Origin of the sequence: Streptomyces sp. NPDC050423 (assembly GCF_040655445.1) — a bacterium.
Lineage (GTDB): Bacteria > Actinomycetota > Actinomycetes > Streptomycetales > Streptomycetaceae > Streptomyces.
On the sequence record NZ_JBFAJY010000051.1, the window covers coordinates 1 to 47319 of the forward strand.

Here is a 47319-nt window from a genome sequence, read left to right on the forward strand (position 1 = left end):
CCCGGGAGAGAAGCAGATGTCCGTATCGGACGAGACCACCACCGTGAGCGACGGCATCCTCCTGTCCGACGCCGCCGTACCGCTGTCGCATACGCGCTCTAGCTGAAGGAGTCACCGCAGGCGCAGGAACCCGACGCGTTCGGGTTGTCGATCGTGAAGCCCTGCTTCTCGATGGTGTCGACGAAGTCGACGGAGGCGCCGCCCAGGTACGGGGCGCTCATCCGGTCGGTGACGACCTTGACGCCGCCGAAGTCCTTCACGACATCGCCGTCGAGCGAGCGCTCGTCGAAGAAGAGCTGGTAGCGCAGGCCCGAGCAGCCGCCGGGCTGGACGGCGACGCGCAGCGCCAGATCGTCACGGCCTTCCTGCTCCAGCAGGCCCTTGACCTTGGCTGCGGCGGCGTCGGACAGGAGGATGCCGTCGCTCACGGTGGTGGTCTCGTCCGATACGGACATCTGCTTCTCTCCCGGGTTGTTCGGAGTCTGCTTGCCGACGTTGCAACCGCCGGAACCGCGGATTCATTCCGGGCCGCGCGCTTGCCTGTTCCATTCATGCTCGCACACCGGCCCCCGGGCGGGTGCGTCACATTGACGTTATCGGCATCGTCAAAGTGACGTGAAGCGGTTATGATAGATAACGTCAATTCGACGAAAAGGCTCCTCGTAGAGAAGCTCCTCGCAGAGAAGAAAGGGTGCGTGACGTGACCACGGCCCACCCCGTCCAGGAACTCGACGTCCAGCCGTCGCCCCTCGCCCTGCTCCTGCTCGGCCGCGACGCCGACCCCAGGAGCGAGCGCGGCGTCGAATGCCCCGGCGACCTGCCCTCCCCGTCCGACCCGGACCTGGTGGAGCGCGCCCGCGCGGCCAAGGAGAAGCTGGGCGAGAAGGTCTTCGTCCTCGGGCACCACTACCAGCGCGACGAGGTCATCCAGTTCGCGGACGTCACCGGTGACTCGTTCAAGCTGGCGCGCGACGCCGCGGCGCGTCCGGAGGCCGAGTACATCGTCTTCTGCGGTGTGCACTTCATGGCCGAGTCCGCGGACATCCTGACCACCGACGCCCAGAAGGTCGTGCTGCCGGACCTGGCGGCGGGCTGCTCGATGGCCGACATGGCCACCGCCGAACAGGTCGCCGAGTGCTGGGACGTACTGACCGACGCCGGGGTGGCCGAGCAGGTCGTGCCCGTCTCGTACATGAACTCCTCCGCCGACATCAAGGCCTTCACGGGCCACCACGGCGGCACGATCTGCACCTCGTCCAATGCGAAGCGGGCGCTGGAGTGGGCCTTCGAGCAGGGTGAGAAGGTGCTCTTCCTCCCCGACCAGCACCTGGGCCGGAACACCGCCGTACGGGACATGGGGATGACCCTGGAGGACTGCGTCCTCTACAACCCGCACAAGCCCAACGGCGGCCTGACCGCCGAGGAGTTGCGCGACGCGAAGATGATCCTGTGGCGCGGGCACTGCTCGGTGCACGGGCGCTTCTCGGTGGAGTCCGTCAACGACGTCCGCGCGCGGATACCCGGCGTCAACGTGCTGGTGCACCCGGAGTGCAAGCACGAGGTCGTGGAGGCGGCGGACTACGTCGGCTCGACGGAGTACATCATCAAGGCCCTGGAGGCGGCCCCGGCCGGCTCCAAGTGGGCGATCGGCACCGAACTGAACCTGGTCCGCCGGCTGGCGAACCGTTTCGCCGCCGAGGACAAGGAGGTCGTCTTCCTCGACAAGACGGTGTGCTTCTGCTCGACGATGAACCGGATCGACCTGCCGCACCTGGTGTGGACGCTGGAGTCACTGGCCGAGGGCAACCTCGTGAACCGGATCGAGGTCGACCCGGAGACGGAGAAGTACGCCAGGCTCGCGCTGGAACGGATGCTGGCGCTCCCGTAGCCCCGGCGCGAAAGCTTCCGTAGCCCCGGCGCGAGAGTCGCCGTAGCCCCGGCCGCGAAAGGCCCCGGGGGCGCCTTCGGGCGCTTCTCCGGGGCCTTTCGCACGGGCAGCGGCGGCCGGCCGATTTCCCCCATATGGCCCCCAGGATGTCCGTACCGTAATTACGCTGCTACTCACCGCAGCGCACATTTCACGGGGGTACGGCGCCACATGACTTCTCGCAGCCGGGTGGACGACCTGGTCGTCGTCGTCCCGGGCATTCTCGGCAGCCGGCTGGCGGACGCGGACGGGCACGAGGTCTGGGGCCTCTCGGGCCGGGCCCTCCTGCGCGGGATCCGTACGTTCGGCCGGTCCGTCAAGGGCCTGGCGCTCCCCCCGGACCTGGGCGACGGGCACCCGGGCGACGGTGTGCGCCCGCTCGGCCCGGTGCGCGACCTGCACGGGCTGCTGGGCATCGGGACGCTCGTGGACGGCTACGACAGCCTCCTGGACTGGCTGGAGCGCCACTTCACGCTGCGCCGCCGGAGAGTGACGGACGAGGCCGACGCCCCCGCCAACCTGATCGCCTTCGCCTACGACTGGCGGCTCTCCTGCCGGTACAACGCGGGCCGGCTGGCCGAGCGGGTGGCGCAGGAGCTCGGCCGCTGGCGGGCCTCGGCACCGGAGCGGGCCGGGGCCCGGGTCGTCTTCGTCTGTCACTCGATGGGCGGGCTGGTCGCCCGCCACTACGTGGAACGGGGCGGCGGCGCGGAGACGACGCGCCGCGTGATCACACTCGGAACGCCGTACCGGGGTTCCCTGGACGCCCTGCTGCATCTGGTCAACGGAGCGGGCCCGGCCTGCTTCGGCCTCACCGCGTTCGCCCGGAGCCTGCCGTCCCTCCACCAGCTCGTCCCCGACTACGCCGCCCTGATCACCGCGCCGGGTGAGCCGCTGCGGTACGCCCGCGAGGTGACCGGCCTGCCCGGGGCCGACGCGGCACTGCTCAAGGACGCCGCCCGCTTCCACGAGGCGCTGCGCGAGTCCGGGGCGGGAACGGCGTACGGAGTGGATTACCTGCCGATCAGCGGGGTGCGCCAGCCGACCCCGACCACCGCCGAGGTCCGGGGCGAGAGGCTGACCGGGCTGCTCACGATCAACGGGACCGACGAGGGCGGCGACGGCCGGGTTCCCCTGCTCTCCAGCGCCCATGCGGGGGCGGCGGGGAGACCCGCGTACACGCCCTGGGAGAGGCACGGCTCGCTCCAGAACAACACAGCGCTGCGCCAGGCCCTCCACAACTGGCTCACCCCGGACCCGCCGTTCCACCGGGGCCCGGAGGCCCCGGACATCCCGCTGGTGGTGGACGCCCCGGACGCGATCACCAGGGGTGAGGTGTACGAACTACGGGCCACGGTCCCGCCGCACATACCGGGCCACGACCGGGTGGCCGTCTTCGCGGCGGCCGAGGGCAGACCGGTGCGGACGCTGGACAACCTGGGCGGGGGCCGGTACGTGGCACGCCTGACCGGGCTGTCGGCGGGGCCGCACCGGGTGCGGGTGAGTACGGGAAACGCGGGTCACGTCGTGATGACCGCGTTGGTTCTGGTGGCGGAGAGCGGGGCGGGCAATGGTGCGTGAGCCGGGTGCGACGGGTGAGTCTGGTGTGGCGAATGAGTCTGGTGGGTCGAGCGTGACGGGCATGGCGGGCATGGCGAGTGAGTTGAGCGTGACGGGCGTGGCGGGAAACGAGCCGGTGGGGACGGCCTTGTGCGTGGTGTGCGAGGAGTACGCCGACCAGCGGAGCTTCCCCCGGCTGACCGGGGCGGTGGCCCAGATGGAGGGGGTCGCCGCACTGCTGGAGGGGCTGGGGATCGCGGCCCACGTGGTGGGCGGCGGGAACCCGTCCTGGGCGGTCTTCGACGAGTCCTTCACCGCCTGGAGCGAGGGGTGGCAGAAGACGGGGGCGGCAAAGCCCGCGATCATCGTCTGGTCGGGGCACGGCGTACTGATCGACGACGAACTGCGCCTCGCGCTCTGCGACCTGGATCTCGACGTCGAGCAGGTGACGCGTGACGCACGCGCCTTCAGGCGGGGCATCTCGGCCGAGACGCTGGTCAATGACGCGGTGGCGTCGGGCGCCGACCAGATCCTGGTGATCATCGACACCTGCCACGCGGGCGACGCGGTGGGCCGGGGCCTGGAGAAGACCCTGCGGCGCTGGGCGACCACCTCCGCACCGCCCGGCCGGGCCAAGTGGTTCGGCATCATGGCGGCCTGCCGGCGCGACGAGACGTCGGACGGCAGCGGCCCGCTCCTCACCGCGTTGGCCGAGGTGCTCAGGGCCGGCCCCGCCACCCCCGAGTACCGCTCGGCCTGGAGCGCCCACAACGAGCTGGTCAGCGGCCCGGACCTGCTGGCCGCGCTCGGTGAGCGGTGGCGCGGCGAGGGCCAGACACCGGTGCCCGCCGCCCTCGGCACCGGGCGGCCGGTCTTCCCGAACCCGCGCCATGTACCCAGGGCCCCCGCCCGGCTGGTGGAGCACCTGGTGCTCGCGGCGCGCGGGGCCGGCTACCGCGAGGAGGGCTGGTTCTTCACGGGCCGCAGGGAGGTGCTGGGCCGGATCACCACCTGGCTGGAGGCGGACACGGCCGGGCTCTTCCTGGTGACCGGCCCGGCGGGCTGCGGCAAGTCGGCCGTGCTGGGCCGGATCGCGACGCTCTCCGATCCCGTGCGGCGCGCGGAGACCGAGGCGCACGGGGGCCTGTGCGAGGACGACCCGGACCCGGGCCCGCGCCCCGGCCGCTCCTCCCTCGCCTCCGTACATCTGCGGGGCCTGAGCCCGCTCCAGGCTGCCTCGGAGCTGGCCCGGCAGCTCGGACTGCCGGAACCCCGCAACGCCGACGACTTCCGGGGCGAGCTCCGCGAGTTGTCCCCGCAGCCGGTGCTGGTGCTCGACGGGCTGGACGAGGTACCGGCCGAGCACCTCCGCGCCATGATCGAGGACCTGGTCTTCCCGCTGAGCCGCACGAGCCCGGTCCTGCTCGGCTCCCGCGACCGCGCGTTCCGCAGCCATGTCGAGGAGGACGGGCGGGGTGACGAGACCCTGCCGGACGCCCTGGCCCGGCTGATCGGTGCGGGTGTCACCACGGCGGATCTGGAGCGGGAACCGCACACGCAGGAGGACATCGCCGAGTACGTGTTCCGCCGGTGCGTGGCGGCCGGTGTGCCGGAGGGCCGGGCGCGGGAGGCGGGCGGGGCGGTAGCGGCCCGCGCCACGAAGGTGGGTGGTGCGTTCCTCTTCGCGCGGCTGGTGACGGGCTCGCTGCTGGCGGGGGCGTCCGGTGGTGCCGACGAGGACCAGTGGCTGTCCGGTCTGCCCGGCTCCATCGAGGCCGCGTTCGAGGGGGACCTGCTGGCTGGGCCGGTACGGGTACGGGCGGACGGCACCGAACTGCCGTCCGCCGCCCGGGACCTGCTGACCGCGCTGGCGTGGACAGTGGGGCGTGGGATGCCCGCCGGGGGCGTGTGGGAGGAGGTCGCCGGGGCGCTGGGCGGCGATGACGCGTCGTACGACGAGGAGGACGTGGACTGGCTGCTGTCCGCGTACGGCCGCTACATCGTGGAGGACGTGGAGGACGGGCAGGCGGTGTACCGGCTGTACCACCGCGAGTTCGTGACACATCTCGCGGGCCGGGAGGGGCCGGGGGGCGCCGAGGCCGGAGAGGTGGCGTTGGCCGCGCTGATCGCGCACGTGGAGCGGCGGGCGTTGGGCGGCGACCTGGGTACGGTCGATCCGTACGTGGTGCGGGCACTGGCGCGGCACGCGGCGCGGGCGGGCGCACCGGGGGTCGGGATGCTGCGGGGGCTGGTGGTGCGGGGCGGACCGAGCGCGACGCCGTTCCTCGCCCAGGCGTTGCACGGCTTCTCCCGGCGGCTCGCGGCGGAGGGGGACCCCGACGGTGCGCTGGGCGCGGCGCGGGAGGCGCTCACCCTGTACAGGGAGTTGGACCAGGCCTCTCCCGGGGCCTTCAGGACGGCGCTGGTACGCACGCTCGTCAACGTCGCCAACCGGTACGCCGACACCGGCGACCGTGAGGGGGCGCTGCCGCCGGCGCGCGAAGCGGTCGAGCTCCAACGGGATCTCGCCGACGCGGGAGGAAGCGCGTCCCTCCCCGACCTGGCTCTCGCCCTCGGCTCCCTCGGCCGGCGCGTCCACGACATCGGTGACCGCGAGGGGGCACTCGCACTCACGCGGGAATCCGTCGCCATCTACCGGCAGCTCGCCGCACGGACTCCCACGGCGTTCCGCCCCGGCCTCGCCGTCGCGCTGAACAACCTGGCTGTGCATCTCGCAACCGTCGGGGAACGCCGGGCCGCCGTACCGGCCGCGCAGGAGGCGGTGGACATCCACCTGGAGCTCGCCGCGTCGCACCCCGGTGAGTTCCTGCCCCCTCTGGCCAACGCGCTGACCAATCTGGCCAGCAGCCTCAAGGTCATCAAGAGCCACGCGGAGGCGCTTCCTCACGCGGAGGCAGCGGTCCGGGCCAACCGGAGGGTGGCCGAACGCCACCCCACCGTCCTGCGGTCCGCCCTGGCCGGCTCCCTGACCAATCTGTCCGTGCACCGCGAGGACGTCGGTGACCTCGCGGGCTGCCTCGCGCCCGCGCGGGAGGCGGTGGAGATCTGCCGGGAACTCGTCGCACGTCATCCGGCCGCCTTCCAGCCGGAGCTGGCACGCGCCCTCGACAACCTGGCGGACAGGTTCTCCGCCACCGGGGACCACGAGGGCGCGCTCACTCCGGCGCAGGATGCCGCGCGCATGTACGCCGAGCTCGCTTCGCGGCACCCGGACGCCTTCCAGCCGGAGCTCGCCCGGTCCCTGACCTCCTTGGCCAACAAGACGGCCGCGGCGGGAGACCGGGCGACAGCGGTGCTGTTCGCCCGCGAGGCCGTACGCATCCAGCGCGAACTGACTCAGAGCCGGCCGACAGCGTCCCTCCCGGGCCTTGCCGCGATGCTCGGCAACCTCGCGATGCACCTCGTCTCCGCCGGTGACTCCGGGACAGCCCTGCTCCACGCCGAGGAGGCGACCGGCATCTACCGGCGCCTCGCCGCCGAGGATCCGAGCGCCTTCCTCCCGGAGTTCGCCACGGCCCTCAACAACCTCGGCAACCACCGCCTGACCCTGGGCGACGTTTCCGGGGCGCTCGCATCGGGCCGGGAAGCCGTCGCCATCCGCCGCGCACTCGCCGCACAACAGCCCGCCGTCTACCGGCAGGATCTGGCGACGTCACTCACCAATCTGGCCGCTTCCCTGAACAGGGCCGGAGACCCGGCTGCGGGACTGCGAGCCTCGGAGGAAAGTGTCGCTCTCCACCGTGAACTCGCCGAACGGCAGCCAGCCTTCCGCTTCGCCCTCGCGTGCGCACTCGGCAATCTGGCACAGAGCCTCGCCGGCACCGGCACCCCGGAGGAAGCCCTCGTGCCGGCCGAGGAGGGCGTCCGTCTCCTGCGTGGACTCGTCGACGAACTCAGCAGCGCCCACCTTCCCGATCTGGCCCTCGCCCTCCAGAATTACAGCAAGCACCTGGGGCGGAACCAGGACGCCGAAGGAGCCGTGAGCGCGGCGGAGGAGGCGGTCGTCGCCTACCGAACGCTGGCGCTGGAGAACCCCGGTGCCTTCGAAGGGGACCTGGTCTCCGCTCTCGCCAACCTGGCCCAGGCACTCGTCCGCACCGACGAACACGCGTCCGCGATCCGGCAATTCGACGAGGCCGTGGCGGAGTTCGCCTCCGCCCACCCCGCGACCGCCCGGCGCCTGCGTGTCGAGCGGAGCATCTTCCTGCTGGACTGTCCCGATCCCCAGGCCTCGACCGGCGTACGCGAACTCGTGGCCCTTCTCGACGGGGAATCCGCGCCGGACGACGGCGCGGACATCGTGACCGTACGGGCCCGGCGGGCACTTCGCGCCTTCAGTGACGCCGAGACCGTACGCACGGTGTGGGAAGAGGCGACCCTCGCCCCCGCACCGGCCTGGCTCGACCTGTCGCCGGAGACTCTGGCCCTCGTCAGTTCCTGGATGTTCGCGGCCACCTGGCCCGAGTCACGCGATGTCTGGTCCCGGAACGCGGAAGTGCTCGGCGGCGAGGAGACAGCGAAAGCTCTCGAAGAACTGGCGCTCCTGGATGCCCCCACCGCTCAGCAACATGCCGCGCTCCGCGAGGCCGTCCTCGTCCACGGCGTGACCGCCGCGTACGATCCGCTGATCCTCGCGGAGCAGCTGGCGGAGTGGGTGGACTGCGCCGACTGGGCGGAGTCACGGGCGTTCCTCCAGGACCACCCCCGCATCCTCCGCGCCCAGCCGTCCGAGGCCACCCCGCTCGCGCACGTCGCCGTCCTCGATGTCGCCCGCACCGAGGGACTGGACGCCGCGTACCGCCTCGTCGAGGACCGCGGCGCCCTCCAGGCCTACGTGGAACGCGCGTTGGCGGCCGGGGACGGCAACGCGCTGATGCACGCGGCGGCCGTGGAGGGGCAGGTCTTCGACGACAAGCTGTCCTCCCTCACCCACGCCCAGGCGGGCATGGTGCTCTCCGGGGCGGTCGAGGGCGTCGAGCCGGAGGATCTGGCCACGCTCCTGCCCCGGGCACGGGAGGAGATCCGGGTGCGGCTGCTGAGGGAGATCTGCGCCCTCAGCGTCCGCCACGCCCACCCGCACGGCGAGACATGGCTCCGGATCGTCCAGGCCCTCAGCGGAATCGGGGCCGCCTGACGCGTACCACCCGGCCCGGCTCGCCCCGTCAGCCGGCGCCCTCACCGTTCGCCAACCGCCCGCCCCGGCTCGCCGCGATCCGCAGGGTGTCCCCCAGCGACTCGGCGAGCCGGACGCCCGCGAACCGTAGCTCCCGCTCTCCCACCACGGTCTCCGCGAGCACCTCACGGGCCTCATCTAGTACGTATTCGGCCGAGGCGATCAGGTCGGCCTCGATCTCGTCGGCCAGCCGGGAGACGGGGCCGCCGGGGCTCGCCGTGCTGAGCCAGCACGGCCCGCCCTGGTCGTTGGTCCACGGGAGCAGTCGCAGGGCCTGGCCCTTCGCATCGAACATCATGTCGATCGCCACCTTCGGAGAAGGCCCTCTGGTGCGCCGCACGAGAGGACGGTTACGGTGTGTGCCGCAATCGTCGCCCTGGGGAACCTCACGCCAACAGGGCGCCGCTGTCCCGTCCTTGGGAACGGAACGCACGAAAGGCACGCACCGTGACGTTCAAACCCCAGCCCCTGACCCCCTATCTGTCCGCCCGCCACTACTTCGGTTCCGAGCAGCGCCGCCACCGCGAGCGGGCGGGTCTGTCGCTCGTGCAGCTCGCGGACATCGTGAACTCCAGCAAGAGCGCGCTGGCCAGGATCGAGACGGCCGACCTGATGCCACCACCGGACATCCCCAACCGGCTGGACATGGCCTTCGGGACGGACGACCACTTCCACGGGCTCTACGAGCTCGCCCGGCGCGAGATCCATCCCGACCAGTACAAGCGGTACATGGACTTCGAGTTCCGTGCCGAAGTGATAGAGCAGTACGGGGCGCAGGCGCTGCCGGGGCTGTTGCAGACCGAGGAGTACGCGCGGGAGTTACTCCGCTGCCGGGATGACCTCAGCTCCGAACAGGTCGAGGAACGCGTCACAGCGCGAATGTCCCGCCAGGTACGGCTGCGGTCGGACGATCCGCCGTTCCGCTGGGCGATCATCGACGAGAGTGTGCTGCTACGGCCGTTGGGGAGCCCGGCCTGCATGCGTGAGCAACTGGCCTCACTACTGGGGCAGGTGGACACGCCGAACAGTAAGGTTCAAGTGATGCCGTTCAGCGCTGGGCTCCACCGGCTGCTGGGCGGCGCGCTGACTCTGCTGACCCTGCCGGACGGCACCTGGGTGGCGTACGAGGAGGGCTTCGAGGCCGGTCATCTCTACGAGGACCCGGCCGCAGTGAAGAAGTGGCGGCGGCAGTACGAGGTGCTGCGGGCCAACTCCCTCACGCTGGACGAGTCGGCGGAACGAATCAGGACCGCGATGGAAGGTTACCGACCATGACCCACTCCCCCGAGCTGAGCACCGCCCACTGGCGCAGCAGCAGCTACAGCAACGCGAACGGCGGCGAATGCGTGGAGGTCAGCGACGACTTCCCCGGCGTCGTCCCTGTACGCGACAGCAAGAACCCCACCGGCCCGGCACTCGTCGTCCAGGCCGCGTCCTGGGGCGCGTTCGTCTCCTCACTCAAGTAACGACGGCTCGGGCAGCACGCCGAAGCCGGCCAGGAAGAAAACGAGAGGGCCCTGTCCCACGCACCCGCGTGGGACAGGGCCCTCTCGTTCGGTCAGGCCTTCGCGGGCTCTGCCTCGCGGACCTCGTCGGTCTCGGACTGAGCCGGCACGCCCGCCTTCGCGGCGCGCTTGTCGGCCTTCTTCTTCGCGCGGCGCTCCTTGCGGAGCTCCACCATCGCGTACAGCGTCGGCACCAGGAGCAGCGTCAGCAGCGTCGAGGTGACCAGACCGCCGATGACCACGACGGCCAGCGGCTGCGAGATGAAGCCGCCCTCGCCGGTGACGCCGAGCGCCATCGGGAGGAGGGCGAAGATGGTCGCCAGGGCCGTCATCAGGATCGGGCGCAGACGGTGGCGTCCACCCTCGACGACCGCCTCGACGACGCCCATGCCCTGCGTCCGGTACTGGTTGATCAGGTCGATCAGCACGATTGCGTTGGTCACCACGATGCCGATGAGCATCAGCATGCCGATCATCGCGGGGACCCCCAGCGGGGTGCCGGTGATGAGGAGCAGGCCGATCGCTCCGGTCGCCGCGAACGGGATGGAGACCAGCAGGATCAGCGGCTGGACGAGCGACCGGAAGGTCGCGACCAGCAGCATGAAGACGATCGCGATGGCCGCCAGCATGGCCAGGCCCAGCTTGACGAAGGCGTCGTCCTGGTCCTGGGAGACACCGCCGATGGTGGCGGTGGCGCCGTCCGGGAGGTCCAGGGCGTCGATCTTCTTCTGGAGCGAGGTGCCGACCGCGCCGGTGTTGTCACCGACGGGCTTGGCGGTGATCGTCGCGGCGCGCTGGCCGTCGATCCTGGTCATGGAGACCGGTCCGGGGACCAGCTTCACATCGGCGATGGTGCCGAGCTTGACCCCGCCGAGCGGGAGCTTCTTCAGCTCCTCCATCGTGGTGGCCGGGTGGGCGGACTTGATGACGACGTCGCGCTCGGTGTCGTCCATGATCGCCTTGCCGGACTGGGTGCCCTGCACCGCACCGGCGACGGCCGCGCCCAGGGTGGCCTGGCTGAAGCCGTGGTCGGCGGCCTTGGCGTTGGCCTTGACCGAGATCCGCGGGATGCTCTGTGCCAGGTCGCTCTGGACGTCGGTGACGTCCTTGAGCTTGGCCACCTCGGCCCGTACTTCTTCGGACGCCTTGCGCAGGGTGTCCCCGTCGGCGGACTTGACCACGACGCTCAGGTCCTGGCTGCCGAAGCCGTCGCCCGCGGCGATGGTGGTGTCACCGATGCCGTCGAGCTTGCCCAGCGCCTCGTCGATGCGCTTCTCGGTGGCGTCGTAGTCGGCCGAGTCCTTCAGGGTGACCTGGTAGGAGGCCTGGTTGGCGCCGGAGCTGCCGCCGAAGGCCGCCATGAAGCCGGACGAACCGACGGTGACCTGGTACTCCTTGACGCCCTCGTCGCTGCCGAGGAGCTTCTCGACCTTCTTGGCCGCCTCGTCGGCGGCCGCCAGGCTGGTGCCCGGGGTGAGCTCCTGCTTGATGGACAGGACTTCCTGCTCGCCCTGGTCGAAGAAGTTGGTCTTGAGCAGCGGGACCATGCCGAAGGTACCGAACAGCACGGCGACGGCGATGACGATGCTGGTGATGCGGCGCCGGGTCGCGAAGCGCAGCACCGGGACGTAGAGCCGCTGGAGCTTGCTGCGGGCTTCCTTCTCCTCGGCCTCGCGACGTGCCTTGCCCGGGTCCTCGGCGCTGCCCTCGGGGGCGCGCAGGAACCAGAAGGACAGGACGGGGACGACGGTCAGCGAGACCAGCAGGGATGCCAGCAGGGCCGCGGTGATGGTCAGGGAGAACGAGCCGAAGAGCTCGCCGACCATGCCGCCGACCAGACCGATCGGCAGGAAGACCGCGACCGTGGTGAGGGTCGAGGAGGTGACCGCGCCGGCCACTTCCTTCACCGCGGTGATGATGGCGGACTGGCGCTCCTCGCCGTAGCCGAGGTGGCGCTTGATGTTCTCCAGTACGACGATCGAGTCGTCGACGACCCGGCCGATCGCGATGGTCAGCGCGCCCAGGGTGAGCATGTTGAGCGAGAGGTCACGGGTCCAGAGCACGATCAGCGCGAGGACCACGGAGAGCGGGATGGAGACCGCGGTGACCAGGGTCGAGCGGAGCGAGCCCAGGAAGACCAGGATCACGATGACCGCGAAGAGCAGGCCGAGCGCGCCCTCTGTGGTCAGGCCCGAGATGGCCTTGGAGACCGCGGGGCCCTGGTCGGACACGACGGTCAGCTCGGCGCCGGCGCCGAGGTCCTTGCGCAGGTCCGGGAGCTTGTCCTTGACCGCGTCCGAGATGGCGACGGCGCTGCCGTCCTTGTCCATCGTGGCCATGACGGCGAGGCTCGGCTTGCCGTTCGTACGGGTGATGGAGACCGCGGTGGAGGGCTCCTGCTTCACCGTCGCGATGTCACCGACCCGGACAGGATCGCCGGGCTTGCCCGTCGCCGGGTCCTGACCGGTGACGCGCAGGTCCTCGATCTGCTTCAGGGAGGTGAAGGCGCCACCGACCTGGACGGTGCGGCTCTTGCCGGACTCGGAGAAGGAACCCGCCGGGACGGTCGCGCCGCCCGCCTGGAGTGCCTGGGAGAGTGAGGTCGCGTTCAGGCCGGCGTCCGCGAGCTTCGCGTCGTCGGGGGTGATGGAGACCTGGAGGTCCTGCACACCGTCGACGGACACCTGGCCGACGCCGTCGATGCCCTCCAGTGCGGGGACGACGGTGCGGTCCAGCTGGTCGGCGAGCGCCTGCTGGTCCTTGCCGGAGGTGACGGCGAGGACGACGGTCGGGATGTCGTCCGTCGAGCCGGCGATGACCTGCGGGTCAACGCTGTCGGGCAGCTGGACGCGGGCGCGGTTCACCGCCTGCTGGATGTCCGCGACGAGCTGCTTGGTGCCCTCGTCGCCGAAGTCGAAGGACGCCATGATGACGGCGTTGCCCTCGCTGGCGGTCGAGGTGATTCCGGTGACACCGTCGACGGACTTGATCGAGTTCTCGAGCGGTTCGACGACCTGCTTCTCGACCACATCGGGGGACGCGCCCTGGTAGGGGGCGAGCACCGACACCATCGGGAGTTCGATGGTGGGCAGGAGCTGCTGCTTGAGCTGCGGGATCGCGATGGCTCCGAATACGAGCGCGACGATCGAGATCAGCCCGATCAGGGCCCTTTGCGCGAGGCTGAATCTGGACAGCCAGGACATGGGTTAGGTCTCTCTTCTGTGGCTTACGCGGCAGGTGGGCGGGTAACACGGGGACAGACCCGGCCCACTTATACGATCTCCTACCGCGCGAGCCGAAAGCGTCAATCCCAGGTCGCTTTCTTATCCCGCGCATACCGCAGCTGGAGTACGCCGCGTCTGCACCCTCACTCCACCCTGGGGCGGACAAGACCCGATTCGTAGGCTATTACCACCAATTGGGCCCGGTCGCGGGCTCCCAGCTTCGCCATCGCCCTGTTCACATGGGTCTTCACGGTGAGCGGGCTGACCACCAGGCGCTCGGCGATCTCGTCGTTGGAGAGCCCGCCCGCGACCAGGACCAGCACCTCCCGCTCCCGCGTGGTGAGGGCCGCGAGGCGCTCGGAGTACTCCGCCGCACCCGGCCCCTCGCCGTCCGAACCGCCGCCCTGCGCGAGGAACGTGGCGATCAGCCCCTTGGTCGCGGCCGGCGAGAGCAGCGCCTCGCCTCCCGCGGCGATGCGGATGGCGTTGAGGAGCTCGTCCGGTTCCGCGCCCTTGCCCAGGAAGCCCGAGGCGCCGGCCCGCAGCGACTGCACCACGTACTCGTCCACCTCGAAGGTGGTGAGCATGACCACGTGCACGCCCGCGAGATCCGGGTCGGCGCTGATCATCCGGGTCGCGGTGAGCCCGTCCGTACCGGGCATCCTGATGTCCATCAGCACCACGTCGGCGCGCGTCGAGCGGGCCAGTTCCACCGCCTGCGCGCCGTCCGCCGCCTCGCCGACCACCTGCATGTCGGGCTCCGAGTCGACCAGCACCCGGAACGCGCTGCGCAGCAGCGCCTGGTCGTCGACGAGCAGGACCTTGATGGCCGGTGTCATGCGTTCTCCCCCGTCCGGCCCACCACGTCCGGTTGCTCCGACTGCTGCGGGAGGGCCTTGACGGGCAGGATCGCATGGACGCGGAAACCGCCGCCGTAACGGGGTCCGGCGGTGAGGGTGCCGCCCAGGGCCGTGACCCGTTCCCGCATGCCGAGCAGTCCGTGGCCGCCCCCGTCACCGTCGCCGCCCGGGTTCCCGCGGCCGTTGTCGAGCACCATGACCTCGGCCGTGGCCCCGACCCGTACGACACTCACCTCGGCCTTCGCGCCGGGGCCCGCGTGCTTGCGCACATTGGTCAGCGCCTCCTGGATCACCCGGTACGCGGCCAGGTCCACGGCGGCGGGCAGCGGCCGGCCGTGCCCCGTCGCGCAGGCCACCTCGACGGGCAGCCCGGCCCGCCGCACGGTCTTCACGAGCTCGTCGAGGACGGCGAGGCCGGGGGCGGGTTCGGTCGGGGCCTCGGGGTCGCCGGACTGGCGCAGCAGCCCGACGGTGGCCCGGAGTTCGTTGAGCGCGGAGCGGCTGGCCTCGCGGACGTGGGCGAGCGCCTGCTTGGCCTGGTCGGGGCGCTTGTCCATGACGTGGGCGGCGACCCCGGCCTGCACGTTGACCAGGGCGATGTGGTGGGCGACGACGTCGTGCAGATCGCGGGCGATCCGCAGCCGTTCCTCGGCCACCCTTCGCCGGGCCTCCTCCTCGCGCGTCCGCTCGGCCCGTTCGGCGCGCTCCCGGATCGCGTCGACGAACGCGCGCCGGGAACGCACCGCGTCGCCGGCGGCGCCCGCCATGCCGGTCCAGGCGAAGACGCCGAAGTTCTCCTGGCTGTACCAGGGCGCCGACCCGAAGAGCATCGCGGCGGCGGTGAGCGCGGCCATTGTGAGCAGCCCGACCCGCCAGGTGGTCGGGCGGTCGGTGCGGGCGGCGATGGTGTACAGCGCGATGACCACGCTCATCACCACCGGGGACGGCGGGTCCACCATCACCAGTTCGATGACCGTCAGCCCGCCGGTGGCGACGAGTACGCCCATCGGGTGGCGGCGCCGCCACACCAGCGCGAGGGCGCCGAGCACCATCAGGAGCACGCTGCTCACGGCCGGTGTGCGGGTGCCGAAGGTGGGTCCGCTGTGCGAGCCGGGAGCAGCGAACGAGCCGACGATCATGGAGGCGAGCACGCCCAGGGCGAGTGCTCCGTCCAGCGCGAGCGGATGGTCGCGCAGCCAGTGCCGGACGCGCAGAACGCCGGTTCCGAGGGTGGTCACGTCAAGCTACGTTACGGCGTGTCGCGCGGGAATCGGTCCGGCCGGCGGCAAGCGGGCCCCGCTGCGTACGGCGGGGCGCCCCGCCGTACGCACGACTGTGCCCCGCGTCCGGCGGGGCACAGTGGTGCGGGTGCTGGAGCTGCCGGTTGTCAGCCGGGAATCAGACCGTCGTCGCTGAGCATGGCGCGCACCTCTTCGAGGGTTGCCTCGGGCGACGGCAGGATCAGCTCGGACGGCTCCAGGGAGTCGTCCGGCCACGGTGTACCGAGTTCGCGCACCCTGGCGAGGAGCGCGTGGAGAGTCGAGCGGAAGCCGGGGCCGTCGCCGCTCTCCATTTCGGCGAGCAGTTCGTTGTCGAGCTCGTCGAGCTCGGCGAGATGACTGTCGGCCAGGCGAACCTGGCCCTCCCCCATGATCCGTACGATCATGACGCTGCCTTAATTCTTGTCGAACTTGTGCGGGGACTGGGACTTCTGCTGCTCGGCGGCATCCTGCGGGCCGCCCTCGATGGCCTGCTGCGAGGAGGAGCCGCCGGCCAGTTCGGCCTTCATGCGCTGCAGCTCCAGCTCCACATCCGTACCACCGGAGATCCGGTCCAGCTCGGCGGTGAGGTCGTCCTTCGCCGTGCCGGTCGGGTCGTCCAGGGCGCCGGAGGCGAGCAGCTCGTCGATCGCGCCCGCGCGCGCCTGGAGCTGCTGGGTCTTGTCCTCGGCCCGCTGGATCGCCAGGCCGACATCGCCCATCTCCTCGGAGATGCCCGAGAAGGCCTCCCCGATCCGGGTCTGCGCCTGTGCCGCTGTGTAGGTGGCCTTGATCGTCTCCTTCTTGGTACGGAAGGCGTCGACCTTGGCCTGCAGCCGCTGCGCCGCCAGAGTGAGTTTCTCCTCCTCACCCTGCAGCGTGGTGTGCTGCGTCTCCAGGTCGGTGACCTGCTGCTGGAGGGCGGCTCGGCGCGACAGCGCCTCGCGGGCCAGGTCCTCGCGACCGAGCGCGAGTGCCTTGCGGCCCTGGTCCTCCAGCTTCGAGGTCTGGCCCTGCAGCTGGTTCAGCTGCAGCTCCAGACGCTTGCGCGACGTCGCCACATCGGCGACACCGCGGCGCACCTTCTGAAGCAGCTCCAGCTGCTTCTGGTACGAGTAATCGAGGGTCTCGCGCGGGTCCTCGGCCCTGTCAAGGGCCTTGTTTGCCTTCGCGCGGAAGATCATCCCCATACGCTTCATGACACCGCTCATGGGCTTCGCGCGCCCCCTTCTGACTTAACTGGGCTCCAGCACTCCAACAGAACCCACAGTACGGGCCCTGCCTCTATTACCGCACTGTTCGAGCAAGGATGTGGTCCTCCCCAAGGACGACTGACAGTGCTCGGTGCTCCGGCCCAGGGAGTAGGTGAGGGTGGGTGAGGGCCGGGGAAACCCGTTGACAACGCCCGTATCGCCCCGCTCGCACACTGCTGGGACGCAGGCCGTTGCCGGATCGTTCCCGGCCGGCCTGGGGTCGTCGCGATCGACCCCGTACCCTTGGGCCTTGTGTTCCGTAGCCGCTCCAAGGAAGAGAAGGCCCCCACCGGCAAGGTGACGGCGGACCTCTCCAAGACGCCCCGCGACCCGCAGGCCCCCAAAGGTCGCCCCACCCCCAAGCGCAGCGATGCCCAAACGCAGCGCCGTCGTGCCTCCAGTGGAGCGCCGACCGACCGCAAGGAGGCCATGAAGCGCCAGCGCGAGGCGCGCCGCGTGGACATGGCCAAGCAGCGCGAGGCGCTCGCCAGTGGTGACGAGCGCTATCTGCCGGCCCGTGACAAGGGTCCGGTGCGGCGCTTCGTCCGTGATTTCGTGGACTCGCGCTTCTGCATCGCGGAGTACTTCCTGCCGCTCGCCGTGATCATCCTGATCCTCAGCGTGATCCAGGTGCAGGGCATCCAGAACATCTCGCTGCTGCTCTGGCTCGGCGTCATCGTGCTGATCGTCGTCGACTCGATCGGGCTCACGTTCCGGCTGCGCAAGCAGCTGAACGAGCGGTTCCCCGACAAGCCCAAGCGCGGCGCGGTCGCCTACGGCCTGATGCGCACGCTTCAGATGCGACGGCTGCGGCTGCCCAAGCCGCAGGTCAAGCGCGGGGAGCGGCCCTGAGTACGGATCTCTTCGGCTCGGCCGGCGGTTCGTCCGCCGGTCAGCCGGGTGATGCCGGACCGGGATTCTCCGGAGCCTCCTCGGCGTGGCTGGACGGGCTCGGCGGACTGCGCAACACCGTCCGCCAGGAGCTGGTCGCCCGGCAGCTGGACGAGCAGATCGCGGCGCGCTTCCCGGTCGGGCAGCGGCTGCGGGTCCTGGACGTCGGCACGGGCCAGGGCACCCAGGCGCTGCGCCTCGCACGGGCCGGTCACACCGTGACCGGGCTGGAGGCCGACGCGGACATGCTGCGGGCCGCCCGTGAGGCACTCGCCGGCGAGCCCGCGGGAATCCGTGAGCGGGTCCGGCTCATCGAGGGCAACGGCCAGGACACCGGGGTGCACTTCCTGCCCGGCAGCTTCGACGTCGTGCTGTGCCACGGCGTGCTCATGTATGTCCAGGCGCCCGACGCCATGGTGGCCGGACTGGCCCGGATGCTCGCGCCGGGCGGCCTGCTGTCGCTCCTCGTACGGAACGCGGACGCCCTGGCGATGCGGGCCGGGACCGCCGGGGACTGGGACGCGGCGCTGGCCGCGTTCGACACGGACCGGTACACCAACCGGCTCGGGGTCTCCGTACGCGCGGACCGGCTCGACGCCCTCACCGCCACGCTCGCCGGGATCGCGGCGCCGCTGCACGCCTGGTACGGAGTACGGGTCTTCACGGACAACGTGGGCAACGACGTGGAGCTGCCCGCCGCGGCGGAGCTGGAACGGGTGCTGGCGGCGGAGGACCGGGCGGGCCGGACGGATCCGTATCGACGGGTGGCGGCGCTGCTGCACCTGTGCGGAGTGCGGGGCTAGGGCCTCTCGTTTGGATCATGCTGGATCAGGGGGCGGATTCGCCGGGGTCGTCCGGCGGCCACCCTGCCCTCAGGCGCCGGACCGGCTGAAAAGACTGCCCTCAATCGCCGGGCGGGCTTGGTGGTGACGGGTCGCGCTCGGGCGGGTGCGCTCAACAGGCCACCAAAGGGGTTAAAAGTAATAATCCGGACATGGATTCCTCTCACTCCCGCAGCCGTGTGCGCCGGCTGGTGCTGCCTCTGACCGCAGGTGTCTGTGCGATCGCGCTGGTCAGCGGTTGCTCCGGCTCGAACTCGAACTCCTCCGGGCCGGACGCGACGCAGTCCGGAGCGGTCCAGCAGGGCTCGGCCTCGAAGGCCACCGGCGATCTGCAGGCCGAATACCAGTCCGTCATCGAGAACGTGCTCCCGTCCGTGGTGCAGATCGACGCGTCGGACAGCCTGGGCTCCGGCATCGTCTACGACACCAAGGGCAATATCGTCACCAACGCCCACGTCGTCGGCAAGGAGAAGACCTTCAAGGTCAGCTCGGCCACCGGTGAGAAGGTGCTGAGCGCCTCGCTGGTCGCCTCCTATCCCGAGCAGGACCTGGCCGTCATCAAGCTCGACCACGTACCCAAAGGGCTGAAGGCACCGAAGTTCGGCGACTCGGAGAAGGTCGCGGTGGGGCAGATCGTGCTGGCGATGGGTTCGCCGCTCGGGCTGTCCAGCAGCGTCACCCAGGGCATCGTCTCGGCGCTCGGCCGGACCGTGAGCGAGAGCAGCGCGGGCGGCGGCACCGGGGCCACCATCCCGAACATGGTGCAGACCTCGGCGGCGATCAACCCGGGCAACAGCGGGGGCGCGCTGGTGAACCTGAACAGCGAGGTCATCGGCATCCCGACGCTGGCGGCGTCGGACCCGCAGATGGGCGGCAGCGCCGCGCCGGGGATCGGATTCGCGATCCCGGTCTCGATGGTGAAGACGGTCGCCGACCAGATCATCAAGAACGGCAAGGTCACCGACTCGGGCCGGGCGGGGCTGAACATCACCGGCCGCACGGTCGTCGACAACAGCTACAAACCGGCCGGGGTCGCCCTCGTCAGTGTGACGAAGGGCGGCGCGGCCCAGAAGGCCGGTCTGCGGGTCGGCGACATCATCACCAAGCTCGGGAGCACGCCGGTCACCACGATCACGTCCCTGTCGGAGGCGCTGGCCGCCGACAAGCCGGGCCAGAAGGTCACCGTGACGTATCTGCGCAACGAGGCCGAGAAGACCGCACAGGTCACGCTGGGCGAGATCTGAGAGCAGACGGCACGGGGGAACGGACCCGTGAACGCGCGAGCGCCGGGCGGGCCCCTTCGGGTCCGCCCGGCGCTCGTCCGGCTCGGCCGGGTCAGCTCTGCTCGGCCTGGAGGCTCATCGGGCCGTAGATCTTCGTCGCGTCGTCGAAGAGCGTCACCTGAGCCGCCCCGCCGTCGAGGAGTTCCTTCCAGTACTCACCGATCCAGGATTCCGCGTCGCCCTGCGTCGTGAATTCCTCCGGCTGAAGGGCCGGCTCCGTCTCCGTACCGTCGGACTTCTCGAACCGCCACGTCCACGCCATGTCCGCCTCCTGGGTCACTTTGTTCCGTCCCGCAGCCTAGTGCTTCGGACCAGCGCGGGAAGGGGCCCGCGCACGCCCCGTACCCCCCACGTCGCGCACCGGGTGCGGGTACGCGGGAGGATCGGATCGTGGAACTGACTCTGCTCGGCACCGGAGCCCCCGACGGGCTGCCGCGGCCCGAATGCCCCTGCGCCGCCTGCGCCCTCGCCCGCGGGGCGCGCAGCCGGGCCGCGACCGCCCTGCTGGTCGACGACGCGCTGCTGCTCGATCTCACCCCCGGGGCCGTGTTCGCCGCCGCCCGCGCGGGCCGTTCGCTCACCGGCGTGCGCCAGGTGCTGCTCACCCATCCGCACGACGGCCCCGCCGTCGAGCTGCCCGCCGGACTGCCGCAGGCGGGCCGGGTGCCGGACGGGCGGGTGCTGACGCTGATCAGCGGACACCGGGTGCGGGCCGTGCCGATGGACGCACCGGGGACCGGGTACGAGGTGACGGCGCCGGAGGGCGAGCGGCTGCTCTACCTGCCGCCGGGAGGCGCCCCGGCCGGTCTCGCCGACCGGATGGCGGAGCCGTACGACATGGTGGTCGGCGACGTCGTGGGACGGCCCGACGCGGTGGCCCGGCTGCGGGCCGTCGCCGCGATCGGGCCGGCCACCGAGGTGATCGCCGTCCATCTGGACCATGACGCACCCCCCGGCCCCGAGCTCGGACGCCGGCTCGCGGCGGCCGGGGCGCGGGCCGTGCCGGACGGGACGACGCTGACGGTCGGCGGGCACCACGCGCCACCTGACGTGCCCCGGCGCACGCTGATCACCGGTGGCGCGCGGTCCGGGAAGTCGGTCGAGGCCGAACGGCGGCTGGAGACGTATCCGGAGGTCGTGTACGTGGCGACCGGCGGCGTCCGCGACGGCGACGCGGAGTGGGCGGCCCGGATCGGGCTGCACCGGGAGCGCAGGCCGGCGGCCTGGCGCACCGAGGAGACCTGCGAGCTGGTGGAGCCGCTGGCCTCGGACGGGCCCCCGCTGCTGATCGACTGCCTGTCGCTCTGGCTGACGGACGCGATGGACCGGGTGGATGCCTGGGACGACGGCGCGTGGACGGGCGGCGGGCGGAGCGCGCTGCGCAAGCGGACGGCGGAACTCGTGGCCGCTGTCCGCGGGACGCGGCGGACCGTCGTCATGGTGACCAACGAGACCGGCTCCGGCGTGGTGCCCGCGACGGCGGCGGGGCGGCGGTTCAGGGACGAACTGGGCCGGCTGAACGCCTCGGTGGCCGCCGAGTGCGAGCAGGTGCTGCTGGTGGTGGCCGGGCAGTCGCTGCCGCTGCGGGGCTGAGCGGCGCACCGGCCGGGGCCGGAAATCGCGGCAGGTACTGTTCCGCAGTGGGAGGTTGCGAGGTCACCCGGCAACCTCTGAGCCCGCCGCCGGGCTCCCCGGCCCACACCACGTATCGACCCGCGAGGCAGACCCCCGTGAATCTGGACGACTTCTCCGACCTGATCGAACGCCCCGACGGGGGTGTGCGGCGAGATGCCGAGGAGCGCCGGGAGCGCTTCCTGGTGCCCCCGGGCGCCCTCGGCCGTCTCGACGAGCTGGGCGAGTGGCTCTCGGCCGCCCAGCAGGCCGTGCCGGTCAAGCCGATCGAGCAGCCGCGTGTGGTGCTGTTCGCCGGTGACCACGGGGTGGCCGCGCTCGATGTCTCGGGGCGTGCGGCCGGCGGCGCGCACGAGCTGGTGCGGGCCACACTGGAGGGTGCCACGCCGCTCGCGGTGCTGGCCCGCCGGTTCTCCGTACCGGTGCGGATCGTCGACGCCGGCCTGGACTGCGACCCGGAGCTGCTGCCGGAGCAGGTGGTACGGACCCGGGTGCGGCGCGGCAGCGGCCGGATCGACATCGAGGACGCGCTGACGGCCGAGGAGGCCGAGCGGGCGGTGCGCCTCGGCATGGCGATCGCGGACGAGGAGGCCGACTCGGGCACGGACCTGGTGGTCCTCGGTGATCTGAGCGTCGGCGGTACGACGGCGGCGGCGACCCTGATCGCGGCGCTGTGCGGCACCGACGCCTCCGTGGTCACCGGTCGCGGCGGCGCGGGCATCGACGACCTGGCCTGGATGCGCAAGTGCGCGGCGGTCCGGGACGCGCTGCGCCGGGCCCGGCCGGTCCTGGGTGACCAGCTGGAGCTGCTGGCCACGGTGGGCGGCGCCGATCTGGCGGCGATGACCGGCTTCCTGCTGCAGTCCGCGGTGCGGCGGCTCCCGGTGATTCTGGACGGTGTGGTCTCCGCGGCCTGTGCGCTGGTCGGCCAGCGGGCCGCGTTCCGGGCGCCGGACTGGTGGCTGGCGGGTCAGCTGAGCGGTGAACCGGCGCAGGCGAAGGCGCTGGACCGGATGGCACTCAACCCGTTGCTCGACCACGGCGTCATCGTCGGCGAAGGAAGCGGGGCATTGCTCGCACTTCCGTTCGTGCAGGCCGCGGCCGCACTGGCGGCGGAACTGCCCGAGCGCGCACCGGCCGCCGACGAGGACGACGAGAAGGAAGAGACGGAAGACGGGGACGCCGGCGAGGAGCCGGCCGGCGGCGAAGGGGCCAACGGAAGCGAACCGGCCGGGGACTGACGAGAAGCAGCTGGCCAATCGGGCTGCTGTCGCCGGACACCGACCGCGGAGTGGCCCTTTATGGAGTGCGATGCCCCATATGATCGCTTTTCATGGGAGAGGTCAGATTGGCCAGCGAGGAATCCGGGCGGGGCGCCGTCCAGCCACAGAGCACAGTCGGCTCACGACGCGGTGCGGCCTTCGCGATCTGGTACCTGCGCGTCGTGTCGTTCCTCAACTTCCTCAGCGCCGTCTGGTTCACCTTCGGCCAGGATCTGCGGCGCCACAACACCGAGAACTACTTCACGCCGTATCTGCTCACCGCGGGCTTCTCCTCCGGGGTGGTGGCGCTCTTCCTCGCGATCACCATGCGGCGGCGCAAACGGGCCGCGTGGATCGTCAACACAGTGCTGAGCGGGCTCACACTGATCCTCTTCGCCGCCGTGATCGGCTTCCCGGAGATCCGCCGGTACCCGCAGAACTGGATCTCGCTGGTACTGACCGCCTCCTTCGTCCTCGCCCTCGGCCTCGGACGGCGCGAGTTCTACGCGAAGGGCGACCGGTCCAACCCGAAGCTGGCCGCGCTGGTGGCGGTCATCGGACTACTGGTCACCTCACTGATCGCCGCGGCTCTGGTCACGGCCACCAACACCGCCCACGACGAGGCCCGTTCGACGTTCCTGAACCGCTGGCGCTACGGCGCGCTGCGGCTGGTGTCCGTCACCGACAACGACGCCCGGTTCCCGGGCATCACCACGCCCGGCTGGGCCAACGTCGTGATCAACATCATGTCCACGCTGCTGCTGATCGCCGTCGTGTACGCGGCCTTCCGCTCCCGCCGGGCGGTCGACCCGATCAGCCCGCAGGACGAGGAAGCGCTGCGCGTCCTGCTCGACAAGCACGGCGAGCGTGACTCCCTCGGGTACTTCGCGCTGCGCCGCGAGAAGAGCGTCATCTGGTCACCGACCGGGAAGGCGGCCGTCACCTACCGGGTGGTCGGCGGGGTCTCCCTGGCCTCGGGTGATCCGATCGGCGACCCGGAGGCCTGGCCCGGGGCGATCGGCCCCTGGCTGACCGAGGCACGCGAGCACGGCTGGACCCCGGCGGCGATGGGGGTGAGCGAGGAGGGCGGCACCGTCTACGCCCGGCACGGACTCGACGCCCTGGAGCTCGGGGACGAAGCGATCGTGGAGACCGCCGAGTTCACCCTGGAGGGACGGGCGATGCGCACGGTCCGCCAGGCGTACAACCGGGTGGGACGGGCCGGGTACGACGTGACGGTACGCCGCCACGCGGAGATCCCCGAGGCCGAGATGGCCGAACTGGTGCGCAGGGCCGACGACTGGCGCGACGGGGCGACCGAGCGCGGCTTCTCGATGGCGCTGGGGCGGCTCGGAGACCCGGCCGACGGCCAGTGCGTGATGCTCGAATGCCGTGACGCGCCCCCCGCCGACGGCAGCGGTCCCGGCGAACTGCGTGCCGTGCTGAGCTTCGTCCCCTGGGGCCCGAACGGCCTCTCGCTCGACCTGATGCGCCGTGACCGGGACGCCGAGAACGGCCTGATGGAGTTCATGGTCATCGAACTCCTGCAACGGGCCGAGAAGATCGGCATCACCCAGGTATCGCTGAACTTCGCGATGTTCCGCTCGGTCTTCGAACGGGGATCGCGGCTCGGCGCCGGACCGGTGCTCAGGCTGTGGCGGTCGCTGCTCAGCTTCTTCTCGCGCTGGTGGCAGATCGAATCGCTCTACCGCGCCAACGCCAAGTACCGGCCGATCTGGGAACCGCGCTTCCTGCTCTTCGAGAAGAGCTCCGACCTGCTGCGCATCGGCATCGCGGCGGGACGCGCCGAAGGGTTCCTGGAGGCGCCCGGTCTGCCCAAGTGGCTGCACCGCTCGCACCTCGGACCGCGTGGATGAGACCGATGCGCGCGCTCGGCCGTGCGGCCCGCCGGGAGTGGGGTCCGCTGTGGGCGACCGTACGGACGGCGCTCGTCGCACAACGGCTGCGGGCCGTCCCGATGACGCTGGCCGCGGTCTGCCTGACCGCGCTGCTCCAGGTGGTGCAGAACCGGCCCTGGGGCTTCGGCCCGGTACAGACGCTCGGCGCGGTGCGGGCCGAGGATCCGCTGTGGGTGGCCCTGCTGCGTACCCCGCTGTCGCTGTTCGTCCCCGCGCTGGACCTGCCGGTGTGGGGTGCGCTGGCGCAGTTGCTGCTGGTGTTCGGGATCGCCGAGATCTGCCTGGGCCGGTGGCGGACACTGCTGATCGCGTACGTCGCGACCCTGGCCGGGACGCTGTACGCGCGGATCGGCGTCGCGGTCGGCCCCGACGGGTTCCTCGGGCTGCCCGCGTCCGACTCCCTGGTCGTCGACACCGGCCCCTCGGCCGCCGTGGTCGCCCTGGCGGTCTACCTCTGCCACGCCTACCGGGCCTGGTTCACCGGGGCGGTGGTGATCGCGACGATGGTGGGCGAGGTGGCGGTCAAGGACAACCTGGCGGGCAAGGAGCACCTGGCGGCCATCGCCGCGGCCCTCCTGCTGTGCGCGGTCTCGGCCCGCCACGACCGGCGCAGGCTGCGCCGCCGCCGTCAGGGTTTGGGCGTGGGGTCCGGGACCCGGTCCGGTGCGCCTCCGATCAAGTCCTGAAACCTGCGGCGCGGCCCGGCCCAGCGGACGTCGTGGTGGTAGGCGCGCAGCACCGCCCTGGAGCGGGCCCGGTGCCGGTTCCGGTAGAACCGCTTCGCCCACACCGAGGTCGGCCGGGCCAGCCGGACCGCCCCGAACAGGGCGACGAACGGGACCAGGGTGCCGACCACCGCCATCCGCGTCTTGCCCTTGAACAGGGAGATCAGCACGAAACAGAAGTTGACGACGAGCGTGAGGACGACACCGAGCCGGCCCTGCTGCTCGCTGTCGCTCAGCTCGTTCACGCCGAGCGGGGAGAACCCGCCGAGCACGAGCAGCACCAGGGCCGCGGTGAGGACCACGACCTCCACGCTCTGGCGGCCCTGCTCGGTCCAGTACACGTCGTCCAGATGCAGGATCAGCGCGAACTCGTCCAGCACCAGCCCCGCGCCCAGGCCGAAGACCACCGCGCAGACCGCGGCCGTGACACCGTGCTGCCCGCTGGCGACCGCGCCGAAGCCGCCGACGACACTCAGCACCACCCCGGGCACCACGTGGTGGACATGGACCCCGCCGGGGGTGAAGTTGCGGAACGGACCCTTCCCGGCCCGGATCATCCGGGTGATGACCCGGGTGATCGCGAAGGTCAGCACGAAGGACGCCAGCGCCAGGAGCAGGGGCAGCTTCCCCGGCTCGACGATGTTCTGATCGAACCAGTGACCCATGCCACCCACCCCCAATAGACCGCTTTCACACCGCTTCATGGCGTTCTGGGCAATCTATCGGCCGCGCCCACCGATTAGCCTGCGCGCCGTGACCTCCCTGAACAGCCACGGCATACGTTTCGCCTTCGGCACCCTCACCGTGATCCCCGTCCGCATCACCCGCTGGGACCGCGAGGCGGCGCGGGCCGGAATGCTGTGCGCCCCGCTGGCCGGCCTGGTCGTGGGGGTGCTCGCGGCGGTGCCGGGCAGCCTGTTGCTGCTGTTCGGCTCGGGGCCGCTGCTCGCCGCGGTCGCCTCCGCCGCGGTGCCGGCGGCCCTCACCAGGGGGCTGCATCTCGACGGTCTCGCGGACACCGCCGACGGCCTCGGCAGCGGGAAGCCGGCCGAGGACGCGCTGCGGATCATGAAGCAGTCGGACATTGGGCCATTCGGTGTGATCACCTTGCTGTTCGTGCTGCTGGCGCAGGTGGCGGTCCTTCAGCAGCTGTACGCGCAGGGCTGGGTGCGGGGTGCGGTGGCGGCCGTCGCGGCCGGGGCCGTCGCCCGGCTCGCCCTCACCCTGGCCTCCCGCGCCGGGGTCCCGGCGGCCCGTCCGGAGGGGCTGGGCGCCGCGGTGGCCGGAACCGTCCCGGTCCGCGGCGCGGTGGCCGTCGCGGTCGCGGCGGTGGCGGCCTGCGCGGGTGCCGGGGCGCTGTTCGGCGGGTACGGGGCGCTGCGGTACGGCCTCGCCGCCCTGGCCGCCCTCGCGGTGGCCCAGCTGCTCCTGCGGCACTGCGTGCGGCGCTTCGGCGGGGTGACCGGCGATGTGTTCGGGGCGCTGGCGGAGACGGCGGCGACCGTGACGCTGGTGGGGCTGGCGCTCGGCTGAGCGGCGGCCGGGGAGTCGGTCAGGCTGCCGCCGGGCACTTCTCGCGCCAGACGCCGAGCTCGTACTTCTTGAGCAGCGAGCTCAGCCCCAGCCGCCGGGACTCCCCGCAGAACCGCGCCACGGGCAGCTCGTACTCCACGTGGAAGACCGCCTTGCCCGCCTTCACGAACGGGGCGAGCTCCTCGCACTCCTCGTACTGGGCGCACTGTTCGTTCACCGCGAAGTCGAAGTCCCCCACCAGCTGCGGGATCTGCGGGAGGTCGTTCTTCAGGCCGACCGCGAGGCCGTGGCGGTGGGCGACGCGGGCGATGAGCCGGTTGTAGCGCAGCTGGTCGGCGGCGGTCAGCGGGAAGCCGGTCCGGTTGCGGTAGCCGTCCATGTTGTCGGGCTCCACCGCGTCGAAGCCCTTCTTCGCGCACATCGCGATCCGGGTCTCCATCAGCGGCTCCAGGACCTCGGTGCGGCGGATGTCGAGCCAGCGCTCCCCCGCCCAGCCGTTGCTCCTGCCGAGGACCGCGGCGGGGAAGTCGTCCGCGTCCGGGCGGAACTCCTCCCAGGCGCCGGTGGAGAGGTAGCAGATGACCTTGCGCCCCTTGCGGTGCAGCCCGGCCACCTGGTCCGCGTCGCGGTCGAAGCCGTCGATGTCGTACACCGGGGCGTCCACGGCCGTGTCCAGCCGGCCGGAGAGCTGCCACTGCCAGTCGGTGCCCGGTGCGGGCTGCCAGCGCCCCCGGGCGGGCCGGGCGGCCCCGTCGGATTCCGGCGCCGAGGTGCAGCCCGCCAGCACGGCCAGCAGAATCAGTACGGTGACGGGCAGCACAGCCGGCCCCCGGGTCACACGTGTGGCCACCCGCTCGCGCATCGTTCTCCCTGTCCACCGGCGTACCGCCAACGTCGTTGCGGTCGCGGCCCGTTCCCCCGGGAAGATCATCCCGGTACGACAACCGTACGACTGCCGGAGCGCACAGACGGCCCGCCGCCGTGATCCGGCAGCAAGGGCGCGCGTAGGCTCATTCCCGGCACATTGCGGCGGCGTCTACGATGCGCCGGGCACGGTCGGCCCACCCCTCGACCGGAAAAGAACTCTACGGAAGCGAGATTTCACCACCGTGACTGCTCTCACTCTCAGCACCTCCGGTGCGGCGACACTGCGCGCCGACGCACTTGTCGTAGGCGTCGCCAAGGGCACTGGATCCAAGTCCGGGAACCTGGTCCTCGCACCGGGCGCCGAGGCCGTGGACAAGGCGTTCGGCGGAAAGCTCGCCGGCATCCTGGAGACCCTGGGCGCCTCCGGTGCCGAGGGCGAACTGACCAAGCTCCCCGCGCCCGACGGCCTGAAGGCCCCGGTCGTCATCGCGGCCGGACTCGGCCCGGTCCCGGAGAAGAACGGCGCGTACGACGCCGAGGCGCTGCGCCGGGCCGCGGGCTCCGCGGCCCGTTCGCTCACCGGCTCGAAGAAGGCCGGCTTCGCGCTGCCCGTCGGCTCCGTCGAGGACGCCGAGGCCATCGCCGAGGGCGCGCTGCTGGGCGCGTACGCCTTCACCGCCTACCAGCGCGGCGAGAACAAGCTCGCCCCCAAGGCCGCCGTCGGCGCCAAGCTGCCGCTCGCCGAGGTGGCGCTGCTCGGCACCAAGCCCCGCGACAAGGCGTTCAAGGCCGCAGCGGAGCGCGCCGTCGCGCTGGTCGAGGAGATCAACCGCGCCCGCGACCTGATCAACACCCCGCCGAACGACCTGTACCCCGAGTCCTTCGCCGCCGTGGCCAGCGCCGCCGGCAAGGAGCACGGCATCAAGGTGCAGGTGCTCGACGAGAAGGCGCTCGTCAAGGGCGGCTACGGCGGCCTGCTCGGCGTCGGCCAGGGCTCGGCCCACGGCCCGCGCCTGGTGAAGCTCGCCTACACGCACCCGAAGGCGGAGAAGACCCTGGCCCTTGTGGGCAAGGGCATCACCTACGACTCGGGCGGCATCTCGCTGAAGCCGGCCGGCCACAACGAGACGATGAAGTGCGACATGAGCGGCGCCGCCGCCGTGTTCGCGACCGTCGTCACGGCCGCCCGTCTGGGCCTGCGCGTCAACGTCACCGGCTGGCTGGCGCTGGCCGAGAACATGCCGTCTGGCAACGCCACCCGCCCCGGTGACGTGCTGAACATGTACAGCGGCAAGACCGTCGAGGTCCTCAACACGGACGCCGAGGGCCGTCTCGTCCTCGCCGACGCGCTGACCCGCGCCTCCGAGGAGAAGCCGGACGCGATCGTCGACGTGGCGACCCTGACCGGCGCGATGGTGCTGGCCCTGGGCAACCGCACCTTCGGCATCATGGCGAACGACGACGCCTTCCGCACCTCGATCCACGAGATCGCCGACGAGGTCGGTGAGGCCTCCTGGCCGATGCCGCTCCCGGCCGACCTGCGCAAGGGCATGGACTCCCCGACCGCCGACATCGCCAACATGGGCGAGCGGATGGGCGGCGGCCTGGTGGCCGGTCTGTTCCTGAAGGAGTTCGTGGGCGAGGGCATCGCCTGGGCGCACCTGGACATCGCGGGCCCGGCCTTCCACGAGGGCGCCCCGTACGGCTACACGCCGAAGGGCGGCACCGGATCCGCGGTCCGCACCCTGGTGAAGCTGGCGGAGCGCACCGCGGCCGGAGACCTCGGCTGAGCTCGCAGCTGACGGACGGCCCCGGGCATACGTCCGGGGCCGTCCGTGTTGCACCCACGGCACCGCCGCCGGGTCCGGGCGGGTTTCGCTCTCGACGAAATCAGCCCGTTCCTACGCGGCGGTAACCCACTGGGACGGACGACCATCCGTCTCAGACCCGGGCCCCGCGTCCCGCCCACCGTCAACAAGTGCGAAGATGGGTTCTCGGCAGGACAGGGCCCCCACCACAGGGCCGAATGACAAAAGCGGCCGCACACCAGCCGACCGGCCGGTCACACCCCGATGACGGGGCCCGGCGTACGGCGCACATGCATGGAGGACGTGACGTGGCGAACGACGCCAGCACCGTTTTCGACCTAGTGATCCTCGGCGGTGGCAGCGGCGGTTATGCCGCGGCCCTGCGCGGAGCGCAGCTGGGCCTGGACGTCGCTCTGATCGAGAAGGGCAAGGTCGGCGGCACCTGCCTGCACAACGGCTGCATCCCCACGAAGGCCCTGCTGCACGCCGGTGAGATCGCGGACCAGGCGCGCGAGGCCGACCAGTTCGGTGTCAAGGCCACCTTCGAGGGCATCGACATGGAGGCCGTCCACAAGTACAAGGACGACGTGATCTCGGGCCTGTACAAGGGTCTGCAGGGTCTCATCGCCTCCCGCAAGGTGCACTACATCGAGGGTGAGGGACGGCTCTCCTCCCCCACCTCGGTGGATGTGAACGGCCAGCGCGTCCAGGGCCGCCACGTGCTCCTGGCGACCGGCTCCGTGCCGAAGTCGCTGCCGGGCCTGGAGATCGACGGCAACCGCGTCATCTCCTCGGACCACGCGCTGAAGCTGGACCGGGTCCCGAAGTCCGCGATCGTGCTGGGCGGCGGCGTCATCGGCGTCGAGTTCGCCTCGGCGTGGAAGTCCTTCGGCACCGACGTCACCGTCGTCGAGGGCCTGAAGCACCTGGTCCCGGTCGAGGACGAGAACAGCTCGAAGCTTCTTGAGCGCGCGTTCCGCAAGCGCGGCATCAAGTTCAACCTCGGTACGTTCTTCCAGGGTGTCGAGTACACCCAGGACGGCGTCCGGGTGACCCTCGCCGACGGCAAGACCTTCGAGGCCGAGCTGCTGCTCGTCGCCATCGGCCGCGGCCCCGTCTCGCAGGGCCTCGGTTACGAGGAGGCCGGTGTCGCGATGGACCGCGGCTACGTCCTCGTCGACGAGTACATGCGGACGAACGTGGAGACTATCTCGGCCGTGGGCGACCTGGCCCCGACGCTCCAGCTCGCGCACGTCGGCTTCGCCGAGGGCATCCTCGTGGCGGAGCGGCTGGCCGGTCTGAAGACCGTTCCGATCGACTACGACGGTGTCCCGAAGGTGACGTACTGCCACCCCGAGGTCGCCTCCGTGGGCATCACCGAGGCCAAGGCCAAGGAGCTCTACGGCGCGGACAAGGTCGTCGCCCTCAAGTACAACCTCGCGGGCAACGGCAAGAGCAAGATCCTCAAGACCGCGGGCGAGATCAAGCTCGTCCAGGTCAAGGACGGTGCCGTGGTCGGCGTCCACATGGTCGGTGACCGTATGGGCGAGCAGGTCGGCGAAGCCCAGCTGATCTACAACTGGGAGGCGCTGCCGGCCGAGGTCGCGCAGCTCATCCACGCCCACCCCACGCAGAACGAGGCGATGGGCGAAGCCCACCTGGCCCTGGCCGGCAAGCCTCTGCACTCCCACGACTGATCAGTCGACCGGGCGCGACGACCGACCTACTTCCGCACATTCGTAAGGAGCAACTGAAACCATGTCGGTTTCCGTAACCCTTCCGGCGCTCGGCGAGAGCGTCACCGAGGGCACTGTCACCCGTTGGCTGAAGGCCGAGGGCGAGCGCGTCGAGGCCGACGAGCCGCTGCTCGAGGTATCGACCGACAAGGTCGACACCGAGATCCCGGCCCCCGCCTCCGGCATCCTGGCCTCCATCAAGGTCGCCGAGGACGAGACCGTCGAGGTCGGCGCCGAGCTGGCCGTCATCGACGACGGCACCGGCGCGCCGGCTGCCGCAGCGGCTCCGGCCGCCGAGCCCGAGGCCGCCCCGGCCCCGGCGCCGGCCGCCGAGGCCCCCGCCGCCGCCCCGGCCCCCGCGGCCGAGGCTCCGGCCGCCGCCCCGGCCGGTGGCGCAGCCGGGACCGACGTCACCCTTCCGGCGCTCGGCGAGAGCGTCACCGAGGGCACCGTCACCCGCTGGCTGAAGGAGGTCGGCGAGGAGGTCACGGAGGACGAGCCCCTCCTTGAGGTCTCCACGGACAAGGTCGACACCGAGATCCCGGCCCCGGTTTCCGGTGTGCTGCTGGAGATCGTCGTCGCCGAGGACGAGACCGCCGAGGTCGGCGCCAAGCTCGCCGTCATCGGTGCCCCCGGTGCCGCTCCGGCCGCCGCTCCGGCTCCGGCCGCTCCGGCGCCCGCCGCCGCTGCCCCGGCGCCCGCCGCCCCGGCTGCTCCGGCCGCTCCCGCACCGGCTGCCCCGGCTCCGGCCGCACCCGCCCCGGCTCCGGCTGCTCCCGCCGCACCGGTCGCCGCTCCGGCGCCCGCGGCTGCTGCTCCGGCTCCGGCTCCGGTCACCCCGGTGGCCCCGGCCGCTCCGGCCGCGACCTCCGGTGACGACGGCGCGTACGTCACGCCGCTGGTCCGCAAGCTCGCCGCCGAGAACGGCGTCGACCTGGGCGCGCTCAAGGGCACCGGCGTCGGTGGCCGTATCCGCAAGCAGGACGTCGTCGCCGCCGCGGAGGCCGCCAAGGCCGCCGCTGCCGCTCCGGCACCCGCCGCAGCAGCTGTGACTGCCGGAGGCCATGCCGCCTCCAAGGCGCCGAAGCTGGAGGTGTCCCCGCTGCGCGGTCAGACGGTCAAGATGACCCGCATGCGCAAGGTCATCGGCGAGAACATGATGAAGGCGCTGCACTCGCAGGCTCAGCTGACCACGGTCGTCGAGGTCGACGTCACCAAGCTGATGAAGCTGCGCAACAAGGCGAAGGACGCCTTCGTGGCCCGTGAGGGCGTCAAGCTCTCCCCGATGCCGTTCTACGTCAAGGCCGCCGCCCAGGCGCTGAAGGCCCACCCGGTCGTCAACGCCCGGATCAACGAGGGCGAAGGCACGATCACGTACTTCGACTCGGAGAACATCGGCATCGCCGTGGACGCCGAGAAGGGCCTGATGACCCCGGTCATCAAGGGCGCGGGCGACCTCAACATCGCCGGTATCTCGAAGAAGACCGCCGAGCTGGCCGGCAAGGCGCGCGGTGGCGGCCTGACGCCGGACGACATGTCCGGTGCCACCTTCACCATCAGCAACACCGGCTCGCGCGGTGCGCTGTTCGACACCGTCATCGTGCCGCCGAACCAGGCAGCCATCCTGGGCATCGGCGCCACCGTCAAGCGTCCGGCCGTCATCGAGACCGCCGAGGGCACCGTCATCGGCGTCCGCGACATGACGTTCCTCTCGCTCTCCTACGACCACCGTCTGGTGGACGGCGCCGACGCCGCCCGCTACCTGACCACGGTCAAGGCGATCCTGGAGGCCGGTGAGTTCGAGGTCGAGCTCGGCCTCTGAGCACCGCGGTTGTAACAAGCCTCACCAGCGGCGCCCCCGTCCGGAACACTCCCGGGCGGGGGCGCCGCCGTATTGTCTAGACACCACCGGTCGCCCCCGGCAACGGGGGTGGGTGCAGGCAGCACCGGTTTGCCCCGAAGGAGCCCCACATGACCCCGCCCGTCGTCCACTCGCTGCGCGAACAGATCCGCGAGCACATCGTGGACGGGATCGTCAGCGGGCGCTGGAAGCCGGGCGAGCGGATCGTGGAGCGGCGCATCGCCACCGAGCTGGAGGTCAGCCAGACGCCCGTGCGCGAGGCGCTGCGGGAGCTGGAGACGCTCCGGCTGATCGAGTCGGCCCCCAACAAGGGCGTCCGGGTCCGCAATCTCACCGCGGCCGATCTGGAGGAGAGCTATCCGGTGCGGGCCGGTCTGGAGCAGATCGCCGCGGAGCTGGCGGCCCCCGGACTCGGCGAGGACTGCTCGCTGCTCGCGCCGCACGTGACCGCGCTGTACGAGGCGGACCGGCGGGCCGACGGCGAGGCCCAGGTGCGCCACACGGTCGGTTTCCACCGCGAGCTGGTCCGGGCGGCGGGGAACGCCGTACTGCTGCACACCTGGGAGGGGCTGGGCATCGAGGTGTTCACGGCGCTCTCGATCCGCTGGCTCGGCACGGTGCAGAAGTCGTACGCCGAGGAGCACGAGGCGCTCATCGAGGCGTTCCTGCGCCGGGACCCGGACATCGGTGTGCTGGTCAAGGCGCATGTGCTCGGCTGCGCACCGCGTGCCTGAGGCCGTACCGGCCGGCGTGCACGCTTGTCACCTCCGGCGCTCGACCGTGCAGCCGAGCGCACCTTTTATCTGATTTATCCCGTCACTCCGTGCCCCATTCTGCGGCACCCCATGCCACTTTCTTCATATCGAGAAGTTTTGCCTTTCATCCTTTGATCGATCATCGATCGGCGACTTAGAGTTAACGAGCGGGCCCACCGGCCCCATCGCCCTGTCCTGCCAGTCAGGGACTTCTCCACCCCCCTCCTCACCGGAAGGCGGCGAACATGACCGACCCCGTAGGAAAGCTTCCGAGCGAGCTCGACCAGCTCCCGGACCGCGACCCCGAGGAGACCGCCGAATGGGCGGCCTCCCTGGATGCCGTCACCAAGGCCGCAGGCCCGCACCGCGCCGCATACCTGATGCGCCGCTCGCTCCAGCATGCCGAGGGCGCCGGTCTCGCGCTGCCCAAATTGCTGGAGACCGATTACGTCAACTCCATCCCGACCGCCGCCGAGCCCGAGTTCGACGGCGACCTGGCGATGGAGTCCCGGATCACCGCCTGGAACCGCTGGAACGCGGCCGCGATGGTCACCCGCGGCTCCCGGCTCGGCGTCGGCGGCCACATCGCCACCTTCGCCTCGGCGGCCTGGCTGTACGAGACCGGCTTCAACCACTTCTTCCGCGGCAAGGAGGGGGACGGCTCCGGCGACCAGCTCTACATCCAGGGCCACGCCTCCCCCGGCATATACGCCCGCGCCTTCCTCGACGGCCGGCTCAGCGAGCAGCAGCTCGACAACTTCCGCCAGGAGGCGGGCGGCGAGGGTCTGCCGTCCTACCCGCACCCGCGGCGGCTGCCCTGGCTGTGGGAGTTCCCCACCGTGTCGATGGGCCTCGGCCCGCTCTCGGCGATCTACCAGGCGCGCTTCAACCGTTACCTGACCAACCGCAGCATCAAGGACACGTCGAACTCGCACGTCTGGGCCTTCCTGGGCGACGGCGAGATGGACGAGCCCGAGTCGACCGCCGCCCTCGCCCTCGCGGCCCGTGAGCAGCTCGACAACCTGACCTTCGTCATCAACTGCAACCTGCAGCGCCTCGACGGCCCGGTCCGTGCCAACTTCCGGGTGGTCCAGGAGCTGGAGGGCGCGTTCCGCGGCGCCGGCTGGAACGTCATCAAGACGCTCTGGGGCAACGCCTGGGACGAGCTGTTCCAGCTCGACACCACGGGTGCGCTGGTGCGCCGGCTCCGGGAGGTCCCGGACGCGCAGTTCCAGACGTACGCCACCCGCGACGTCGCCTACATCCGCGAGCACTTCTTCGGCGCCGAGCCCGCGCTCACCGAGCTGGCGAAGCTGCTCACCGACGCGAAGATCGCCGAGTGTTTCCACAGCTCGCGCGGTGGCCACGAGGCCCGCAAGGTGTACGCGGCGTACAAGGCCGCGGTCGAGCACAAGGGTGCGCCGACCGTGATCCTCGCGCAGACGGTGAAGGGCTACACGCTCGGCTCCGGCTTCGAGTCGCGCAACGCCAACCACCAGATGAAGAAGCTCGACGGCAAGCAGTTCCGCGCCATGCGCGATCTGCTGGAGCTGCCGATCCCGGACTCCAGGCTGGACGAGGGCCTGGTGCCCTACGGCCACCCGGGCGCCGACTCCCCCGAGGTCCGCTACCTCCAGGAGCGCCGTGCCGCCCTCGGAGGCCCCGCCCCGGCCCGCCGGGTGCACGCGGTGGCGCTGCCGCAGCCCGAGGAGCGCGCGTTCTCCGCGCTGAAGAAGGGCTCCGGCAAGCAGGAACTGGCCACCACGATGGCGTTCGTCCGCCTGGCCAAGGACCTGATGCGGGACAAGGAGACCGGTAAGCGCTGGGTTCCGATCGTCCCCGACGAGGCCCGCACCTTCGGTATGGAGGCGCTGTTCCCGTCGGCCGGCATCTACTCGCCGCTGGGCCAAACGTACGACCCGGTCGACCGCGACCAGCTGATGTACTACAAGGAAGCCAAGGACGGCCAGGTCCTCAACGAGGGCATCACCGAGGCCGGCGCGATGGCCGACTTCATCGCCGCGTCCACGTCGTACGCGACGCACGGCGAGCCGATGATCCCGTTCTACATCTTCTACTCGATGTTCGGCTGGCAGCGTACGGGCGACCAGTTCTGGCAGCTGGGCGACCAGCTCGGCCGCGGCTTCGTGGTCGGCGCCACGGCGGGCCGGACGACCCTGACGGGTGAGGGCCTCCAGCACGCGGACGGCCACTCGCACCTGATCGCGTCCACGAACCCGGCGTCGCTCAACTACGACCCGGCGTTCGCGTACGAGATCGCGGTGATCGTCCAGGACGGTCTGCGCCGGATGTACGGCCCCGACGCCGAGAACGTCTTCTACTACCTGACGGTCTACAACGAGCCGAAGCCGCAGCCCGCGATGCCGGAAGGCGTCGAGGAGGGCATCCTCAAGGGCCTCTACCGCTTCAAGGAGGGCACGCCCGCGAAGGCGGACGCGCCGCGCCTTCAGCTGATGGCGTCCGGTACGGCGATCCACTGGGCCCTGGAGGCCCAGGAGCTGCTGGCCGCGGACTGGGGTGTCACGGCCGACGTCTGGTCCGCCACCTCGTGGGGCGAGCTGCGCCGCGAGGCGCTGGAGTGCGACGAGGCGCTGCTCCGCGGTGAGCAGCGGGTGCCGTACGTGACCCAGGCGCTGGAAGGCGCACCGGGTCCGGTCCTCGCGGTCAGCGACTGGATGCGCGCGGTTCCGGACCAGATCAGCCAGTGGGTGGAGCAGGACTGGTCCTCGCTGGGTACGGACGGCTTCGGCCTCTCCGACACCCGCGAGGCGGCCCGCCGCCACTTCGGCGTCGACGCGCAGTCGGTCACCGTCGCGGCACTGGCCCAGCTGGCCCGTCGCGGCGAGGTGACCGCGTCGGCGGTCAAGGAGGCCCGCGAGCGGTACGGGCTCTGACGGCGAGATCGAGCCCGTCCGGCGGAGGGGATGTCCTCAATCGCCGGACGGGCTCGGTTTTCCCACCGGAACGCTGCCATGCACGGCCGCCCGCGCACCAAGCCCGCGCCTCAGGCCCGGACAGACGCACTTCAAGCCCGTCCGGCGATTGAGGACATCTTTTGAGCCCGGCCGGCGCTTGAGGCCACCACCCCAGCCCGGCCGGCGCTTGAGGCCACCACCCCAGCCCGGCCGGCGCTTGAGGCCACCACCCCAGCCCGGCCGGCGCTTGAGGCCACCACCCCGGGCCGCAGGAACACGCCCCCCGTACCGCGGCCACAATGGCCGCATGCGTGCTGCCCGGCTCATCAGAATGGTGCTGCTCCTCCAGTCCCGCCCCGCCATGACCGCCGCCGAGCTCGCCCAGGAGCTGGAGGTGTCGGAGCGGACCGTCACCCGCGACGCCCAGGCGCTCTCCGAGGCCGGGGTCCCGGTCTACGCGGAGCGGGGGCGTGCGGGCGGGTACCGGCTCGTCGGCGGGTACCGCACCGGGCTCACCGGTCTCGCCCGTGACGAGGCCGAGGCGCTCTTCCTCTCCGGCCTGCCCTCCGCGCTGCGCGAGATGGGCCTGTCGGACGCCGCGTCCGCCGCCCGGCTGAAGGTGTCGGCGGCCCTTCTCCCCTCCCTGCGGGACGCCTCCACCGGGGTCAGCCGGCGCTTCCACCTGGACGCGCCCGGCTGGTACCGGGAACCGGCCGCCCCCGAGCTGCTGCCCGCCGTCGCCGAGGCGGTCCGGGACGACCGGACGGTGCTGGCGCGCTACCGGCGAGCCGGTCAGGACACCGAGACGGAGCGGGAGCTGTCGCCGTACGGACTCGTGCTCAAGGCCGGGGTCTGGTACCTCTGCGCCCGCGCGGCGGACGACTTCCGGGTGTACCGGATCGACCGGTTCACGGCCGTCGCCGTGTCGGACACCCGCTTCGTCCGTGACGAGGGCTTCGACCTGCCGGGGTTCTGGAACGAGCACGCGGCGCGGTTCGCCCGGTCGATCCTGCGTACCGAGGTGACGCTGCGCGTCTCACCCGCGGCGGCCGCCCGGCTGCCGCACACCGTGGACCGCGCCGCGGCCCGGGACGCCCTGGACGCGGCAGGACCGCCCGGGGCCGACGGATGGGTGACGGTCACTCTGCCGGTCGAGTCCCTGGACGTCGCCTACGGCCAGCTGCTCGCCCTGGGGCCGGAGTTGGAGGTCCTGGAGCCGGCCGCGCTGCGGAGCCGCTTCGCCGACGCCGCCGAACGGCTGCACTCGCTCTACCGGCGGACCGGGTAACGACCGCGGGTACGGTCGTAAGGCTTCATTTCGGTGTCTCCGCGTGCGTCGCCCGCCGCCAGGGCAGATGCTGGACCCGTGATGGACGAGACGGAATTCTGGGAGCTCATCGACAGCACCCGCGAGGCCGCCGAAGGCGACCCCGAGGACCACGCCGACCTGCTGGTCGAACGGCTGGTGCAGCTCGATCCCGAATCCGTGCTGGACTTCGCCCGGCACTTCGAGGCCCGCTACAACCGTTCCTACCGCTGGGACCTGTGGGGCGCCGCCGCCCTCCTGCTCGGCGGGGCGAGCGACGACGCCTTCGACTACTTCCGCTGCTGGCTGATCGGCCAGGGCCGGGAGGTCTTCGAGGGCGCCGTGCACGATCCGGACAGCCTCGCCGAGCTCCTCGACGACTTCGACGAGGAGCTGGACGGGGACGCGGAAGAGCTGGGCTACGCCGCCGACGAGGCGTACGAGCAGCTCACCGGCGTGGTCGCGCCGGACCTCGGGCTGCCGCCCCGGCCCGCCGAGCCGGAGGGCACTCCGTTCAGCTTCGAGGACGACGCGGCCCTGGCCGAACGCCTCCCGCTGCTCCACGAGCGGTTCGGCAGCGTCTGAGCCGTGAGGGCCGCCGCTCAAGGAGCGAGCGAGCGCCCCATCAGCACGTCGTCGACATAGCGCCCGCCGAGGAAGAACTCACCGGACAGCACCCCCTCGACGGTGAACCCCTCCGACTCGTACAGCGCACGCGCGGGCGTGTTGTGCCCGAGTACCCGCAGGGTCATCCGGTTCGCGCCCTGGTTCCGCGCCACCGCCATCGCCGCCCGCAGCAGCCCCCTGGCGATCCCCCGGCCGCGGGCCCAGTCGGCCACGGCCAGGCCCTGTATCTGGCGTACGTGCGTATTGCAGGCCAGCGGGGTCGGCGGGACCAGCCTGGTGTACCCGGCCAGCCGCACTTCGCCCGCCGCGTCCCGTGCCTCGGCCACCAGGAAGTCCGGCGGCCGGTGGTTGTCGTCGAAGAACGGCGCGTACGGCGGCTGCGGCCTCGGCGACACGGCGTGCAGCGTCGACCAGGTGGAGCGGTCGAGTTCACCGAGAGCGGCTTCGTCGGAGAGGACCGAGGGACGGACGGAGTGGGCCTGGTGCGCAGGGATCTCGGGCATGCGCGCCACTGTGCCACGCCGCCCCGGCCCGATTCGTACGGCAGGATGGGTCCCATGCCGCACTCCCGTATCGCCGTCACCGGATCGACCGGACTCATCGGAGCGGCCCTGGTGCGCTCCCTGCGGGCCGACGGGCACGAGGTGGTCCGGCTGGTCCGGCACCCGGCCCGGTCGGGCGACGAGGTGGAGTGGGACCCGAAGCGGAGTCACGTCGACGTGGCCGGCCTGGTGGGCTGCGACGCCGTCGTCCATCTCGCCGGTGCCGGGGTGGGCGACCACCGCTGGACCGAGGCGTACAAGCGCGAGATCCGGGACAGCCGGGTGCTGGGCACCGCCGCGATCGCGGAGGCCGTCGCCTCGCTCGACACACCGCCGAAGGTGCTGCTGGCCGGGTCCGCGATCGGCTTCTACGGCGACACCGGGGACCGGGCGGTCGACGAGAGCGCACCGCCCGGGGACGGGTTCCTGCCGTCGGTGTGCGTCGAGTGGGAAGAGGCCACGGCCGCCGCGGAAGAGGCCGGGATCCGGACCGTGCACGCCCGCACCGGGCTGGTCGTCGCCCGGGAGGGCGGGGCCTGGGGCCGGCTCTTCCCGCTCTTCAGGGCAGGGCTCGGCGGGCGACTGGGCAACGGGCGGCAGTACTGGAGCTTCATCGCGCTGCACGACCACATCGCGGCCATGCGGCACATCCTCGACACCCCGGAGCTGTCCGGGGCGGTGAATCTGACCGGCCCCGACCCCGTCACCAACGGCGAGGTGACGGCGGCGATGGGCCGGGTGCTGCACCGGCCGACGCTCTTCACCGCGCCCGCGCCGGCGCTGCGGATCGCGCTGGGCGACTTCGCCGAAGACGTGCTGGGCAGTCAGCGGGTGCTGCCGGGGCGGCTGCTGGACGCGGGATTCTCGTTCGCCTTCCCCGGGATCGACGCCGCCATCCGCGCGGCACTGCGCTGATCCGGCCCGCCCCGAACCACGGCGGCGGGCCCGCCGCCACCCCGGAGAACGGGAAATCCCGAATCCCGGAAGCCCCCAGAGGCCCCGGCGACGCCAGGAACCCCACCCGTCGGAGAATTCAGACAGATATGCGACCCCGTGCCCCGGTGCCCCGGTGCGCGCGACCGCCCCGATATCCGGACGGGCTCCTAGCCTCATGGCGAACCCGCGCATTCCGGTGGCCTGTTGAGGGCAAGAGCCTCCCACCCATTGCGCCGACTCGGGGAGGGCACGTGCTCAGCACGGCACACCACGCGGACGTCGTCATCATCGGGGCCGGGATCGCCGGCCTGGCAGCGGCCCATCAACTGACCAGTGCGGGAGTGAGCGTCAGCGTCCTGGAGGCCGGCCCCCGGGTCGGCGGCCGGATGATGACCGAGGAGGTGGACGGATTCCGGCTCGACCGCATCGGCCCGCTCCTCAACACCTCGTACCCGGAGCTGTACGCGGGACCCGGACTCGACGGACTCGTCCTGCGGAACTTCGCCCCCGGCGTCCTCGTCCACAGCGAGGGCCGCCGCTACCGGACCGGGGAGATCCGGGGCACACGGGGCGCGCGCAACGCCCGGGGTGCGCTCAAGGCGGCGCGCGCCCTCGCAGGCGCCCCCAGGGCACCGCGGGGCGGGGCCATCACCGGGGTCATGGGCGGCGCGATCGACCACGCCAGGCTCGGCGCGTCGCTGTCCCGCCTCGCCGCCACGCCCCGGGCCCGCGTGCTGGCCCGGCCCGAACGGACCGCGCTCGAAGCCCTGTCAGGCCGCGGCCTGTCCCCCCGTACGCTCAACGGCTTCGTGCGCCCGCTGCTCACCGCGCTGCTCAGCGACCCCGGACTCACCACGTCCAGCCGGTGCGCCGATCTCGCCCTGCGCAGCTATGCGAGCGGCAGGCTCTGCGTACCGTCGGGAGGTTCGGGGACGCTGCCCGAACTGCTGGCGGCGGCGCTGCCGCCCGGCACCGTACGGACGGGCGTGCAGGTCACGGCCGCCGACATCACCTCGGTGCGCACCAAGGAGCACGGCGAACTGGGCTGCCGCTCACTGCTGCTGGCCACCGGCGCGGGCGCCGCCGCCGAACTGCTGCCGGGTCTGCGGGTGCCGTCCTTCCGTCAGGTGACGGTGCTTCACCACACCGCCCCCGCTCCCCCGCCGACCGGGGCGTCGCTGGTGCTGGACGCCGACCGCACGGGCCCGGTCGCGCACACCGCGGTGATGAGCGAGGTCGACCCGGCGCGCGCCCCGCACGGCCGGACCCTGATCAGCTCGACGGTGCTCGGTACCCCGCCGCCCGATCTGGACCGCGTGGTCCGCGCCCGTCTCGCCGCGCTGCACGGCGCGCCCACCGACGACTGGGAGCTGCTGGCCGTCCACCACGACCCGGAGGCGGTGCCCGCGATGGAGGCCCCGCACGACCCCCACCGCCCGGTCCGGCTGCTCGCGGGCCTGTACGTGTGCGGCGACCACCGCGACACGAGCACGGTTCAGGGGGCCCTGTTCTCGGCCCGCCGCGCGGCCGAGGCGATCCTCACCGACCTGGGCGTACGGCCCGGGTACGGAAGCGCCGGCGCACTCCCCCGGGTGGCGTAGGCCGGGCGGGAGGCGGTCTCACCCCAGTGCAGCAACCCGCTCACGGTATCCGCGTACGGGGGCGGCGTCCCGGAAGGGTTCGAGCCGGCGCTCGAAGTCCCGTACGTACTCCGTGGCGCGCACCGATCGCATCTCGGCGGCCTGCTGAGCGGCCTCCGCGCCCAGCCGGCAGGCCTGGTCGAGCTCACCGAGGCCGAGCCGCGCGGAGGCCAGCACCACCCGGCAGAACAGCCGGCTGCGGGCGTACGCGGGGGCGCGCAGCTGTAGCGAGCGCTCCGCGTGCTGCGCGGCGGCCCGGTACTGCTGGAGGTCCCGGTGGCAGTGCGCGAAGTCGTCGGCGAGCTGGGCCTCGTCGAAGTGGCGCGCCCAGTGCGGCACGTCGTCCCCGGGGCGGGAGGTCTCCAGCGCGCGTTCCGCCCGCGCCAGCGAGGCCACACAGGCCTTGGCCTCCCCGAGCACCCCGTGACCGCGCGCCTCGACCGCGTGCAGCAGGGCCAGGACCGCGTTGGGCGCCGCCGAGCCGATGCCCTGCTGGGCCACCCGCGCCAGCTGCACCGCCTCCCTGCCGTGTCCGAGGTAGACCGCCTGCCGGCTCATGGTGATCAGGACGTAGCTGCCGTAGGCCCGGTCCCCGGCGGCCTGGGCGAGGCGTAACGACTGGACGAAGTACCGCTGGGCCAGCCCGTGCGCCGCGATGTCGTACGAGGTCCAGCCCGCGAGGCGGGTCAGATCGGCCGCGGCGGCGAACAGCCGGCGGCCGGTGGCCTCGCTGTAGGTGCCGCGCAGCATCGGTTCCGTCTCGTGCTCCAGGTACCGGACCAGGGCCTGCCGGGCGTGGCCGCCGCCGTAGGCGTGGTCGAGGGTGCGGAAGAGCTCGGCGACCGACCGGAGAGCGGCGACGTCGCCGCTGCCGACCCGCTGGCCGGAGCCCCGGTCGGTCTGCCGCTGCCGGGGGACACCGGGGGGTGCGAGGGAGCCCGCGGGGCCGGAACCCCCGGGTGCGCCGGGGGGCCGGGACGGCACGGGTCCCCGGAGACCGGGCCGGCCGCCGGGCCCGGGGGCCCCGCCCTGCTCGGGCACCGCTCCGAGGCCGCCGGAAGCGGTGGGTCCGGCGCTCCCGGCGGGCCCGTTCGCTCCGGTGCCGTACGTCCCGTTCAGCCCGGACGCCCCGCGTGGACCGCCGACCGTCCGGACGCCGTGTGTCCGGCCGACCGCACCGGCACCCGGAGCACCGCCGCCGGTCCGCACCGGTCCGCCGGCCGCGCCCGCTCCGGGCTCGACGCCGCGCCCCACCCACTCGTCCGCCCGGCCGATCAGCCAGTCCCGGCTCGGGACGACCAGGCCTGCCGGGGTGAAGGCGATCTTCCGCAGCTCCGCATGGCTGCCCGAGTCCTTCCGCCACAGTCCGCTGACGATGTCGACCGCCTCGGCCGGGGTGGCGGCGAACTCCAGACCCGCGTAGACGGGCGCGCAGGCGTCCAGACCCAGGTCCTGGGCGGAGAGTCTGCGCCCGAGACGCCGGGTGAAGACCTCCGCGATCAGGGCCGGGGTGGTCCCCCGCGGCTGCTGTCCGCGCAGCCAACGGGTCACGGAGGTCTTGTCGTACCGCAGGTCGAGGCCGTGTTCGAGGCCGAGCTGGTCCACCCGGCGGGCGAGGCCGGCGTTGGAGAATCCGGCTTCGGTGATGAGCGAGGCGAGTCGGCGGTTGGGGGTGCGCTGCGGAGGTCGTTCCGACATCAGCTGTACGGTCTCCTGCCTTCGGGGCCCGGCGGGCAGCCCCTGAGGGCTGTCCCGTCGACCCTGGCGGGCGCACGACGACAGCCACGGCGCCTCGCCGCGTTGTCGGAACGCCCGAATACAGCCAGTACGCGGACGCCCCTCCGCCTTGCGATGCACCGCATCCGAACGCCGCGCGCCGATCCACCAGGGGTGACGGGACAGCCCCTTGGGCCTGCTCCAGGGAACGGCGCGAATTTAGCGGCCTCCGGGACGACCTCGGCCACCTTCGCTTCACATTCATCCGATCGTGTGAGGATTGCGAGGATGCTGACGGGAGCGACCTGCCGGGCCGGTGTTCCGGGGCCGGTCGTACAGTTGCGGAAGGCGCGATTCGGTGCATGGTGACTCGGTGCCGGGGACACCCCCCGTCCACGGCACCGCCAAGGAGAAAGGCTGCTGCCGTGACTGAGCTTCGGTTCGTCCGTCTGGGATTCGGCGAGGAAGCCGTCGACTACCAGGAGGCCTGGCAGAAGCAGCGCGAGGTGCACGCGGCGCGGTTCGAGGACACCGTTCCCGACACCTGCCTGCTGCTGGAGCACCCGCCCGTCTACACGGCGGGCCGGCGCACCGCCGACAGCGAGCGCCCCCTGGACGGCACGCCGGTCATCGACGTGGACCGCGGCGGCAAGATCACCTGGCACGGACCGGGCCAGCTGGTCGGCTACCCGATCCAGAAGCTGCCGCGCCCGGTGGACGTCGTCGCGCACGTCCGCCGGCTGGAGGAGGCGCTGATCCGTACGGCGGCCGAGTTCGGGGTGGGGACGAGCCGGGTCGAGGGCCGCAGCGGCGTCTGGGTGCTCGGTGACCCGGTCGAGGAGCGTCCGGCGATCGGCGGCCTCTCGCTCGACTTCGACCCGAGGCTCCGGGACGAGGAGTTCGACGCCCGGCTGAACGGCCCCGAGTACGCCCCGTCCAACGCCGGCCAGCGCCGCGAGGACCGCAAACTGGCCGCGATCGGCATCCGGGTCGCCAAGGGCGTGACGATGCACGGTTTCGCGCTCAACGTGAACCCGGACAACACCTCGTTCGACCGGATCGTGCCGTGCGGCATCCGGGACGCGGGCGTCACCTCCCTGGCGTACGAGCTGGGCCGCGACCTCACGATCGCGGACGTGCTCCCGGTCGTCGAGAAGCACCTCAGGGACGTCCTGGAGAACGCCGAGCTCGCCCCGCGCACCGTCGAGCGCGCGGCCGATGCCGTGGCCACGGCATGACACTCGGAGCACCGCTCCGGGAATAGGCCCTGCCGGCCACAGGTTGGGCAGACGTAAAGCCGTGTGAACTACGGGCGTACCCTGGTGTTCGCCGAAGAATCCAATGCAGTGAAAGCAAAGGGGAGTGCCGGAGTGTCCGCTGTCGCACCCGACGGGCGCAAGATGCTGCGCCTTGAGGTCCGGAACAGCCAGACCCCCATCGAGCGGAAGCCCGAGTGGATCAAAACCCGGGCGAAGATGGGCCCCGAGTACAACCAGTTGCAGAAGCTCGTGAAGAGCGAGGGTCTGCACACGGTGTGCCAGGAGGCGGGCTGCCCCAATATCTTCGAGTGCTGGGAGGACCGCGAGGCCACGTTCCTCATCGGCGGCGACCAGTGCACCCGGCGCTGTGACTTCTGCCAGATCGACACGGGCAAGCCGCAGGCGCTGGACCGGGACGAGCCCCGTCGCGTCGGCGAGTCGGTCGTCACGATGGACCTGAACTACGCCACCATCACCGGCGTCGCCCGCGACGACCTGGAGGACGGCGGTTCCTGGCTGTACGCGGAGACCGTGCGCCAGATCCACGCGCAGACGGCGGAGCGGGCGGCCGGCCAGACCAAGGTCGAGCTGCTGATCCCCGACTTCAACGCCGAGCCCGAGCAGCTCGCCGAGGTCTTCTCCTCGCGCCCCGAGGTGCTGGGCCACAACGTGGAGACGGTGCCGCGGATCTTCAAGCGGATCCGTCCCGGCTTCCGGTACGAGCGCTCCCTGGAGGTCATCACGCGGGCCCGCGAGGCCGGTCTGGTGACCAAGTCCAACCTGATCCTCGGCATGGGCGAGACCCGCGAGGAAGTCAGCCAGGCGCTCCGGGACCTGCACGACGCGGGTTGCGAGCTCATCACGATCACGCAGTACCTGCGGCCGACCCCGCGCCACCACCCGGTCGAGCGCTGGGTGAAGCCGCACGAGTTCGTGGAGCTCAAGGACGAGGCCGACGCGATCGGCTACTCCGGTGTGATGTCCGGGCCGCTGGTCCGTTCCTCGTACCGCGCGGGACGGCTCTTCCAGCAGGCGGTCGAGCGGCGCGGTGCGGCCTCCGCCGCCGCACCGGCCGCGCAGCAGACGTCCGTGTGAAACCGAGCACAAGAAGCTACTGAACAGTAACGGCTGATTCGGCGCGGCCCATGCGCTCCTCGCAGGTCGGAGGCGCGGATGGGCCGCGCCGACGTGCGCGCCGCTCATATCAAGGTTTCATTGGTGTTTGACCGACCGGTCACCCGCTGGTAACACCGAGCAGTGACCCTGGATGCACGCAGCGCAGTGGCTTTCCCGGCCACTGGCCCCGCCGCTTCCGTATCCAGTCCGCGCAACACAGTCCGCCGACTGAGCGCCGCTCAGTCCGCGCATCCGTTCCGAGGGGACTTCCACGATGCAGGCCGCGCCGGTACGCGCCACCGCCATTCCGACCGTCACCAACGCCCTCCGCGCCGTCGAGTCGCTGCTGCTGAGCAGCGGCCAGCGCACCGCCCGCCGCAACGCCTGGACCGCCGTCCTGGAGGACCGCCGCCGGGCCAAGGACCGGGTCGAGTCCGGGTACGTACTGGAGGCCGTGGCCGAGCACCGTTCTTAGGCCACGTAAACTTCATTGCATGGCGAGGAAGGCAAAAACCACTGAAGGCGCGGACAGCGCCGAGAACGCGGGGCGGCTCAAGCAGATCGCCCTGACCTACAAGATGACCAGGCGGACCGACACCAAGATCGGTCTTGTCGTCGCGGGTGTGGGAATCGTCACCTTCGGTGTCCTCCTCGCGATCGGTTTCTTGATCAACCACCCGATCTACGTGGGCATCCTGGGCTTCGTGTTCGCCCTCCTCGCGATGGCGATCGTCTTCGGACGGCGTGCCGAGCGGGCCGCCTTCGGGCAGATGGAGGGGCAGCCGGGCGCTGCGGCGGCGGTGCTGGACCGCGTGGGCCGCGGCTGGTCCACGACCCCCGCGGTCGCGATGAACCGCAGCCAGGACGTCGTCCACCGTGCCGTGGGCAAGGCGGGCATCGTGCTGGTGGGCGAGGGCAACCCGAACCGGGTGAAGACCCTGCTCGCGGCCGAGAAGAAGAAGATGGCCCGCATCGTGGTCGACGTACCCGTGCACGACATCATCGTCGGCAACGACGAGGGTCAGGTGCCGCTCAAGAAGGTGCGCACCAAGATGCTGAAGCTGCCGCGCGTCCTGACCGGCGCCCAGGTGACCGCCGCCAACGACCGGCTGCGCGCGATGGGCGACCTGATGAGCAACATGCCGCTGCCGAAGGGCCCGATGCCGAAGGGTATGCGGATGCCGCGCGGCGGAAAGATGCGCTGACGTACGAAGAGCGGCATACGCAGAGGGCGGGTCACGAACCAGGAGTTCGTGACACTCCGGCCGGGCCAAGAAGAAGGCGAGCTGCCGGTCCTGGAGTTCAGCGAACACGCATGTCGGCGTCGCTTGAACCGCGCCCCTCT

General features: G+C 71.6%; 38 protein-coding genes. 26 read left to right on the top strand and 12 right to left on the bottom strand.

Going from position 1 to position 47319, the window contains the following annotated elements; translation table 11 throughout:
- Window positions 1-98: 98 nt before the first annotated feature.
- Complete coding sequence (locus AB0I52_RS29295) at window positions 99-455, bottom strand: iron-sulfur cluster assembly accessory protein (RefSeq protein ID WP_362953476.1); 357 nt, start codon at window positions 453-455, stop codon at window positions 99-101.
- Between the two features lie 236 nt (window positions 456-691).
- On the opposite strand from AB0I52_RS29295, the gene nadA reads away from it, so the two are divergent.
- From nadA to AB0I52_RS29310, 3 genes are all read left to right on the top strand, one after another.
- Window positions 692-1888, top strand: a complete 1197-nt coding sequence (nadA, locus tag AB0I52_RS29300; protein WP_363077661.1) for a quinolinate synthase NadA — start codon at window positions 692-694, stop codon at window positions 1886-1888.
- A gap of 210 nt (window positions 1889-2098) precedes the next feature.
- The gene (locus tag AB0I52_RS29305) at window positions 2099-3508 is read left to right on the top strand and encodes a hypothetical protein (RefSeq protein ID WP_363077663.1); all 1410 of its coding nucleotides are present in this window, start codon (window positions 2099-2101) and stop codon (window positions 3506-3508) included.
- 97 nt (window positions 3509-3605) lie between these two features.
- Window positions 3606-8642: a tetratricopeptide repeat protein gene (locus AB0I52_RS29310; RefSeq protein ID WP_363077665.1), complete on the top strand. Its 5037-nt coding sequence runs from the start codon at window positions 3606-3608 to the stop codon at window positions 8640-8642.
- A 28-nt stretch (window positions 8643-8670) separates the two neighbouring features.
- Here AB0I52_RS29310 and AB0I52_RS29315 read toward each other — a convergent pair whose 3' ends face one another.
- Window positions 8671-8979: a hypothetical protein gene (locus tag AB0I52_RS29315; protein WP_363077667.1), complete on the bottom strand. Its 309-nt coding sequence runs from the start codon at window positions 8977-8979 to the stop codon at window positions 8671-8673.
- Between the two features lie 149 nt (window positions 8980-9128).
- On the opposite strand from AB0I52_RS29315, the gene AB0I52_RS29320 reads away from it, so the two are divergent.
- A complete protein-coding gene (locus AB0I52_RS29320) occupies window positions 9129-9956 on the top strand; it encodes a helix-turn-helix transcriptional regulator (RefSeq protein ID WP_363077669.1) in 828 nt (275 codons plus the stop codon).
- Window positions 9953-10147: a DUF397 domain-containing protein gene (locus AB0I52_RS29325; protein ID WP_363077671.1), complete on the top strand. Its 195-nt coding sequence runs from the start codon at window positions 9953-9955 to the stop codon at window positions 10145-10147. Before AB0I52_RS29320 ends, AB0I52_RS29325 begins: the two co-directional genes overlap by 4 nt.
- 92 nt (window positions 10148-10239) lie before the next feature.
- Here AB0I52_RS29325 and AB0I52_RS29330 read toward each other — a convergent pair whose 3' ends face one another.
- The 5 genes from AB0I52_RS29330 to AB0I52_RS29350 form a co-directional block, all read right to left on the bottom strand.
- On the bottom strand, window positions 10240-13389 hold the full coding sequence (locus AB0I52_RS29330; RefSeq protein WP_363077673.1) for an efflux RND transporter permease subunit: 3150 nt from the start codon (window positions 13387-13389) through the stop codon (window positions 10240-10242).
- 164 nt (window positions 13390-13553) lie between these two features.
- On the bottom strand, window positions 13554-14249 hold the full coding sequence (locus AB0I52_RS29335) for a response regulator transcription factor (protein WP_363077675.1): 696 nt from the start codon (window positions 14247-14249) through the stop codon (window positions 13554-13556).
- Entirely contained in the window at window positions 14246-15508 is a 1263-nt protein-coding gene (locus tag AB0I52_RS29340; protein WP_363077677.1) for a histidine kinase, read from the bottom strand. Before AB0I52_RS29340 ends, AB0I52_RS29335 begins: the two co-directional genes overlap by 4 nt.
- Window positions 15509-15657: 149 nt before the next feature.
- Entirely contained in the window at window positions 15658-15936 is a 279-nt protein-coding gene (locus AB0I52_RS29345; RefSeq protein ID WP_362953457.1) for a hypothetical protein, read from the bottom strand.
- A gap of 9 nt (window positions 15937-15945) precedes the next feature.
- Window positions 15946-16728 (bottom strand): PspA/IM30 family protein, encoded by a 783-nt coding sequence (locus AB0I52_RS29350; RefSeq protein ID WP_363077680.1) that lies wholly within the window; start codon window positions 16726-16728, stop codon window positions 15946-15948.
- A gap of 306 nt (window positions 16729-17034) precedes the next feature.
- Here AB0I52_RS29350 and AB0I52_RS29355 point away from each other — a divergent pair, with 306 nt between their 5' ends.
- From AB0I52_RS29355 to AB0I52_RS29365, 3 genes are all read left to right on the top strand, one after another.
- Complete coding sequence (locus AB0I52_RS29355; RefSeq protein ID WP_363077682.1) at window positions 17035-17634, top strand: DUF3043 domain-containing protein; 600 nt, start codon at window positions 17035-17037, stop codon at window positions 17632-17634.
- 89 nt (window positions 17635-17723) lie between these two features.
- On the top strand, window positions 17724-18476 hold the full coding sequence (locus AB0I52_RS29360) for a methyltransferase domain-containing protein (RefSeq protein ID WP_363077726.1): 753 nt from the start codon (window positions 17724-17726) through the stop codon (window positions 18474-18476).
- 191 nt (window positions 18477-18667) lie between these two features.
- Window positions 18668-19759, top strand: coding sequence for a trypsin-like peptidase domain-containing protein (locus tag AB0I52_RS29365; protein WP_363077684.1), 1092 nt, complete (start codon window positions 18668-18670; stop codon window positions 19757-19759).
- Between the two features lie 91 nt (window positions 19760-19850).
- Here AB0I52_RS29365 and AB0I52_RS29370 read toward each other — a convergent pair whose 3' ends face one another.
- Window positions 19851-20060, bottom strand: coding sequence for a hypothetical protein (locus AB0I52_RS29370; protein ID WP_123471458.1), 210 nt, complete (start codon window positions 20058-20060; stop codon window positions 19851-19853).
- Between the two features lie 128 nt (window positions 20061-20188).
- On the opposite strand from AB0I52_RS29370, the gene AB0I52_RS29375 reads away from it, so the two are divergent.
- The 4 genes from AB0I52_RS29375 to AB0I52_RS29390 all read left to right on the top strand — a co-directional run bounded on the left by AB0I52_RS29375 (window position 20189) and on the right by AB0I52_RS29390 (window position 25297).
- Window positions 20189-21391 carry a bifunctional adenosylcobinamide kinase/adenosylcobinamide-phosphate guanylyltransferase gene (locus tag AB0I52_RS29375; RefSeq protein WP_363077686.1) on the top strand — a complete coding sequence of 401 codons (1203 nt, stop codon included), beginning with the start codon at window positions 20189-20191 and terminating at the stop codon, window positions 21389-21391.
- Window positions 21392-21528: 137 nt separating this feature from the next.
- Window positions 21529-22671: a nicotinate-nucleotide--dimethylbenzimidazole phosphoribosyltransferase gene (gene cobT / locus AB0I52_RS29380; RefSeq protein WP_363077688.1), complete on the top strand. Its 1143-nt coding sequence runs from the start codon at window positions 21529-21531 to the stop codon at window positions 22669-22671.
- A 92-nt stretch (window positions 22672-22763) separates the two neighbouring features.
- Window positions 22764-24569 (top strand): phosphatidylglycerol lysyltransferase domain-containing protein, encoded by a 1806-nt coding sequence (locus tag AB0I52_RS29385; protein ID WP_363077690.1) that lies wholly within the window; start codon window positions 22764-22766, stop codon window positions 24567-24569.
- Window positions 24566-25297, top strand: coding sequence for a hypothetical protein (locus AB0I52_RS29390; RefSeq protein WP_363077692.1), 732 nt, complete (start codon window positions 24566-24568; stop codon window positions 25295-25297). The genes AB0I52_RS29385 and AB0I52_RS29390 overlap by 4 nt, the downstream gene beginning before the upstream one ends.
- Here the strand turns inward: AB0I52_RS29390 and AB0I52_RS29395 are convergent.
- Window positions 25240-26001 (bottom strand): hypothetical protein, encoded by a 762-nt coding sequence (locus AB0I52_RS29395; RefSeq protein WP_363077694.1) that lies wholly within the window; start codon window positions 25999-26001, stop codon window positions 25240-25242. The two genes, AB0I52_RS29390 and AB0I52_RS29395, sit on opposite strands and share 58 nt — an antisense overlap.
- An 88-nt stretch (window positions 26002-26089) precedes the next feature.
- Between AB0I52_RS29395 and AB0I52_RS29400 the strand changes: the two genes are divergently transcribed.
- Window positions 26090-26869 carry an adenosylcobinamide-GDP ribazoletransferase gene (locus AB0I52_RS29400; protein ID WP_363077696.1) on the top strand — a complete coding sequence of 260 codons (780 nt, stop codon included), beginning with the start codon at window positions 26090-26092 and terminating at the stop codon, window positions 26867-26869.
- A 19-nt stretch (window positions 26870-26888) separates the two neighbouring features.
- Here the strand turns inward: AB0I52_RS29400 and AB0I52_RS29405 are convergent, their stop codons facing one another.
- Window positions 26889-27731 carry an endo alpha-1,4 polygalactosaminidase gene (locus AB0I52_RS29405; RefSeq protein WP_363077698.1) on the bottom strand — a complete coding sequence of 281 codons (843 nt, stop codon included), beginning with the start codon at window positions 27729-27731 and terminating at the stop codon, window positions 26889-26891.
- Window positions 27732-27978: 247 nt separating this feature from the next.
- Here AB0I52_RS29405 and AB0I52_RS29410 point away from each other — a divergent pair, with 247 nt between their 5' ends.
- From AB0I52_RS29410 to AB0I52_RS29440, 7 genes are all read left to right on the top strand, one after another.
- Window positions 27979-29526, top strand: coding sequence for a leucyl aminopeptidase (locus AB0I52_RS29410; protein ID WP_363077700.1), 1548 nt, complete (start codon window positions 27979-27981; stop codon window positions 29524-29526).
- Between the two features lie 326 nt (window positions 29527-29852).
- Complete coding sequence (gene lpdA, locus AB0I52_RS29415; RefSeq protein ID WP_363077702.1) at window positions 29853-31241, top strand: dihydrolipoyl dehydrogenase; 1389 nt, start codon at window positions 29853-29855, stop codon at window positions 31239-31241.
- 61 nt (window positions 31242-31302) lie between these two features.
- The gene (gene sucB / locus AB0I52_RS29420; RefSeq protein WP_363077704.1) at window positions 31303-33102 is read left to right on the top strand and encodes a 2-oxoglutarate dehydrogenase, E2 component, dihydrolipoamide succinyltransferase; all 1800 of its coding nucleotides are present in this window, start codon (window positions 31303-31305) and stop codon (window positions 33100-33102) included.
- A 149-nt stretch (window positions 33103-33251) separates the two neighbouring features.
- Window positions 33252-33875 (top strand): GntR family transcriptional regulator, encoded by a 624-nt coding sequence (locus AB0I52_RS29425; RefSeq protein ID WP_363077706.1) that lies wholly within the window; start codon window positions 33252-33254, stop codon window positions 33873-33875.
- Between the two features lie 266 nt (window positions 33876-34141).
- Window positions 34142-36811 (top strand): pyruvate dehydrogenase (acetyl-transferring), homodimeric type, encoded by a 2670-nt coding sequence (gene aceE, locus AB0I52_RS29430; protein WP_363077708.1) that lies wholly within the window; start codon window positions 34142-34144, stop codon window positions 36809-36811.
- 328 nt (window positions 36812-37139) lie between these two features.
- Window positions 37140-38120, top strand: a complete 981-nt coding sequence (locus tag AB0I52_RS29435) for a YafY family protein (protein ID WP_363077710.1) — start codon at window positions 37140-37142, stop codon at window positions 38118-38120.
- A gap of 81 nt (window positions 38121-38201) precedes the next feature.
- Window positions 38202-38723 (top strand): DUF4240 domain-containing protein, encoded by a 522-nt coding sequence (locus AB0I52_RS29440; RefSeq protein WP_363077728.1) that lies wholly within the window; start codon window positions 38202-38204, stop codon window positions 38721-38723.
- 17 nt (window positions 38724-38740) lie between these two features.
- Here the strand turns inward: AB0I52_RS29440 and AB0I52_RS29445 are convergent, their stop codons facing one another.
- On the bottom strand, window positions 38741-39268 hold the full coding sequence (locus AB0I52_RS29445; RefSeq protein ID WP_363077712.1) for a GNAT family N-acetyltransferase: 528 nt from the start codon (window positions 39266-39268) through the stop codon (window positions 38741-38743).
- A gap of 54 nt (window positions 39269-39322) precedes the next feature.
- Between AB0I52_RS29445 and AB0I52_RS29450 the strand changes: the two genes are divergently transcribed.
- Window positions 39323-40222: a TIGR01777 family oxidoreductase gene (locus tag AB0I52_RS29450; protein ID WP_363077714.1), complete on the top strand. Its 900-nt coding sequence runs from the start codon at window positions 39323-39325 to the stop codon at window positions 40220-40222.
- A gap of 272 nt (window positions 40223-40494) precedes the next feature.
- Window positions 40495-41844, top strand: a complete 1350-nt coding sequence (locus tag AB0I52_RS29455; protein WP_363077716.1) for an FAD-dependent oxidoreductase — start codon at window positions 40495-40497, stop codon at window positions 41842-41844.
- Between the two features lie 18 nt (window positions 41845-41862).
- Here the strand turns inward: AB0I52_RS29455 and AB0I52_RS29460 are convergent, their stop codons facing one another.
- Entirely contained in the window at window positions 41863-43581 is a 1719-nt protein-coding gene (locus AB0I52_RS29460) for a regulator (protein WP_363077718.1), read from the bottom strand.
- 443 nt (window positions 43582-44024) lie between these two features.
- Between AB0I52_RS29460 and lipB the strand changes: the two genes are divergently transcribed.
- From lipB to AB0I52_RS29480, 4 genes are all read left to right on the top strand, one after another.
- Window positions 44025-44837, top strand: coding sequence for a lipoyl(octanoyl) transferase LipB (lipB, locus tag AB0I52_RS29465; RefSeq protein ID WP_363077720.1), 813 nt, complete (start codon window positions 44025-44027; stop codon window positions 44835-44837).
- Between the two features lie 132 nt (window positions 44838-44969).
- The gene (lipA, locus tag AB0I52_RS29470; RefSeq protein ID WP_363077722.1) at window positions 44970-45953 is read left to right on the top strand and encodes a lipoyl synthase; all 984 of its coding nucleotides are present in this window, start codon (window positions 44970-44972) and stop codon (window positions 45951-45953) included.
- 295 nt (window positions 45954-46248) lie between these two features.
- Window positions 46249-46449 carry a hypothetical protein gene (locus AB0I52_RS29475; RefSeq protein WP_362953426.1) on the top strand — a complete coding sequence of 67 codons (201 nt, stop codon included), beginning with the start codon at window positions 46249-46251 and terminating at the stop codon, window positions 46447-46449.
- A 19-nt stretch (window positions 46450-46468) separates the two neighbouring features.
- A complete protein-coding gene (locus AB0I52_RS29480; protein ID WP_363077724.1) occupies window positions 46469-47179 on the top strand; it encodes a DUF4191 domain-containing protein in 711 nt (236 codons plus the stop codon).
- Window positions 47180-47319 lie beyond the last annotated feature (140 nt).

What these genes read in the sequence shown, in the direction of transcription:
- AB0I52_RS29295 (WP_362953476.1), bottom strand. Translation starts at nt 455, where the DNA reads ATGTCCGTATCGGACGAGACCACCACCGTGAGCGACGGCATCCTCCTG.
- AB0I52_RS29305 (WP_363077663.1), top strand. Translation starts at nt 2,099, where the DNA reads ATGACTTCTCGCAGCCGGGTGGACGACCTGGTCGTCGTCGTCCCGGGC.
- AB0I52_RS29315 (WP_363077667.1), bottom strand. Translation starts at nt 8,979, where the DNA reads ATGATGTTCGATGCGAAGGGCCAGGCCCTGCGACTGCTCCCGTGGACC.
- AB0I52_RS29325 (WP_363077671.1), top strand. Translation starts at nt 9,953, where the DNA reads ATGACCCACTCCCCCGAGCTGAGCACCGCCCACTGGCGCAGCAGCAGC.
- AB0I52_RS29330 (WP_363077673.1), bottom strand. Translation starts at nt 13,389, where the DNA reads ATGTCCTGGCTGTCCAGATTCAGCCTCGCGCAAAGGGCCCTGATCGGG.
- AB0I52_RS29335 (WP_363077675.1), bottom strand. Translation starts at nt 14,249, where the DNA reads ATGACACCGGCCATCAAGGTCCTGCTCGTCGACGACCAGGCGCTGCTG.
- AB0I52_RS29345 (WP_362953457.1), bottom strand. Translation starts at nt 15,936, where the DNA reads ATGATCGTACGGATCATGGGGGAGGGCCAGGTTCGCCTGGCCGACAGT.
- AB0I52_RS29350 (WP_363077680.1), bottom strand. Translation starts at nt 16,728, where the DNA reads ATGAAGCGTATGGGGATGATCTTCCGCGCGAAGGCAAACAAGGCCCTT.
- AB0I52_RS29365 (WP_363077684.1), top strand. Translation starts at nt 18,668, where the DNA reads ATGGATTCCTCTCACTCCCGCAGCCGTGTGCGCCGGCTGGTGCTGCCT.
- AB0I52_RS29370 (WP_123471458.1), bottom strand. Translation starts at nt 20,060, where the DNA reads ATGGCGTGGACGTGGCGGTTCGAGAAGTCCGACGGTACGGAGACGGAG.
- AB0I52_RS29385 (WP_363077690.1), top strand. Translation starts at nt 22,764, where the DNA reads ATGGGAGAGGTCAGATTGGCCAGCGAGGAATCCGGGCGGGGCGCCGTC.
- AB0I52_RS29390 (WP_363077692.1), top strand. Translation starts at nt 24,566, where the DNA reads ATGAGACCGATGCGCGCGCTCGGCCGTGCGGCCCGCCGGGAGTGGGGT.
- AB0I52_RS29395 (WP_363077694.1), bottom strand. Translation starts at nt 26,001, where the DNA reads ATGGGTCACTGGTTCGATCAGAACATCGTCGAGCCGGGGAAGCTGCCC.
- AB0I52_RS29405 (WP_363077698.1), bottom strand. Translation starts at nt 27,731, where the DNA reads ATGCGCGAGCGGGTGGCCACACGTGTGACCCGGGGGCCGGCTGTGCTG.
- sucB (WP_363077704.1), top strand. Translation starts at nt 31,303, where the DNA reads ATGTCGGTTTCCGTAACCCTTCCGGCGCTCGGCGAGAGCGTCACCGAG.
- AB0I52_RS29425 (WP_363077706.1), top strand. Translation starts at nt 33,252, where the DNA reads ATGACCCCGCCCGTCGTCCACTCGCTGCGCGAACAGATCCGCGAGCAC.
- aceE (WP_363077708.1), top strand. Translation starts at nt 34,142, where the DNA reads ATGACCGACCCCGTAGGAAAGCTTCCGAGCGAGCTCGACCAGCTCCCG.
- AB0I52_RS29435 (WP_363077710.1), top strand. Translation starts at nt 37,140, where the DNA reads ATGCGTGCTGCCCGGCTCATCAGAATGGTGCTGCTCCTCCAGTCCCGC.
- AB0I52_RS29440 (WP_363077728.1), top strand. Translation starts at nt 38,202, where the DNA reads ATGGACGAGACGGAATTCTGGGAGCTCATCGACAGCACCCGCGAGGCC.
- AB0I52_RS29445 (WP_363077712.1), bottom strand. Translation starts at nt 39,268, where the DNA reads ATGCCCGAGATCCCTGCGCACCAGGCCCACTCCGTCCGTCCCTCGGTC.
- AB0I52_RS29450 (WP_363077714.1), top strand. Translation starts at nt 39,323, where the DNA reads ATGCCGCACTCCCGTATCGCCGTCACCGGATCGACCGGACTCATCGGA.
- AB0I52_RS29460 (WP_363077718.1), bottom strand. Translation starts at nt 43,581, where the DNA reads ATGTCGGAACGACCTCCGCAGCGCACCCCCAACCGCCGACTCGCCTCG.
- AB0I52_RS29475 (WP_362953426.1), top strand. Translation starts at nt 46,249, where the DNA reads ATGCAGGCCGCGCCGGTACGCGCCACCGCCATTCCGACCGTCACCAAC.
- AB0I52_RS29480 (WP_363077724.1), top strand. Translation starts at nt 46,469, where the DNA reads ATGGCGAGGAAGGCAAAAACCACTGAAGGCGCGGACAGCGCCGAGAAC.